Origin of the sequence: Maribacter arenosus, from assembly GCF_014610845.1 — a bacterium.
GTDB lineage: Bacteria > Bacteroidota > Bacteroidia > Flavobacteriales > Flavobacteriaceae > Maribacter_A > Maribacter_A arenosus.
The window spans coordinates 461,371-519,041 of record NZ_JABTCG010000003.1 but is presented as its reverse complement, the minus strand read 5'-3'; the positions used below and the strand labels follow the sequence as shown (position 1 = coordinate 519,041).

At 39.9% G+C, this 57,671-nt stretch carries 52 protein-coding genes and 1 pseudogene (2 of these 53 only partly in view); 31 read left to right on the top strand and 22 right to left on the bottom strand.

What is annotated here, in order from left to right:
* From HPE63_RS10385 to HPE63_RS10370, 4 genes are all read left to right on the top strand, one after another.
* Positions 1-679, top strand: the 3' portion of a protein-coding gene (locus tag HPE63_RS10385) for a DUF3999 family protein (protein ID WP_188314197.1). Its footprint begins 545 nt before the window's first position; 679 of the gene's 1,224 nt are visible here — the last part of the coding sequence; its start codon lies beyond the left edge, outside the window; the stop codon is at positions 677-679.
* A 58-nt stretch (positions 680-737) separates the two neighbouring features.
* Positions 738-1,484: a 23S rRNA pseudouridine(2604) synthase RluF gene (gene rluF / locus HPE63_RS10380; protein ID WP_188314196.1), complete on the top strand. Its 747-nt coding sequence runs from the start codon at positions 738-740 to the stop codon at positions 1,482-1,484.
* Positions 1,485-1,584: 100 nt separating this feature from the next.
* A complete protein-coding gene (locus tag HPE63_RS10375; RefSeq protein ID WP_188314195.1) occupies positions 1,585-2,691 on the top strand; it encodes a helix-turn-helix domain-containing protein in 1,107 nt (368 codons plus the stop codon).
* A 174-nt stretch (positions 2,692-2,865) separates the two neighbouring features.
* Positions 2,866-4,197 carry a carboxypeptidase-like regulatory domain-containing protein gene (locus HPE63_RS10370; RefSeq protein WP_188314194.1) on the top strand — a complete coding sequence of 444 codons (1,332 nt, stop codon included), beginning with the start codon at positions 2,866-2,868 and terminating at the stop codon, positions 4,195-4,197.
* A gap of 65 nt (positions 4,198-4,262) precedes the next feature.
* Here the strand turns inward: HPE63_RS10370 and HPE63_RS10365 are convergent, their stop codons facing one another.
* Both HPE63_RS10365 and recQ read right to left on the bottom strand, forming a co-directional pair.
* On the bottom strand, positions 4,263-4,730 hold the full coding sequence (locus tag HPE63_RS10365) for a fasciclin domain-containing protein (protein ID WP_394355019.1): 468 nt from the start codon (positions 4,728-4,730) through the stop codon (positions 4,263-4,265).
* Positions 4,731-5,085: 355 nt separating this feature from the next.
* Positions 5,086-7,281 carry a DNA helicase RecQ gene (gene recQ, locus HPE63_RS10360; protein ID WP_188314192.1) on the bottom strand — a complete coding sequence of 732 codons (2,196 nt, stop codon included), beginning with the start codon at positions 7,279-7,281 and terminating at the stop codon, positions 5,086-5,088.
* A gap of 208 nt (positions 7,282-7,489) precedes the next feature.
* Between recQ and HPE63_RS10355 the strand changes: the two genes are divergently transcribed.
* From HPE63_RS10355 to lptB, 3 genes are all read left to right on the top strand, one after another.
* Complete coding sequence (locus HPE63_RS10355) at positions 7,490-8,455, top strand: KpsF/GutQ family sugar-phosphate isomerase (protein ID WP_188314191.1); 966 nt, start codon at positions 7,490-7,492, stop codon at positions 8,453-8,455.
* A complete protein-coding gene (gene tatC / locus HPE63_RS10350) occupies positions 8,455-9,309 on the top strand; it encodes a twin-arginine translocase subunit TatC (protein ID WP_188314190.1) in 855 nt (284 codons plus the stop codon). The genes HPE63_RS10355 and tatC overlap by 1 nt, the downstream gene beginning before the upstream one ends.
* Before the next feature lie 81 nt (positions 9,310-9,390).
* On the top strand, positions 9,391-10,131 hold the full coding sequence (lptB, locus tag HPE63_RS10345) for an LPS export ABC transporter ATP-binding protein (protein ID WP_188314189.1): 741 nt from the start codon (positions 9,391-9,393) through the stop codon (positions 10,129-10,131).
* A 6-nt stretch (positions 10,132-10,137) separates the two neighbouring features.
* Here lptB and HPE63_RS10340 read toward each other — a convergent pair whose 3' ends face one another.
* Positions 10,138-10,893 carry a CDP-alcohol phosphatidyltransferase family protein gene (locus HPE63_RS10340; RefSeq protein WP_188314188.1) on the bottom strand — a complete coding sequence of 252 codons (756 nt, stop codon included), beginning with the start codon at positions 10,891-10,893 and terminating at the stop codon, positions 10,138-10,140.
* Positions 10,894-11,242: 349 nt separating this feature from the next.
* Between HPE63_RS10340 and HPE63_RS10335 the strand changes: the two genes are divergently transcribed.
* From HPE63_RS10335 to HPE63_RS10300, 8 genes are all read left to right on the top strand, one after another.
* Positions 11,243-12,433 carry an Lnb N-terminal periplasmic domain-containing protein gene (locus tag HPE63_RS10335; RefSeq protein WP_188314187.1) on the top strand — a complete coding sequence of 397 codons (1,191 nt, stop codon included), beginning with the start codon at positions 11,243-11,245 and terminating at the stop codon, positions 12,431-12,433.
* Entirely contained in the window at positions 12,430-14,316 is a 1,887-nt protein-coding gene (locus HPE63_RS10330; RefSeq protein ID WP_188314186.1) for an ABC-F family ATP-binding cassette domain-containing protein, read from the top strand. The genes HPE63_RS10335 and HPE63_RS10330 overlap by 4 nt, the downstream gene beginning before the upstream one ends.
* A 729-nt stretch (positions 14,317-15,045) precedes the next feature.
* The gene (locus tag HPE63_RS10325; RefSeq protein ID WP_188314185.1) at positions 15,046-15,630 is read left to right on the top strand and encodes a cob(I)yrinic acid a,c-diamide adenosyltransferase; all 585 of its coding nucleotides are present in this window, start codon (positions 15,046-15,048) and stop codon (positions 15,628-15,630) included.
* Between the two features lie 103 nt (positions 15,631-15,733).
* Positions 15,734-15,958 (top strand): DUF2795 domain-containing protein, encoded by a 225-nt coding sequence (locus tag HPE63_RS10320; protein ID WP_013994285.1) that lies wholly within the window; start codon positions 15,734-15,736, stop codon positions 15,956-15,958.
* A gap of 298 nt (positions 15,959-16,256) precedes the next feature.
* On the top strand, positions 16,257-19,619 hold the full coding sequence (gene secA / locus HPE63_RS10315) for a preprotein translocase subunit SecA (protein ID WP_188314184.1): 3,363 nt from the start codon (positions 16,257-16,259) through the stop codon (positions 19,617-19,619).
* A 98-nt stretch (positions 19,620-19,717) separates the two neighbouring features.
* Positions 19,718-21,112, top strand: coding sequence for a Gfo/Idh/MocA family oxidoreductase (locus HPE63_RS10310; RefSeq protein WP_188314183.1), 1,395 nt, complete (start codon positions 19,718-19,720; stop codon positions 21,110-21,112).
* Positions 21,113-21,278: 166 nt separating this feature from the next.
* A complete protein-coding gene (locus HPE63_RS10305) occupies positions 21,279-22,493 on the top strand; it encodes a sensor histidine kinase (RefSeq protein WP_188314182.1) in 1,215 nt (404 codons plus the stop codon).
* A gap of 153 nt (positions 22,494-22,646) precedes the next feature.
* A complete protein-coding gene (locus tag HPE63_RS10300; protein ID WP_188314181.1) occupies positions 22,647-24,212 on the top strand; it encodes an amidohydrolase family protein in 1,566 nt (521 codons plus the stop codon).
* Positions 24,213-24,476: 264 nt separating this feature from the next.
* On the opposite strand, the gene HPE63_RS10295 is transcribed toward HPE63_RS10300, so the two are convergent.
* The 4 genes from HPE63_RS10295 to HPE63_RS10280 form a co-directional block, all read right to left on the bottom strand.
* The gene (locus HPE63_RS10295; RefSeq protein WP_188314180.1) at positions 24,477-24,734 is read right to left on the bottom strand and encodes a hypothetical protein; all 258 of its coding nucleotides are present in this window, start codon (positions 24,732-24,734) and stop codon (positions 24,477-24,479) included.
* 554 nt (positions 24,735-25,288) lie between these two features.
* Positions 25,289-25,564 (bottom strand): hypothetical protein, encoded by a 276-nt coding sequence (locus tag HPE63_RS10290; RefSeq protein WP_188314179.1) that lies wholly within the window; start codon positions 25,562-25,564, stop codon positions 25,289-25,291.
* Between the two features lie 297 nt (positions 25,565-25,861).
* Positions 25,862-28,363, bottom strand: a complete 2,502-nt coding sequence (locus HPE63_RS10285; protein WP_188314327.1) for an ABC transporter permease — start codon at positions 28,361-28,363, stop codon at positions 25,862-25,864.
* 50 nt (positions 28,364-28,413) lie between these two features.
* Positions 28,414-29,103: an ABC transporter ATP-binding protein gene (locus tag HPE63_RS10280; RefSeq protein WP_188314178.1), complete on the bottom strand. Its 690-nt coding sequence runs from the start codon at positions 29,101-29,103 to the stop codon at positions 28,414-28,416.
* 74 nt (positions 29,104-29,177) lie between these two features.
* Between HPE63_RS10280 and HPE63_RS10275 the strand changes: the two genes are divergently transcribed.
* Both HPE63_RS10275 and HPE63_RS10270 read left to right on the top strand, forming a co-directional pair.
* Positions 29,178-29,870, top strand: coding sequence for an arylesterase (locus HPE63_RS10275; protein WP_188314177.1), 693 nt, complete (start codon positions 29,178-29,180; stop codon positions 29,868-29,870).
* 36 nt (positions 29,871-29,906) lie between these two features.
* Positions 29,907-30,776: a 3-keto-disaccharide hydrolase gene (locus tag HPE63_RS10270; RefSeq protein WP_188314176.1), complete on the top strand. Its 870-nt coding sequence runs from the start codon at positions 29,907-29,909 to the stop codon at positions 30,774-30,776.
* A 24-nt stretch (positions 30,777-30,800) separates the two neighbouring features.
* Here the strand turns inward: HPE63_RS10270 and HPE63_RS10265 are convergent, their stop codons facing one another.
* Both HPE63_RS10265 and HPE63_RS10260 read right to left on the bottom strand, forming a co-directional pair.
* Complete coding sequence (locus HPE63_RS10265; protein ID WP_188314175.1) at positions 30,801-31,019, bottom strand: hypothetical protein; 219 nt, start codon at positions 31,017-31,019, stop codon at positions 30,801-30,803.
* Between the two features lie 261 nt (positions 31,020-31,280).
* Positions 31,281-31,487 carry a hypothetical protein gene (locus HPE63_RS10260; RefSeq protein ID WP_188314174.1) on the bottom strand — a complete coding sequence of 69 codons (207 nt, stop codon included), beginning with the start codon at positions 31,485-31,487 and terminating at the stop codon, positions 31,281-31,283.
* A gap of 304 nt (positions 31,488-31,791) precedes the next feature.
* Between HPE63_RS10260 and HPE63_RS10255 the strand changes: the two genes are divergently transcribed.
* The 4 genes from HPE63_RS10255 to HPE63_RS10240 all read left to right on the top strand — a co-directional run bounded on the left by HPE63_RS10255 (position 31,792) and on the right by HPE63_RS10240 (position 36,005).
* Entirely contained in the window at positions 31,792-32,511 is a 720-nt protein-coding gene (locus HPE63_RS10255) for a dienelactone hydrolase family protein (protein WP_188314173.1), read from the top strand.
* 82 nt (positions 32,512-32,593) lie between these two features.
* Positions 32,594-33,280, top strand: coding sequence for a peptide-methionine (S)-S-oxide reductase MsrA (gene msrA / locus HPE63_RS10250; protein ID WP_188314172.1), 687 nt, complete (start codon positions 32,594-32,596; stop codon positions 33,278-33,280).
* 106 nt (positions 33,281-33,386) lie between these two features.
* Positions 33,387-34,772, top strand: a complete 1,386-nt coding sequence (locus HPE63_RS10245) for a 3-keto-disaccharide hydrolase (RefSeq protein WP_188314171.1) — start codon at positions 33,387-33,389, stop codon at positions 34,770-34,772.
* A gap of 42 nt (positions 34,773-34,814) precedes the next feature.
* The gene (locus HPE63_RS10240; protein ID WP_188314170.1) at positions 34,815-36,005 is read left to right on the top strand and encodes a Gfo/Idh/MocA family protein; all 1,191 of its coding nucleotides are present in this window, start codon (positions 34,815-34,817) and stop codon (positions 36,003-36,005) included.
* 94 nt (positions 36,006-36,099) lie between these two features.
* On the opposite strand, the gene HPE63_RS10235 is transcribed toward HPE63_RS10240, so the two are convergent.
* From HPE63_RS10235 to HPE63_RS10225, 3 genes are read right to left on the bottom strand one after another with little or no spacing between them, the layout of a single operon-like run.
* Positions 36,100-37,554 carry a DUF4097 family beta strand repeat-containing protein gene (locus tag HPE63_RS10235; protein WP_188314169.1) on the bottom strand — a complete coding sequence of 485 codons (1,455 nt, stop codon included), beginning with the start codon at positions 37,552-37,554 and terminating at the stop codon, positions 36,100-36,102.
* Positions 37,535-38,119 (bottom strand): hypothetical protein, encoded by a 585-nt coding sequence (locus tag HPE63_RS10230; RefSeq protein WP_188314168.1) that lies wholly within the window; start codon positions 38,117-38,119, stop codon positions 37,535-37,537. Before HPE63_RS10230 ends, HPE63_RS10235 begins: the two co-directional genes overlap by 20 nt.
* Positions 38,103-38,645, bottom strand: coding sequence for an RNA polymerase sigma factor (locus tag HPE63_RS10225; RefSeq protein WP_188314167.1), 543 nt, complete (start codon positions 38,643-38,645; stop codon positions 38,103-38,105). Before HPE63_RS10225 ends, HPE63_RS10230 begins: the two co-directional genes overlap by 17 nt.
* Before the next feature lie 104 nt (positions 38,646-38,749).
* Between HPE63_RS10225 and HPE63_RS10220 the strand changes: the two genes are divergently transcribed.
* From HPE63_RS10220 to HPE63_RS10205, 4 genes are all read left to right on the top strand, one after another.
* Entirely contained in the window at positions 38,750-39,658 is a 909-nt protein-coding gene (locus HPE63_RS10220; RefSeq protein ID WP_188314166.1) for an aldose epimerase family protein, read from the top strand.
* Between the two features lie 24 nt (positions 39,659-39,682).
* A complete protein-coding gene (locus HPE63_RS10215; RefSeq protein WP_188314165.1) occupies positions 39,683-40,243 on the top strand; it encodes a DUF2911 domain-containing protein in 561 nt (186 codons plus the stop codon).
* Positions 40,244-40,343: 100 nt separating this feature from the next.
* Positions 40,344-41,303 (top strand): glycosyltransferase family 2 protein, encoded by a 960-nt coding sequence (locus HPE63_RS10210; protein ID WP_188314164.1) that lies wholly within the window; start codon positions 40,344-40,346, stop codon positions 41,301-41,303.
* Positions 41,284-42,156: a lysylphosphatidylglycerol synthase transmembrane domain-containing protein gene (locus HPE63_RS10205; protein WP_188314163.1), complete on the top strand. Its 873-nt coding sequence runs from the start codon at positions 41,284-41,286 to the stop codon at positions 42,154-42,156. Before HPE63_RS10210 ends, HPE63_RS10205 begins: the two co-directional genes overlap by 20 nt.
* A 127-nt stretch (positions 42,157-42,283) precedes the next feature.
* Here the strand turns inward: HPE63_RS10205 and HPE63_RS10200 are convergent, their stop codons facing one another.
* The 4 genes and pseudogenes from HPE63_RS10200 to HPE63_RS10185 form a co-directional block, all read right to left on the bottom strand.
* Positions 42,284-42,610, bottom strand: coding sequence for a polysaccharide deacetylase family protein (locus HPE63_RS10200; RefSeq protein WP_188314162.1), 327 nt, complete (start codon positions 42,608-42,610; stop codon positions 42,284-42,286).
* 126 nt (positions 42,611-42,736) lie between these two features.
* Positions 42,737-43,750 (bottom strand): hypothetical protein, encoded by a 1,014-nt coding sequence (locus HPE63_RS10195; protein WP_188314161.1) that lies wholly within the window; start codon positions 43,748-43,750, stop codon positions 42,737-42,739.
* Positions 43,728-44,234, bottom strand: a complete 507-nt coding sequence (locus HPE63_RS10190) for an AAA family ATPase (RefSeq protein WP_188314160.1) — start codon at positions 44,232-44,234, stop codon at positions 43,728-43,730. Before HPE63_RS10190 ends, HPE63_RS10195 begins: the two co-directional genes overlap by 23 nt.
* A 142-nt stretch (positions 44,235-44,376) precedes the next feature.
* A pseudogene (locus HPE63_RS10185) lies at positions 44,377-45,402 on the bottom strand (AI-2E family transporter); the annotation flags it as partial.
* A gap of 280 nt (positions 45,403-45,682) precedes the next feature.
* On the opposite strand from HPE63_RS10185, the gene HPE63_RS10180 reads away from it, so the two are divergent.
* Positions 45,683-46,702, top strand: coding sequence for a quinone oxidoreductase family protein (locus HPE63_RS10180; RefSeq protein WP_188314158.1), 1,020 nt, complete (start codon positions 45,683-45,685; stop codon positions 46,700-46,702).
* Positions 46,703-46,720: 18 nt separating this feature from the next.
* Positions 46,721-47,572, top strand: coding sequence for an SDR family oxidoreductase (locus tag HPE63_RS10175; RefSeq protein ID WP_188314157.1), 852 nt, complete (start codon positions 46,721-46,723; stop codon positions 47,570-47,572).
* 37 nt (positions 47,573-47,609) lie between these two features.
* Here HPE63_RS10175 and HPE63_RS10170 read toward each other — a convergent pair whose 3' ends face one another.
* From HPE63_RS10170 to mazG, 6 genes are all read right to left on the bottom strand, one after another.
* Positions 47,610-48,215 carry a CDP-alcohol phosphatidyltransferase family protein gene (locus HPE63_RS10170; protein ID WP_188314156.1) on the bottom strand — a complete coding sequence of 202 codons (606 nt, stop codon included), beginning with the start codon at positions 48,213-48,215 and terminating at the stop codon, positions 47,610-47,612.
* A 476-nt stretch (positions 48,216-48,691) separates the two neighbouring features.
* On the bottom strand, positions 48,692-50,350 hold the full coding sequence (locus tag HPE63_RS10165) for an ArnT family glycosyltransferase (RefSeq protein ID WP_188314155.1): 1,659 nt from the start codon (positions 50,348-50,350) through the stop codon (positions 48,692-48,694).
* Entirely contained in the window at positions 50,347-50,916 is a 570-nt protein-coding gene (locus HPE63_RS10160; protein WP_188314154.1) for a phosphatase PAP2 family protein, read from the bottom strand. The genes HPE63_RS10165 and HPE63_RS10160 overlap by 4 nt, the downstream gene beginning before the upstream one ends.
* Positions 50,917-50,921: 5 nt before the next feature.
* Positions 50,922-51,149 carry a hypothetical protein gene (locus tag HPE63_RS10155; protein ID WP_188314153.1) on the bottom strand — a complete coding sequence of 76 codons (228 nt, stop codon included), beginning with the start codon at positions 51,147-51,149 and terminating at the stop codon, positions 50,922-50,924.
* Between the two features lie 6 nt (positions 51,150-51,155).
* Positions 51,156-52,529, bottom strand: coding sequence for an MATE family efflux transporter (locus tag HPE63_RS10150; RefSeq protein WP_188314152.1), 1,374 nt, complete (start codon positions 52,527-52,529; stop codon positions 51,156-51,158).
* Between the two features lie 82 nt (positions 52,530-52,611).
* Positions 52,612-53,385 carry a nucleoside triphosphate pyrophosphohydrolase gene (gene mazG, locus HPE63_RS10145; protein WP_188314151.1) on the bottom strand — a complete coding sequence of 258 codons (774 nt, stop codon included), beginning with the start codon at positions 53,383-53,385 and terminating at the stop codon, positions 52,612-52,614.
* Positions 53,386-53,487: 102 nt separating this feature from the next.
* Here mazG and HPE63_RS10140 point away from each other — a divergent pair, with 102 nt between their 5' ends.
* The 4 genes in view from HPE63_RS10140 to HPE63_RS10125 are tightly spaced (at most 31 nt apart) and all read left to right on the top strand, a layout consistent with a single transcriptional unit that may run on beyond the window.
* Positions 53,488-54,987, top strand: a complete 1,500-nt coding sequence (locus tag HPE63_RS10140) for a TolB family protein (protein ID WP_188314150.1) — start codon at positions 53,488-53,490, stop codon at positions 54,985-54,987.
* A gap of 3 nt (positions 54,988-54,990) precedes the next feature.
* Positions 54,991-55,902, top strand: coding sequence for an SMP-30/gluconolactonase/LRE family protein (locus HPE63_RS10135; RefSeq protein ID WP_188314149.1), 912 nt, complete (start codon positions 54,991-54,993; stop codon positions 55,900-55,902).
* A 31-nt stretch (positions 55,903-55,933) separates the two neighbouring features.
* Positions 55,934-57,580, top strand: a complete 1,647-nt coding sequence (locus HPE63_RS10130) for a DUF4091 domain-containing protein (protein WP_188314148.1) — start codon at positions 55,934-55,936, stop codon at positions 57,578-57,580.
* A 27-nt stretch (positions 57,581-57,607) separates the two neighbouring features.
* Positions 57,608-57,671 carry the 5' portion of a glutamine amidotransferase gene (locus HPE63_RS10125; protein WP_188314147.1) on the top strand. It continues 671 nt past the right edge of the window, so only the first 64 of its 735 coding nucleotides appear in the window; it begins with the start codon at positions 57,608-57,610; its stop codon lies off the right edge, out of view.

Sequence of the window (57,671 nt, the reverse complement as noted above, 5' to 3'; positions counted from 1 at the left end):
ACCAGAACTAAAAGCAGCCAAAATATACTTGGTTGAAAACACCCCTGCCCATTATAATATCTCCAACGTCGCCAAACTGGAAAATGTGCACCAAAAGGACAAAAAGCAAACTGTACTCGAGATGGAATTGGAGGGGCGTGTACCTATTAGCTACCTTAGCTTGGATATACCGAATACGTTTGATTATTATCGTTCATTTCGATTACAATATGTCCATGATAGTGTCTCGACGGAGAAAGGGTGGAGATATAATTACCGAACCCTTTATCAAGGAACCTTAAACTCCATCGAAAAAAATGAATTCAAGTTCAATACGGTATTGGCAAAAAAACTAAAGCTCATTATCGAAGACCAGAATAACCAACCTTTGGAAATCAAGAACGTGAAGGTCAAAGGCTATATCCACGAGTTAATAGCCAGATTTCCAGATAAAGGGGGCTATTTTTTGGTCTATGGTAACCCGAACGCATATGTTCCTAAGTACGATATCGCCCATTCGGCCAATACTATCCCCAATTCCTTGACCAAAGTGGAACTAGGAAAAGAATTACAGATTCCTAAAAAACCAAAAGAGCTGAAAGCGCCCCTTTTTGAAAACAAAATGTGGCTGTGGGGGCTCATGGGAATCATCGTTGTGGTCTTGGGTGGGTTTACCTTAAAAATGATGTCAAAAAAATAAGGCCGTAATTTGCCATGGAAAATCCTAAATTTGGGATTTCAAAAAAGTATCGGCACAAATGTCAACACCAAAACAAACCCGAATCAATAAATATTTAAGTGAAGTCGGTTACTGTTCCCGTAGGGCAGCCGACAAACTTATAGATCAGGGTAGGGTTACTATTAATGGCATAATCCCTGAAATGGGCACTAAAATCATTCCAGGGGATGAAATACGTGTTGATGGGGAATTGATTTCCCCACCCGCAGAAAAACCGGTTTACTTGGCATTCAATAAACCCGTGGGCATAGTCTGTACCACGGATACAAGGGTAGAAAAAGATAATATCATCGACTTCATAAATTATCCCAAACGAATTTTTCCCATTGGTCGATTGGACAAGCCTAGTGAGGGCCTTATACTATTAACGAATGATGGGGATATTGTAAATAAGATACTTCGCGCGCGAAACCATCATGAAAAGGAGTATTTGGTTACTGTGGATAAACCCATTACTTCAGAGTTTCTTAATAAAATGCGAAACGGTGTCCCTATATTAGACACGGTTACCCGCAAATGCCAGGTTGAGGAAATTGGCAAATATCAGTTCAGGATTATCCTAACTCAAGGACTTAACAGGCAAATACGGCGTATGTGCGAATATTTGGGCTACAACGTAAAAAAATTGAAACGTATTCGAATCATGAATATTAGATTGGACATGCCCATTGGAAGGTGGAGGGATTTGACCAAGGAGGAACTAACGGAAATTAACAGATTGGTATCCGCCTCATCAAAGACCCATGATGACCAATACCCGGAATAAACCCCTGATTTAAATAGTGAATCATATTCCCCTATAAAAAGAGACATTCAAAAAAACGCCTTTTCATATCTTTATAACTACCTGTTAATGAAGGACATTTATGAACTGGATAATATTGTTGTTCCTTTTCTTCGCTTTTTTGGGCGTCGTTTTATCCCTTCTATTTTTTTTAAAACACAAGGGTAATCGATTTTCGAATACGGTATTAGGGGTATACACCTTGCTTTTTGCCTTTGAATTGCTGAATAACTGTCTGCGTTGGTCGGGTGATATCCAGAAAATTCCTTTCGTACATTTGAACCTCGCCCATTTTCCACTGTGGACGGCATATGGCGCATTGGTCTTTATTTACGTCAGAAACATCATAGACCAAAGCCGTTTTAAACGCTATGATATGCTGTTTTTGCTACCCCCGATGATCACTATCGGTATGTTATGGCCTTTTTATCGTTTATCGACCCAGGATAAACTCATGGCGGTAGAAGAGGGCAAAATCTTTGAAATCGCCATTTTTCCTGGTTATACCATCTGGATTGTCATCGCGATCATGTTCTTCTACGGGTTTCTCACCTACCTTACCTTTTGGAAAAAAAAGCGGATAGGGTTCCGTGAGAACGTATGGCTGAAGTGGTTTGTGGGTTCTTATCTTGGTTTTGTATTTGCTTTCGCCCTTTATATTTTTTTGGTGCGATTTCAACTTATGGATCCGAGTTATGACTACCTTGTAGATCTCGCCATTACTGCTTTCATTGCTATGTTGGCTTTTTTTGGTTTCGTTCAGCCAGATGTTTTCGAGGGCAAAAGTATCCATGAAGTTCTGCCATTCATTAAGTATAGGAAAACCGGGTTGTCGCCTGCCTTGTCACTTGAAATGAAGGAAAAGCTCTTGCAGACCATGCAATCGGAAAAACCCTATTTGAATCATGAGCTAAGATTGGATGATGTGGCCAAAACTCTCAATCTCTCAAGAAACCAAACCTCACAAATCATCAATGAACATTTTAACCTTTCATTTTTTGATTTTGTGAATCAATACCGGATCAAAGAAGCTAAAAACCTATTGCTGCAAAACACAGAGCGCAATAGGACCATTGACCATATTGCCTATGATGTTGGTTTCAACAATAGGGCTTCCTTTTATAAGGCATTCCGGAAGTTTACGAACAATACCCCGACCAATTATATCAAGCATATGGAGGCTTCCTGATAAAAATCATTGTCAACGACAAAAAAAATGTCGATGTTTATAAATTTACTGGAATCAATATTAATTTATAAGGGCTTCCTATAGTGGTTTAAAGCAATATTTAACAACGAATTAAGACTAATTATCACTAACTTGTAGAAGCTCAAAATAGGCTTAAACTTAAATCAAACAAACATGAAGAAGAATCGTTTTCCAAGGTCAATAAGGAGATTCAACTCCTTTTTATTCGTGCTGGTCTTCATCGGAGCGGTAGGTTTGCCAAAGGCATCTGCCTTTTATCAAGATGCACCGGAACAAGAAATAACCTACAAGCAATATAAGGGGAAAATAATGGATGCAGACACCAAAAAACCGTTGGTATTTGCCACCTTGGCGGTCGAAGGTACCAATATTAGCACGATTTCAAATACTGAAGGTGAATTTGCCCTTAAAGTTCCTTCATCTATAACCGAAGGCAACGTTACTATAGCTTTCCTAGGTTATAAGAACAAAACTTTGCCCCTCTCAGAATTTAAGGAAGAGGATACTAATATCTATATGGATGTTTTTGTAGAAGCTTTGGGGGAGGTAAGTTTAAGTATTCCTAAAAATGCAGAAGCCTTAGTGCGTGAAACCTTGAATAAAAGGGGACAGAACTATTTTCAGGACCCAACCGTGATGACGGCCTTTTATCGTGAAACGATAAAAAGAAGAAAGAAAAATGTCTCCCTTTCCGAAGCAGTTGTAAACATTTACAAAACCCCATATTCGTCTAACAGAAAGGATGGCGTAGAATTGTTCAAAGCACGGAAAAGTACGGACTACAGCAAACTTGATACCGTTGCCTTAAAATTGCAAGGGGGGCCTTTCAATGCCTTGTATGTAGATATCATGAAGTATCCTGAATATATTTTCGCAGAAAAATCCCTGGATAATTACAATTTTAGATTTGACCGTATGACCCGCGTAGGTGAACGGCAGATTTATATCGTTAATTTTAGCCAAAAACCCCATATAGAAGAACAATTATATCAAGGCAAGCTATATATCGATGCCGAACGAAAGATTCTTACCAGTGCTATTTATTCTTTGAACATCACCAATAGGTATGAGGCAGCTAGATTATTTGTCCGTAAAAAACCCGCTAATGCAAGAGTTTGGCCTACTGAAGTCGCCTATAGGGTAGATTATCGGGAAAAAGATGGCAAATGGTACTACGGATATAGTAACGTAATGTTGGAATTTAAGATCAATTGGGACAAAAAATTGTTCAACTCGGTCTATAGCCTATCCTGTGAAATGGCCGTTACCGATTGGGAAAAGAATCTCACTAACGAAATGCCCAAATCAAGGGAAAGAATCAAAACCTCCATAATTTTGGAAGATGAGGCTATTGGTTTTTCAGATCCTGACTTTTGGGGTGAGTATAACATTATTGAACCTGAAAAATCAATAGAATCGGCTATAAAAAAAATACAACGGCAACTTGAAAAGTCTAAGTCGAGTAGCGGTAATCCTGCTCCCTAGCCATATTGTGAAAAAAAAACGTCCTGACAGCATTGTCAGGACGTTTTTATTTGGGGGAAACTTTATTATTCAGGCATTACTACGGCGTCAATGGCATGTATAATCCCATTTGAAGCCTCTATATCGGCCATTACGACCGTAGAGCTGTTTCCTTTTTCATCGGTTAACATAACCTTTCCATCATTTAAAGAAATAATTATTTCCCCACCTTGAACGGTGTTTACAGTAAATTTTCCTCCATTTTCGGTAACAGCGGCAATAACACTAGCGGCATCGAAGTTACCGGCAACAACATGGTAGGTTAAAATACTGGTAAGTACTGCCTTACTTTCAGGTTTTAGAAGACTCTCTACGGTACCAGCAGGTAATTTAGAGAATGCATCGTTTGTTGGGGCAAAAACGGTAAAAGGCCCTTCACTGTTTAGCGTATCTACCAATTCTGCCGCTTTTACAGCGGTTACTAAGGTTGTAAAATTTTCGTTACTGGCGGCCACACCGACAATGGTATTAGCGTTTTCAAGACTTTTTGGCATTTCAACTACTGATTTTTCGGTAGCGTTTAGAGCTATCTCATCTTGGGCGTTAGCCGATGACATGAAACCAACAAAGGCAATAGCGGTAAAAATTTTAATCATTTTCATAACATTGTTTTTTTAGATTTCATCAAATGTAGGGGTAATTCGAACAGCCAAATCATAATTTTTGTTTAATTTTTTTGCTTTTTAGTTAAACAATATTAAAATTAGGGTGTCGCTTTGCATATAAAACAGGTTGAAAATAAATTGAAGTTGGGTATTAAGCTTTTAAAGAAAGCCTATGATCAGACTTTAACTTGCTAATCATCTTTATCTTTACGAATACTTTGTGGGGATAATTGAATAGCAAGGCCTAGTTGGCGACCTCACTGATAAATTTAAGTCGGTATAATCTCAAATCCTCCTCTTCATATTCCCCTTCAAATTCTTGCATTGCTTCTTCAAGATCGTCAGTTTCAGCCTCTAGAAAATATTCATGAATCTCTTCTTGTTGATCCTCGTCCAAAACTTCATCAATATAATAGCCGATATTGAGTTTAGTGCCACTATAAACTATCTGCTCCATTTCCTTGATCAATTCAGCTATTTCCAATCCCTTTGCCGAAGCAATATCCTCCAATCCTAATTTCCTATCCACATTTTGGATGATGTATAGCTTTAATCCCGAATTTGCCCCAGTACTTTTGACGACCAAATCATCGGGACGTATAATATCATTTTCTTCAACATAGGAGGCGATTGCCTCAATGAAGGGCTTCCCATATTTTTTGGCCTTGCCCTCTCCTACCCCGTAAATGTTCAGCATTTCCTCCATGGTTATGGGGTATTTTAAAGCCATATCTTCTAAAGAAGGATCTTGGAAAACCACAAACGGAGGCACACCTATATTATCAGCCTGCCTCTTACGAAGCGATTTTAGGAGCTTTAATAGTTTTTCATCGGCAACACCGCCTTTTGAGGCACTTACAATGGCCTCATCCCTTTCTTTGCTATATTCATGATCCTTGGTCATCATGAATGATTTTGGTTTGGCTAGAAAATCCTTCCCTTTTTTTGTTACATGTAAAATGCCATATAATTCTATTTCCTTTTTTAATAGCCCGGCCACCAACATTTGCCGTATCAAGGCCATCCAATAATTCTCACTTTGATCCGAGCCTATCCCGAACACCTCTTTACCATGGGCCTTATGCGATGAAACCAAAGCGTTCATTTGCCCGGTGATCGTTTTTACAATCTCTTTCGATTTGAATTTCTCATTGGTGTCCCGGACCGTTCGCAACAATTTCAGAACATCATCCTTGGCCTCCTGCTTTTCTTTTGGGTTTCGTGTATTATCATCCATATCGGCTCCCTGGCCATTGACCTCATCAAATTCTTCCCCGAAATAGTGAAGCATGAATTTTCTTCTTGACATTGACGTCTCTGCATATGCGACAACCTCTTGCAACAAGGCATTGCCTATTTCTTGTTCGGCCACTGGCTTACCCGACATAAATTTTTCCAACTTCTCGATGTCCTTATAAGAATAAAATGCCAAACAATGGCCTTCTCCACCATCCCTACCGGCCCGTCCGGTTTCTTGGTAATAACTTTCTATACTTTTCGGGATATCGTGGTGGATGACAAAGCGAACATCAGGTTTGTCAATACCCATTCCAAATGCAATGGTGGCAACCACAACATCCACGTCTTCCATAAGGAACATATCCTGATATTTTGAGCGGGTTTTGGCATCAAAACCAGCGTGATAGGGAACAGCACTTATTCCATTTACCTGTAAGACTTGTGCCAATTCCTCTACCCTTTTTCTACTCAAGCAATAGATAATACCTGATTTACCGGCATTTTGTTTGACGAAACGGATAATATCGCCATCTACGTTCGCAGTTTTTGGCCGTACTTCATAAAATAGGTTTGGCCTATTGAATGAGGCTTTAAACACCTTGGCATCGGTTATCCCCAAATTCTTGATGATATCTTCCTGAACCTTGGGTGTCGCCGTTGCCGTTAGCCCTATTATCGGTATATCGTCGCCCAGTCGGCTTACAATGGTTCTTAAGTTTCTGTATTCCGGTCTAAAATCATGGCCCCATTCGGAAATACAATGGGCCTCATCCACAGCTACGAAAGACACTTTTACCGATTGGAGAAAATCAATATATTCCTCTTTGGTCAATGACTCGGGAGCTACATATAACAACTTCGTTACGCCTTGTAGAATATCGGTTTTTACTTGTTTTACTTCCGTCTTATTCAAGGAGGAGTTAAGAACATGGGCAATACCATGTTCATCAGAAATGCCACGAATGGCATCGACCTGGTTTTTCATCAAAGCGATTAATGGAGAAACAATGATCGCTGTACCCTCTTGCATTAAAGCAGGCAATTGGTAGCACAATGATTTGCCTCCACCGGTTGGCATTATCACAAACGAATTTTTGCCTTGAACAACGTTTCTAACCACCTCTTCTTGAAGACCCTTGAATTGGGAAAAACCAAAATATTTTTTTAACGAGGCGTGTAGATCATTTTGGCTATGCCCCATTTTGTGTTCCACCATTTATTTTCTTAATTCAATGACCATGAGCCATCTACTTATATTTATTTAAGATAAGGCATTTTGTTTTATGAAACAAATACAACCTGAATATCGATAAAAACTTAACCTTTGTATAAAATTAAGTTTATGTAATTTTGTAATCTTAAATATAAGACATTCTTTTAGGATTACAATCCCTAACTTCAAATATACCTTGAACAATTCCGAAACCATACTTAAGATCGCCAGAAAGACCATTGAGACCGAAAGCAAGGCCATTGGAAACTTGGCCCACCTACTAGATGAGGATTTTACCTTAACGGTCAACAAAATTCTAAAATCAAAAGGAAGGGTTGTTATCACCGGTATTGGCAAAAGTGCCATCATTGCGACCAAGATCGTTGCCACTTTGAATTCTACCGGTACGCCGGCCATTTTTATGCATGCTGGCGATGCGATACATGGTGATCTTGGAACCATACAGGACGATGATGTGGTTATTTGTATTTCGAAAAGCGGAAGTACTCCAGAAATAAAAATGCTTGTCCCTCTGATTAAAAGAGGAAATAATCTACTGATAGGTATGACTGGCAATACAAAGTCTTTTTTGGCACAATATGCCGATTACGTCTTAAATACCTATATCGAGAAAGAGGCCTGCCCCAATAACCTAGCACCTACAACCAGTACTACTGCTCAATTGGTCATGGGTGATGCCTTGGCTATTTGTTTATTGGAGTTAAAAGGATTTAGTAGCAAGGATTTTGCAAAATATCACCCTGGAGGCTCTTTGGGCAAACGGTTATATCTTACCGTCGAAGACATTGTGCAAACCAATATGAAACCGCAGGTTGATGTTGATACCGATATTCGGAAGGTTATCGTGGAAATCTCTGAAAAAATGCTAGGGGTTTCGGCAGTCGTAAATAAGGGGAGGCTAATAGGTGTGGTTACCGATGGTGATATCCGTAGAATGTTGAATAAATATGAAAATATAAATGGTCTAACGGCCAAGGATGTCATGACCCTTGCCCCAAAGACCATCGAAACCGATAAACTGGCCATAAAGGCCTTAGAACTCATGCAGGATAATGGGATTTCACAGTTGTTGGCCGTGGATAAAGGAGAGTACAAAGGCGTGGTACATTTACATAACCTAATTAACGAAGGCATATTATAATGGCAAAAACCGAGATAAAGAGTCCCAATGAAATGTCTTTCTTGGACCATTTAGAAGAATTGAGATGGCATTTGATCCGTTCTACTTTCGCTATTGTCCTGATAGGAATCGTAGCCTTTGTCATGAGGGGGTTTATTTTTGATACGGTAATTTTTGGCCCTTCAAAAATGGATTTTCCTACCTATCGCTTTTTTTGTGATATTGCCACATTCTTTGGAATCGAATCGGCCTTTTGTGCGGAAAAGTTACCATTCACTATTCAAAGCCGCTTAATGTCAGGACAGTTTTCGGCCCATATATGGACCTCCATTTGGGCAGGTTTTATTGTCGGCTTTCCCTATGTCCTTTATGAAGTATGGAAATTCATAAGTCCAGGATTGTACGAAAAGGAACGTAAGAATTCAAGAGGATTCATATTGGTCGCCTCATTTTTGTTCTTTTTGGGAGTCTTGTTCGGCTATTACGTGGTCGCCCCCCTATCCATCAACTTTTTAGGCACTTATCAGGTAAGTGAAATGGTACTCAACGAATTTGATATAGGGTCCTATATCGCCACGGTACGTTCATCTGTAATCGCTTGTGGAATCTTGTTTGAATTACCCATACTTATTTACTTTTTAACCAAAATCGGTTTGGTGACTCCGGAAATCATGAAGAAGTACCGAAAAATTGCCTTGGTGATCGTACTTATTCTTTCCGCAGTGATCACGCCCCCTGATGTTGCCAGTCAGATCATTGTAGCTGTACCCGTATTGATATTATACCAAGTGAGTATCTCTATATCAAAAATGGTATTGAAATCGGAGGCGAAGAAAGAAGCTAAGGCAAAGGCGAAGCAAAATAAAAAAGGTTAAAAAACCGTGAAGAAGATTCCATCCCGATATATTTAGATTTAGATTTGAGGGATTTGTGTTTTTAATTGTTGAAATCCATGTATGAAGCTTAGAGCAGAAAATATTATGAAAGCCTATCGGGGGCGACAGGTGGTTAAAGGTATTTCCCTCGAAGTGAACCAAGGGGAGATAGTCGGCCTTCTAGGGCCAAACGGTGCCGGAAAAACTACATGTTTTTACATGATCGTAGGACTCATTAAGCCTAATGCAGGTCAAATATATCTCAACGATACGGAGATAACCAAATTCCCTATGTATAAAAGGGCACAGAACGGCATAGGTTATCTGGCCCAGGAAGCTTCCGTATTTCGAAAATTAAGTATCGAAAAGAATATTTTAAGTGTATTGCAGTTGACTAAAATGAGTAAAAAAGAGCAACACTTAAAAATGGAATCGCTGATTGAGGAATTTGGACTTGGCCATATACGAAAAAACAGGGGAGACCTACTTTCCGGCGGTGAACGTCGTAGAACCGAAATCGCCAGGGCCTTGGCCACGGATCCTAAGTTCATTCTTCTGGACGAACCCTTTGCCGGGGTAGATCCGGTTGCCGTTGAGGATATTCAGCGTATCGTGGCCCACTTAAAAGATAAAAATATCGGTATCCTTATAACGGACCATAATGTACAGGAAACCTTAGCGATTACCGAACGGTCGTATTTAATGTTCGAAGGTGGTATTTTAAAATCAGGTGTCCCAGAAGATCTTGCAGCGGATGAAATGGTTCGTAAGGTATATCTTGGTCAAAACTTCGAACTGCGTAAAAAGAAGTTGGATTTTTAGGAATACCTAAGTCCTGCTGGAAACATGCCCAACGGCCGAACTTAAAATGTAAAATGTGATTATGGCCGGAATGGCCAAAAACTTCATCGTCATAAGCAACACCAGACTCACGATAAGGAAAATATAACGTTGTGAATTGTCCTTAAAACTCCAATTATCGAATTTCAAAGCGAACAACTCGATTTTCGAATTCAACAAATAGGTGCTTAAAAGGGTAACACCGATCAAAAACCATTGATTTAGGATAATACTGTTGAGGATATCATTGTTCTGATATAGTAAAATCAAAGGCAAGGACATTATCAACAGCGCATTGGCGGGTGTGGGCAAACCTATAAAAGAATTTACCTGATTTTCATCAATATTGAACTTGGCAAGGCGATAGGCCGAAGCCAATGTAATCAAAAAACCCACAAAGGGTAAGGGAGCCAACTTCAATCCCACCCAAAAGGTATCATTGGCCGCTTCAGGGGAAATATCCATATTCCATCCGCCGCTCATAGACATACCCAATAATTGGAACATGATAATTCCTGGTACTAACCCACAAGTAATCACATCGGCCAAGGAATCTAACTGAAGGCCCAAATCACTTTTTACATCCAATATCCTTGCGGCCAATCCATCGAAAAAATCTAGGATAATCCCAAGGAATACAAAAAAAACAGCCAGTTCCAATTGGTTCATAACAGCGAATACCGCAGCAACACTGCCGCAGAATACATTCATTAAGGTGATAAAATTGGGGATATGGCGTCTCATGATGGGTTGTTTATGTAAAAATAAGACAATTTTCAAGAAAGTTTTAGGGCAAAGTGGCATTCAATAGGATAACGGCATCTAGCCTGACTCGGATATTAAAACAGGTAATTGAAGTGAATTTAAGTCAGTGTACCTAAAATAATTTTCATGCAATACTTTTCATTGTACGATCACGATTATAGATGCTGCAATAGCGATATGAATCCAATCATCATGATCGGTATACTTAATTCGAGACTATATTGACGGGATGGGATTTCAATCTTCGCTTTAATGAACTATTAACATTAAAACCCCTGCTAAGCAATTTATTCAGATATTTGCCACTGAAAATTTCTAACAAAACAATATGGGCCTAAAAAGGGCATTGGTTTTCATTTTGCTTTTGGTATCTAGGTTCGGCATTTCTCAAATTCCGGAGTTATCCCCATTATCAAAAATCAGCGTTTTGACCTGTGGGCCAGGAAACGAGCTTTATTCCACATTCGGGCACAGTGCATTTCGGGTTACAGACCCTGCCATTGGCATTGACGTAGTCTACAACTATGGCGTTTTTGACTTTACTTCAGATAACTTTTACATAAATTTTACGAAAGGTAAATTGGATTATATGCTTGCTAGACAGCAGTTCACGAATTTTATTCGGGAGTATAAATATGATAACCGCTGGGTGAAAGAACAAGTTTTACAGCTATCCCAAGACCAAAGAAATACCTTGTTTCAATTTTTAGAGAACAACTATCTTCCCGAAAATAGAGCTTATCCTTACGATTTCTTTTATAACAACTGTGCTACTAAAATCTGGGACGTACTTGCTTTGGTCTATGGCCAAAAGTTGAAGTTCGATGAAAATTACCTACAAGAGCAATTTACCCACCGTGAACTCATACGTCAAAATATGCCCACGAATTCGTGGTCCGCTTTTGGTATTGACCTAGCGCTTGGGGCGATTATTGATGATTTGGCAACGCCAAAAGAACATATGTTCTTGCCGATATACGTAATGAAGCAATTCAATACTTCGAAATTGGAAGCGAACCCATTGACGTTAAATGAAGTTACCCTATTTCAACCCGAACCCCTTGGGCAAAAAGGAATTTTTCTAGTAACGCCACTTTTTTGGTCATTGGTGTTCCTAACCATCGTATTGTTCATCACATTTATGGACAACAGGAACAATAAGAGAACCAAAGGACTGGATTTTGCCTTGTTCTTTATAACAGGGCTCGCAGGAATACTTATTTTCTATCTATGGTTTATGACAGATCATACCGCAACCGCCAATAACTTTAACATACTTTGGGCTTTTCCCTTAAACTTGTTGTTAGCATTTTGGGTAGGGAGAAAGAAGGCCATACCACGATGGATTGCCAAATATATCCTTATGTTGCAGGGTATGTTGTTGGCCGTAGTTCTCCTTTGGATTTTTAAGGTTCAGATATTTTCCCCAGTGATTATCCCCATACTATTGGCCCTAAGTGCCCGGTATGTCTACTTATATCGTTACAACCGAAAACAAATCCCTAATTCTTACGCATGAATCTTCTTTCTGTAGAAAATATAGCCAAATCCTATGGTGAACTGATTCTCTTTGAGGATATTTCCTTTGGGATCAACAAGGATCAAAAGATTGCATTGATCGCGAAGAATGGGGATGGTAAAACATCGATTTTGAATATTCTATCCGGCAAGGATGTACCCGACTCCGGACGCGTTAATTATCGTAAAGGAGTACGCGTATCTTTTTTGGAACAGGATCCCGAGTTAAATCCCGATCTGACTATAGAGGAAACTATTTTCGCTTCGGACAATGAAGTGCTCAAGGTTATTTTCGCCTATGAAAAGGCCTTGGAACAGCCTGAAGATATAGAAGCTTACCAAAAAGCCTTTGAGGCCATGGACCGGTATGATGCATGGGATTTTGAGACCCAATACAAACAGATTCTCTTTAAACTTAAATTAGAGGATATCCATGCTAAGGTGGGACTACTTTCAGGAGGGCAAAAAAAACGGTTGGCCTTGGCCAATGCCTTGATCAATAGACCCGATCTATTGATTCTTGATGAGCCTACGAACCATCTGGACCTTGAGATGATCGAATGGCTCGAACAATATTTTGTCAAGGAAAATATGACGTTGTTAATGGTTACCCACGATCGTTATTTCTTAGAACGGGTTTGTAATGAAATCATTGAACTGGACGGTGGCAAACTATATCCCTATAAAGGCAATTACTCTTACTATCTCGAAAAGAAGGAAGCTAGGATAGAGCAAGAGGCCGTAGAGCAGCATAAATCCAAACTACTTTTTAAAAAAGAACTCGACTGGATGCGGCGACAGCCTAAGGCCAGGACAACAAAATCTAAATCACGCATAGAAGATTTCAAGGTAATTAAAGAAAAGGCCCATCAGCGTCGTAAAGAACATGAGATACAGTTAGAGATCAATATGGAACGCGTAGGGAGTAAAATCCTTGAGCTACATAAAATATCCAAATCCTATCCTGGAAAGCTCCTCTTAGATCAGTTCGATTACACTTTTACCAAAGGTGAACGAGTAGGCATTATCGGGAAAAACGGTACGGGCAAATCAACCTTCCTGAATATCCTATCGGGAATAGACCAGCCCGATGCAGGTAAAGTGGTTCTTGGCGATACCATTAAAATAGGGTATTATACCCAAGAAGGCATAACCGTTAAACAAGGTCAAAAAGTAATTGATGTCATTCGCGAATTTGGGGATTTCATTCCGTTAAAAAAAGGAAAGCAAATTTCTGCCCAGCAATTGCTGGAACGCTTTTTATTTGACAGGAAGAAACAATATGATTTTGTCGAAAAACTAAGTGGTGGGGAAAGAAAACGTCTTTACCTGTGTACCGTACTTATACAAAATCCGAATTTCTTGATTTTGGACGAACCTACGAACGATCTTGATATTATGACCCTGAATGTCCTGGAAAGTTTTCTGTTGGATTTTCCAGGATGTCTCTTGGTGGTATCCCATGACCGATACTTTATGGACAAGATAGTTGATCACTTATTTGTTTTTAAGGGCGAAGGAATTATAGAGGACTTTCCGGGCAATTATTCCGATTTCAGGACCTATGAGGATAGTATGATTATTGAGCGAAGAGAAGAAAAAAATAAGAATCCGGACAATAGTAACCAAAAGGGTTCTTGGAAAGAATCAAGCAGTTCTGCCAAACTATCCTATTTGGAACAAAAGGAATATAAATCACTGGAAAGGGAAATACAGGTATTGGAGAGAGAAAAAGTAGAAATACAAAATCGATTTACGGCTAGCGATTTGTCCGGTGAGGATATTGATACCCTCTCAATAGAACTAAAAGAAATATCGGAAGCTATTGATTCAAAAACCGAGCGCTGGTTTAAGCTTTCGGCCATGATGGAAGAAAACTTATAACGTATCCATCAATCTATGTTGTACCACTTCCTCTCCTATTTAAGATTTTGGTTAAGCGCAACCAACCAACATGGGGTACACTCACCCTTCATTTATAATTTTGTCACAAAATGCCTAAATAAGAATTACGGTATTAAGGGCTCAAAAAGTGATAGGGTCTTACTTAAGTGCATAGCGTATTTCAATGCCCATAACATAGACATTGCCCCTCACCTTTTGAAGTTCAGGAATAAGGTCAAAGATTCCTATCCGTCTATTGAATTCAACCAATACCCGTCAGATATTATTTATATGGGTTCGCCCGATTCTGGTTTGTTTCATCGTATTTTAAGAGAAGGCTTATACCATAATAATACTATGGTGTTTATCCGGAATATTCACCACAATAAAGACACTACTCAGAACTGGGAATCTTTTAAAGGGAATGACAAAGTCACGGTGTCGGTGGATTTATTTTTTTGTGGCGTCCTTTTTTTTAGGAAAGAACAGGCTAAGGAACATTTTAAGATTAGAATATAATCCCGTAACTTTAAATTAGAAAGATTAAGTCCACGATTATGGAATACCCAATTTATACGGTTTTAGGTGTACTGGTAATAATATATCTCTTCTTCTTGATTTACAACAGGAACAAATCGAAAAGTAGAAAATCTAAAAAATTTATGGAGGATTATCGTCGCAAGGACAGAAATGAAAAAGAGAATTGAACCTATTACACTGTATTGATCAATGAAAATATATACAAAAACCGGTGACAAAGGCACTACGGCGCTCTTTGGGGGTACCAGAGTGTCAAAAAATAATATCAGAATAGATAGTTATGGCACCATAGATGAATTGAATGCCTGGTTAGGTCTTATACGTGACCAGGAGGTAGATACTTATTCCAAAAATCTACTTGTCTTAATTCAGGAAAAGCTTTTTACCGTGGGTGCCATTTTAGCCACAGATCCAAATAAAGCCATCTTAAAAAGTGGGAAAGAAAGGTTGAATATTCCGAAAATCAATGCCTCTGATATTGAATTGTTGGAAAACGAGATGGATTATATGAACGATTCACTTCCGCCCATGACCCATTTTATTCTTCCTGGAGGTCATACCACAGTGTCATACTGTCATATTGCCCGAACGGTTTGTCGCAGGGCAGAGCGTATGGCCACAGCGCTTTTTGAGGAAGCGCCTTTTGATGAAAACGTAATGTCGTATATAAATCGACTTTCGGACTTCCTCTTTGTCTTGGCACGAAAGTTGTCCAAGGATTTAAAAGCGGAAGAAATCAAATGGATTCCTGAAAAAAAGACTAATAAATCCTGATTTTCTTCGTTAAGAAATTATTAAAGCTAAATAATTGCAAAAAATCTTGGCTATGTCAAGATAAAAATTACTTTTGCAAAAATTATAAAATCAAACTACGACCATGTATTGGACATTAGAACTAGCATCTTATTTAAGTGATGCGCCTTGGCCTGCTACCAAAGACGAGTTAATCGATTATTCCATTAGAACAGGAGCCCCATTAGAGGTTGTTGAAAACTTACAGTCTATGGAAGAGGAAGGTGGCGAAATTTATGAGTCCATCGAGGAAATTTGGCCAGACTACCCAACAGAAGAAGATTACCTCTGGAACGAGGACGAATATTAATAGGTTAAGTAATTTAAAGTCTCTTCGGAGACTTTTTTTTATGATTTTATTATCATTAGAGCTAAAAGAAAAAGGGAGGAATTACTATTCAAAATGTTAACTTCGCAGGGTAAAGAAATACCATAGGCCTATTCTCGGTAAATTTGGCAGTAAAAAAGGTCTCTTTTTAGCGTATTAAAAACTGGAACGCCTTTTGCTCTACCCTTGCAACATGCCTATTAATGGTATTTTTAGATCATAGTGATAAAAAGTTGAAAGAAGCCAATTCCCTCAACTTTCAAAATAATATGAAGAAATTATGAGTTTTATAAATTCAGTGCTGAAGGCATTTGTTGGAGACAAATCAAAAAAAGATGTAAAAGAACTACAGCCTATTCTTAACCAAATAAAATCATTTGAAGCCGTTCTGGAAGGATTGAGTATTGATGAACTTAGGGCTAAAACGGAAGAATTCAAAGCTAGGATCAAGGCCGACCGTCAAGAATTGGACAACAAGATCGCCGAGTTGAGTGAGGAAGTACATGCCTCTACCGATATTGACAAGAATGAGGATACCTATGCCGAAATAGATAAGCTTCAGGAAGAGGCATATGCGATTACGGAAAATACCTTGAACGATATTCTACCCGAAGCATTTGCCGTGGTCAAGGAAACAACTAAAAGGTTCGTTGCCAATGAAACACTTGAAGTTACGGCAACCGAGTTCGATAGGAAGTTATCCGGCACTAAGGATTATGTAACCTTGGACGGTGACAAAGCCATTTGGAAAAACTCATGGGACGCGGCCGGAAAACCAGTTACCTGGGATATGGTGCATTACGATGTACAATTGATCGGGGGTATAGCCTTACATCAAGGTAAAATTGCCGAAATGCAGACGGGTGAAGGTAAGACCCTTGTTGCAACCCTTCCCATGTACCTCAATGCGCTTTCAGGAAATGGTGCCCATTTGGTAACCGTCAACGATTACCTGGCCAAAAGGGATAGTGCCTGGATGGGGCCCATTTTTGAGTTCCATGGACTATCTGTTGACTGTATTGACCATCACAAACCTAACTCCGAAGGTCGTAGGGCGGCTTATAATGCCGATATCACTTATGGCACAAACAACGAATTTGGTTTTGATTACCTACGTGATAATATGGCACACACACCGAAAGACTTGGTTCAAAGGCCACATCACTATGCAATTGTCGATGAGGTCGATTCCGTTTTGGTCGATGACGCGCGGACCCCATTGATTATTTCCGGACCTGTACCTGAAGGAGATCGTCATGAATTCAATGAGCTTAAACCCAAAGTAAGCGATATCGTTCAAAGGCAAAGACAACATTTGACCGGTGTTCTCGCAGAAGCCAAAAAAGCTATAGCTGAAGGTGATACCAAGGAAGGTGGGTTCTTGTTACTCCGTGTATTCAGAGGATTACCAAAAAACAAAGCATTGATCAAATACCTAAGTGAAGAAGGTGTAAAACAATTACTGCAGAAAACGGAGAATTTCTATATGCAAGATAACAACAGGGAAATGCCCAAGGTCGATGAAGACCTCCTATTCGTTATCGATGAAAAAAATAATCAAATTGAACTGACCGATAAAGGAGTGGACTATATCTCCGGAGAAAAGAACAGGGATTTCTTTGTAATGCCCGATATCGGCGGGGAAATTGCCAAGATAGAAAGCCAAGGCCTTGGCATTGAAAAAGAGGCCGAGCTTAAAGAGGAACTTTTTAAGGACTTTACGATAAAAAGTGAACGCATCCATACGATGAGCCAATTGTTGAAAGCGTATACCCTCTTTGAAAAAGATGTGGAATATGTGGTGATGGACAACAAAGTAATGATCGTTGATGAACAGACAGGACGTATCATGGATGGACGTCGGTATTCAGACGGATTACACCAAGCCATCGAAGCCAAGGAAAATGTAAAGATCGAGGCCTTGACCCAAACGTTTGCTACCGTTACGCTACAGAACTATTTTAGAATGTACAAAAAATTGGCGGGTATGACGGGTACGGCCATTACGGAAGCTGGGGAATTCTGGGAAATCTATAAATTGGATGTCATGGAAATCCCAACGAACCGTCCTATTGCCCGTGATGACAGAAATGACCTGATCTATAAGACCAAACGTGAAAAATATAATGCGATCATTGAAGAGGTTACTAAACTATCGGAATCCGGAAGGCCGGTCTTGATCGGTACCACCTCGGTTGAGATTTCAGAATTACTTTCCCGTATGTTGAACATTCGTAAAGTACCCCATAATGTACTTAATGCGAAACTGCACAAAAAAGAGGCCGATGTAGTTGCCGAAGCCGGAAAACCGGGTGTCGTGACCATAGCAACGAATATGGCAGGTCGTGGTACGGATATCAAGCTGTCCGATGAAGTTAAAAAAGCGGGTGGTTTAGCCATTGTAGGTACGGAACGTCACGATTCGAGACGTGTAGACAGGCAGCTAAGGGGTCGTGCTGGGCGTCAAGGAGATCCAGGAAGCTCTCAATTCTATGTCTCCTTGGAAGATAATCTTATGCGATTGTTCGGATCCGATCGTGTGGCTAAGATGATGGACAAAATGGGCTTGGAAGAAGGCGAGGTAATTCAGCACTCCATGATGACAAAATCCATTGAACGAGCACAGAAAAAAGTTGAAGAGAACAACTTTGGTGTTCGTAAGCGATTACTAGAATATGATGATGTAATGAACGCTCAGCGAGAGGTTGTCTATAAGAGGAGGCGACATGCATTACAGGGGGAACGGTTGAAAGTTGATATTGCCAACATGATCTATGACACCTGTGAAACCATTGCCGAGACCAATAAAGGAGCGATGGATTATAAGAATTTCGAATTCGAATTGATCAAATTTTTCTCGATTACCTCCCCGATTACCGAAGCAGAGTTCGGAAAAATGACGATTCCTGAAATTGCCAATTCAATTTATAAAACGTCTTTTGAGCACTATCAACGAAAGATAGAGCGTAATGCGGCAACCGCATTTCCTGTTATCAAAAAGGTTTATGAAGACAATTCGAACAAGTTCGAAAGGATTGTAGTTCCTTTTACCGATGGAATCAAAACCCTGAATGTGGTTACCAACCTAAAGGAAGCCTACGAATCTAATGGTAATCAATTGGTTACCGATTTTGAAAAGAACATAACGTTGGCGATTATAGATGATTCTTGGAAAACCCATTTGCGTAAGATGGATGAATTGAAACAATCTGTACAATTGGCGGTTCATGAGCAGAAAGATCCTTTATTGATCTATAAATTCGAAGCCTTCGAACTTTTCAAGAGTATGATCGACAAAGTGAACAAAGAGGTGGTCTCATTCTTGTTCAAAGGGGAGTTGCCTACCGAAAACCCCAATGAGATCCAAAATGCTGGTAACCTTAGAAAGCCCAAGGAAAATTTAAAAACCAGTAAGGAAGAAATTCCGAATAGCGACGAATTGGCCGCTCAAAATAGAGCCGCAGGGCAAACGCGAGGTCAAAGACCACAAGTTACCGAAACAATTGTTCGCGAACGTCCTAAAATTGGTAGAAATGAACGTGTGACCATTAAAAATGTAATGTCAGGAGAGAGCAAAACGGTAAAATACAAACAAGCCGAACCTCTTATCGATAAGGGGGATTGGGTTTTGACCGAGGATTAAAATCCATGAAAAATAGATAAAGGAAAGCGACTATATAGTCGCTTTCTTTTTTTTGGGGTTAAATTCAATATCTTTAATGAATACTAAGCCAATTTACCATGAAAATCGATAGACGTAAGTTTCTTACCTCCATAAGTATGTTGGCTGCCACAACGGCCTTCCCGGTTAACGCATTTGAATTTGGAAGTTCAAAAAAATTGAAAATAGCCCTCATAGGTACCGGAATTCGCGGAACATCGTTTTGGGGAAAACGACTAGTTGATGAATATTCCGATATTTTGGAATTTGTTGGCTTATGCGATAGCAACCCAGGTCGTTTGGCCTATGGCAAAACTTATATTGGTACCTCATGCCCTACATTCACCGATTTTGAAAAAATGGTGAAAACCACTAAACCTGATTTGATGATAGTCACCACCAAAGACTCCACCCATCACGAATTTATAATAAAGGGCTTGGAAATGGGTTGCGATGTGCTTACGGAAAAGCCCCTGACTACTGATGAAAGTAAATGTCAGGCCATCTTGGACGCAGAAAAAAAATCAAACAAAAACCTCATCGTAGGCTTTAATTATCGTTGGAGTCCTTATGCCACAAAAATCAAGGAACTCTTGGTTAACAAATCAATCGGTAAACTGGTATCCGTTGATTTTCACTGGTACTTGAATACCTTCCACGGAGCCTCTTATTTTAGACGTTGGCACGGGCTCATGAATGGGGGCGGATCACTTTGGGTTCATAAAGCCACCCACCATTTCGATCTTCTGAACTGGTGGATAAATTCAGAACCCAACGAAGTTTTTGCCTATGGCGATTTAGAATTCTATGGGAAAAATGGCCCGTTCCGCGGTACCAACTGCCGTAATTGTGAACATGCCCCAAAATGTGACTTCCATTGGGATATTACAAAGGACGAGCGTTCCATGGCTCTCTATGCCAATAATGAGCAATATGATGGTTATATCCGCGACAATTGTCTGTTTCGTGAAGAAATTGATATTTACGACAAAATGTCGGCCCAAGTAAAATATACCAACAATACCATTTTAAATTATTCGCTCACCACCTATTCCCCATTTGAAGGCTGGCGAGTAGCATTCAATGGTACGGAAGGTAGAATTGAAGCTTGGCAAGATATTCCGTACAACAAGGCCAATACCATTAGCGAGGTTGAAAAACATACCAAGGAAATGGAACAGACCAATATCGAGGAATTGCAGTATGAACCAATGATTTTGCATAAACTTTGGTCAGAACATGAAACCATTCAGGTTGAAATGGAAAAAACCGGGCATGGTGGGGGCGACAAAAGACTGCACGACAAGATATTCAGAAATCCAGAGATAGCCGACCCCTTTGGTAGGACTGCCGGTGTTCGGGATGGTGCGATGTCAATTCTAATAGGCATTGCAGCGAGAAGGAGTATTGAAAAAGGCACGCCAATCCGAATTAGCGACTTGACGGATTTGGTTCCCAAAACAGAAAGAAATTAAGGGAATTTATAACTAGCTAAAGCACCAGCCAAAACTTAATTTTTCGATTTGTTGTTGATTTAATAGTAAAACATATTTAGATTTACCGTAAATAACCCTGTATTTTAAGGAATTACCTTTCAATGCTACTATGTGATCTGTAATAATGAGCAATACCCATTTTACTATGAAAACGCCTGTTAAAGATGAATATCGCTTGAAGGATAAAGTAAAATTAACACTAAGGGTCAATTACTTTTCCTCATTATTTGCCATTATATTAGGATTCCTATGTCTTTATGTACTCGAGATTACAGAAATATTACCTTATGCTTTTTTTGTATTTGGTATCATTAACCTTCTAAATACCTTTGCCTATAGGGCCCATAAGAATTTAACGGTAACCTATAACATCACTTCGATCGTTGCTTTGATCAGTGCCACTTTTATTACCATGTACAGCGGAGGAATTAACAGTCCGTTTATTTTTGTTCTGGCCCTTATCGTATTCACTGGCTATGTGACCACAAAACTTTATGGTAAGATATACCTCTACATTAATATGCTCATCATTTGTTTATTATATATAGAGAGTCTTCCCGAATTCTCTATTGCCTATAATGTGGTTCCTGAAGCATCGCGTAACCTTTTCAGCTTCTTAAGCATTCTTTTTTCTGTCTATCTATTGGGCGGGGTATTGGGCAAGAATCTTTTAAAGGCACATCACAATCTGTATAAATCAAGGAATGAAATTGAAAAACGGATAAAGGAAAAAGAAACCTTACTTCGTGAAGTTCATCATCGGGTCAAGAACAATCTACAGACCGTATCAAGTCTATTGAGTCTTCAATCAAGGAACCTCGAGAATAAGGAAATGAAAAGCATCATTAAAAGCAGTCAAAATAGGGTGATTTCCATGGCCATGGTCCATGAAATGCTTTACATGCGTGAGGATCTTACCAAAATAGAGTATAAATCCTATGTAGAGGAATTGAGTGAATTCCTAATCCGTTCCTTAAAGGGATCGGATAGCAAGATCAAAGTGAATATTGATATTCCGGATATAAAATTGGGCATTGATACCGCTATTCCATTGGGACTTTTGATCAATGAAGCGATTACAAATGCCCTGAAATATGGGATTACGGATCAAAACGAGGGAGAGATAAGCATTGCCATTCACCAAGGTGAGAACAATGAATATGTCTTGAAGATCGGTGATAATGGTATAGGATTCCCTGATACGATCAACCACAAGACGACCAAATCGCTTGGGCTAAAATTGATTTATAACCTAGCCCGGCAATTGAAAGGGAGTATAAGTAAGGATATGACCAAGAAAGGCACCAATTACATTATAAAATTTTGTGAAGTTGGAAAGCAATTTCAATCGGTTGCTTAAGGGTTTTTCAATATTTCATTATACTATACATCTGATTTGAGTGAATCGGTTATGGAATGAAGTGCATATTTTAAATGCTTCGTTCTAAGGGGCAATTCTAGAGTGCCATCAAACTTCTAAGATTGTATCGCATAACCAACACATCCAAAAACAATGAATAGAACAAGTATTTTCATAGCGATTATTTTACTTTTAGGACTAAAGGGGTTTACGCAAACCGCTTCAGGAGACGGTCCATTTCCTCAATTGATCATTCGTGGGGTAATGCTTATCAACGGGAACGGGGCACCACCACAAGGACCCATCGATATCGTGGTCGAAAATAATATAATCAAAAAAATACAGGTTGTAGGGTACCCAGGGGTTGCTATTGATGATGCCAATCGACCCAAATTAATGGCTGGGGGAAAGGAACTCGATTGTACCGGCATGTATCTTTTACCTGGGTTTATCGATATGCATGGTCATATTGGCGGAAAGGCACAAGGCGCGGACCCCGATTATGTTTTTAGGTTATGGATGGCCCACGGAATTACCACGGTTCGTGAACCCAGTGGTCGCGGTGCGGAATTTACCCTAGATTTAAAACAAAAAAGTGCCCGGAACGAAATAGTGGCACCCCGAATTCTGGCCTATATAGGTTTTGGGGAAGGAAATGACACCCCTATTACCACCCCTGATATGGCTCGGGAATGGGTACGTAACAATGCCAAAAAAGGGGCCGATGGCATTAAATTCTTTGGGGCCGAACCCGAAATCATGGATGCCGCCCTACGGGAAAACAAAAAATTGGGATTGCGTTCTGCCTGTCATCATGCGCAATTGAATGTCGCCCGTTGGAATGTATTGCATTCTGCAAGGGCCGGACTTACCAGTATGGAACATTGGTATGGGCTTCCGGAAGCCTTATTTGAGGATAGAACCATTCAGGATTATCCGGTGGACTATAATTACAACAATGAACAACATCGGTTCGAAGAAGCCGGACGACTTTGGAAACAGGCTGCGAAACCCTATTCGGATCATTGGAATACGGTAATGGATGAGCTACTGGCCTTGGACTTTACCCTAGACCCCACCTTTAACATCTATGAGGCCAGTCGAGATCTGCAGCGTGCAAGACGTGCCGAATGGCATGAGGATTATACCCTGCCTTCATTATGGGAATTTTACCAGCCCAGTAAAATTTCACACGGTTCTTACTGGCACGACTGGGGTACGGAACAGGAAGTTGCATGGAAAGAAAACTACAAACTTTGGATGACCTTCGTGAACGAATACAAAAACCGTGGCGGTCGGGTAACCACCGGTTCTGATTCAGGCTTTATTTTCCAACTCTATGGATTTGCCTATATACGTGAATTGGAATTATTACGGGAAGCAGGATTTTATCCTTTAGAAATTATCCGTTCTGCAACCCTAAATGGTGCTGAAGCCTTAGGTATGGACAAAACGCTTGGAAGTGTTACCGTTGGTAAGCTTGCCGACTTTGTGGTGGTTGATCAAAATCCCTTGAAAAATCTTAAGGTGTTATACGGAACCGGCGCCATACGATTGACAGAAGACAACCAAGTGGTACGGGTCGGAGGTGTAAAATACACCATAAAAGACGGTATTATCTATGATGCCAAGGCTTTGCTGAAAGAAGTCAAGGATATGGTTGATGCCGAAAAGAATAAACAGGATTACAAAATCCTTCAACCCGGAATCAAACAATAAACCATAGTTTACTTGAATCGTATTGCCATTAGTACCTAATCAGAATACAACGCCAACTTCTTTTTGAAGTAAACGGCTTTAGCTTTATGGTTCCTAAAAAAAACTATTTATTTACCGGTACTTTTAAAGGTTGCAAAAAACCTTTGGTTTTAGGAAATAATACCATATTCAATATCAACAAGGCAACCGGAAGTAATAGAATAAAAAGTATCATAGTCTGTAGATTTTAGGTTAAAGTATGGGGGAACTTTATAATTTATATGATTAAGATAGTTTTGGTTTGTCTTTTTTGGTTGTAAAAGCCAAGGCTTTCTTTACTCGTGAGTTTTTGAATTTGTATAAACGCGCAATACCCTTCTCCGAAGCAATCCCAACTTCCTTATTAAGGTTAGAAGTGATAACCCCACTATCCAAAACAATATCCATTTTATTAGGCTCCATTGTATCATTGGTATTGGTGTTTTGCGCGAACGCGGTTAGACCGAAAAAAAGAACTAAGATCAAGGTTAAAACAGCTTTCATAATATCGACTTGGGTACTATAAAATTAACGCCAATCGAAGCTTGGTAACCCCTTCAAAACGTTGAAAAGCCCTTATTTTTCGGCTATCGGGAAAAGTTTGGATAAAGTGCGGAAAATGTTCGATGAAATAATCCAAGGCACATTTCACCTTATCGATAGTCTATGCATTTTATCGATTGGAAAGAGCGATGTTTACTTTGATTTTTGGGTAATCCTTGCTTTTGATTTAATCATATCACCTAGTAAGGATATTTTATTTTTTAGGTACTTTCAGGATGGTGTTATTTCAATATATACTAAAAGCACTTCAAATTAAGATTCCTATGAACCCATAGATTTAAATCTTTTAGATTCTGAATGTAAATAATACATTGAAAAGAGTGAAATATAAAGGTATCCATTGCCCTACAGAAGAAAACACGTACGCGAAAATCCCGTTAAATTGTTACGGTCTGCCTTGATTCTTTTTGCACAGTAATATTTAATACTGTTGATGGTGTTTATCCCGACCTGGGGACAAATCATAAATTGAAAACCTTGATTGAAGAAATATATTACGCCAATTTTGGCCTATGCCCTTTTGTGGTAAATGCCAAGGCTTTTTTGATTTTGGTATTCTTGAACTTATAGATACTTACCGCGTCATTATTTTTAGGACGTCTGCTTTTATAGGCATTACCAAGCTCCTTATTTGACTGAAGCGACAAAAAAATAGGCGTTAGTGCTGAACCCTTTTCTGATGTATTCATTTGTTTTCCAGAGCCATTATCACGGGCATATGACATAAGGCCAGTACACAAAAAGACAGTTACAATGAAAAGGGTTCGCATAGTTAATAGTTGGTTTGGTTACTATGAGAACCAGAAGTGATCGATTTCCTTCGTGATAATTCGATGAAATGTATTCTTTTACGGATAAAGTGTAATTCCATCGATGAAATGCACTATTTTATCGTGGAAATCCCATATCTACATATGTGTTTTATCGATGATTTAGGTATTTTGTCGACAAAACCCTCCCCCTACTACCTCATTCCAGAAAATTACAACGCTCAAATTCCTTATAGTGTTCTAAAGACAAAACGACCTAACCAACCACAATTTTAAAGGTACCGCAGTCGAAAACAACTAGCGTATACCTTTGCGCAATACTTGTAACGGAGGACTGCTGATAACACTCCTACTGTTCATTAAACCAATGCCAAGAACCAATAAGGTAATCCCTGGAATAAGGACCAAGAACGGGGCCATCGATGGGATAAAGGGTGTTTCAAAAACAAATACCGCCAGTAGTTGGGTACTAATGATAGAAAGTATAACCCCTATACCACTTCCAAAGAGACCTAAATACAAATATTCCAAAGCTGTAATCCTAAGTATCTGATAATTTTGGGCACCCAGGGTGCGCAACAGTACACTTTCCCTTAGTCTTTGATATTTACTGTTACGTACAGACCCGATTAAAACTATAATGCCCGTCAACATACTAAAAAATGCCATAAAGTTTATGGCCAAGGAAATCTTATCCAAAATACCCTCGATAATAGCTATAACCTGACGTAAATCAATAATCGATACATTAGGGAATTTACGCACCAATTCCCTTTGTAATCTTGCGGAACTTTCAGCATCTTTTACATGGGTCGTCAATACATGAAACTGGGGTGCGTTTTCAAGTATCCCCTTAGGAAAAATAATAGAAAAATTCAATTGTGCACGACCCCAATCCACCGCACGAATATTTCCCACCACGGTTTCCATTAAAACCCCTTGTACATTTAAAACCAGCGTGTCACCGACTACCACCATAGCATCATTCGCCACATTATCCGATAGGGAAATAGGTACTGGTCTATCGTTTGTCGCTTCAGGTACCCATTCCCCTTCAAGTAATTGCTCTGAGGCAATGAGGGAATCACGATAGGTCACCCGGAATTCATGGTTTAAAATCCATTGGTTCACTTGGGAAGTAGTATCTAACCGAATATCATTGACAGGTCTTCCCTTGATACTGTGCATTCGCAGGGTCACAATCGGAATATCATCCAACAACCGCAGTTTTCTTTCCGTAATACTGTTAGCGACTTTCTCCTTTTGAGGTGTCTGTACATCCAGTAAAATAATATTAGGCGTTTCTAAACTATTTTCCAAGTTGGTTTTGACTAGTAGAATGTCTTTTGTAAAATATAAGGTACTTACAAGAAAAGAACCCACCCCGATTGCCAATATCAAGACCATGGTCTGGTTGTTGGGCCGGTAAAGGTTCAATAAGCTCTGGCGGGCTGTAAATCCCCATGATAAAGGAAAGTGTTTTTTTATCAAGCCCATCAACAATTTTGCAAAACCGGCCAAAACGGCAAATGTGAGGACTATCCCCAGTACAAACGCCAATGCGTATCTCCAATTCTGGATAAGCCCATAGGCCAGTAATAATAGAGAAACCATAATACTAGTCAAAACCAAAATGGTCGCCTTCAGGGATTTGGAATTGTTCCCTTCTTGAATACGAAGTACTTGTAATGGTGAAACATACCATGTACCCAATAAGGGTAAAATGGCGAATAAAACCGACATAAAAATGCCTAAAAACAACCCAATTAATATGGGCGTAAGTGTCAGGGAAATCTTTACTTCAAAAGGGAGAAAATCCTGTAGGAACAATGGGAATACGTATTGTAACACCGCCCCTAAGGTCGTACCGATAAGTCCACCCACGAAACCCATTCCTGCTATCTGTATGAGAAAGATAGAAAACGTTTGCTTCCTAGAAGCGCCGAGGCATTTGAGTATGGCTACACTATGTAATTTTTCTTTGATATAGATATGCACAGAACTGGCAATACCCAAACAGCCTAATAAAAGCGCAACAAATGCGACCAAATTTAAGAACTTGCCCACATTTTCATAGCGCCGGCCCAGTCTTTGGCTTGTATCGGTATGCGTATCCAAATCCGCATTTTCCGCATCGAGTAAGGGATCGACTTCACGGTTGAGCTTTTCCAGATCAGTGTTGGCGTCCGCAGTAAAATAATAATTGTATTCCATTCTACTGCCGATTTGCAATAAACCCGTATCCTCAATAAAACGATAAGGTATCATAATTGGGGGTGCAACGGAACTTGTAAAAGCAGAACTCCCTGGTGCCGATTTCAAAGCTCCTGCAATGGGAAAGGTCAAAGCCCCAATCTTGACACTATCCCCAGGTTGTAAGTTGAACTGCAACATTATAGTAGCATCGACCAAGGCTGCACCCTGTTCTTGATAATCGTTCGCTACTATGGCGGGTTCTGTATCCAGTATACCGTATAAGGGAAAATTGCCTTCTATACCCCTTATTTGAACTAATTTAGTTGTATTGTTTTTCGGAAAAGAGGCCATGGAAGCAAATTTAACTTCCATAGCGGCGGCCCCACCTAAAGAATCAATGATCGCATGTACTTTGCGATTAGGCAATTGGTCACTATCGATGAGATAGTCCGCTCCCATGAGTTCCTTGGACTGCATCCCAATATTTTGTTTCAGGGTATCACCGAAGGACTGTATGGAGACTACCGCGGCAATACCTAAAACAATCGATGCCATAAAAAGGACCAATCTGCTTCCACTGGCCTTGCCATCCCGCCATGCCATCTTAAATAGCCAACCTATTCCCGCCTTTACTTTGTGATTAGATGAATCTTTCAAGTTTTCACTACCCTTTCGTTAGCCATTATCTTACCCCCTTTTAAGCGAAGTATCCGCTGGTTTCGTTGTGCCAAATCAAGATCATGGGTTACTATGACCAAAGTGGTGCCGGCTTCTTGATTTAAATCAAACAGTAATTGCACAACTTTTTCTCCGGTTTCCTCATCTAGATTTCCTGTGGGTTCATCAGCAAAAAGAATCGAAGGACCATTACTAAAAGCCCTTGCCAAGGCTACTCGCTGTTGTTCGCCGCCAGAAAGTTGTGAAGGATAATGGTTATAACGCTTAGACAAGCCGACCTTATCAAGCAATTCCATTGCCACCTTCCTGGCATTTTTAGCTCCTTGCAATTCCAATGGCACGCTTACATTCTCCATCGCCGTTAGTGTAGGGAGTAATTGAAAATCCTGAAAAATAAAACCTACCTTATTGTTACGCAACCTAGCACGTTCATCTTCATTGAGTTCATGGAGTTCCTTACCACATAATTCTATGGTGCCATTGTCGGGTTGGTCCAAGCCGGCGCAAAGTCCCAATAATGTGGTTTTGCCACTACCCGAAGGACCGACAATGGCAAATGTCTCACCTTCCGCGATCTCAAAAGAAATATCATCAAGAACCGTGATGGAACCAGCATCATTTTTATAAGTTTTCTTTAGGTTGTTTACGTTTAATATATTTGTCATAGTCCTCGAATAGGTATTCCTCGGTTTAAAAGAGGAAAAATAAGAAATGGAATTGATTAATAACCTAATGATTTATGCAAACCCTCTTAAAGTTTAGTTATTTTTTTGTGTTTATCCTTTTGATTTCTTGTGGTGAAAACAAGAGCAAACAAGAATCGGTTGACACAGAAGAGGTGAACATCCAAAGTGATACTGTTGCCCACGTCGCTAGTAAGACCATAGTATTTTTTGGGAATAGTCTAACGGCAGGCATGGGATTAGATCCAAACGAGGCTTTTCCGGCCTTGATACAGAAAAAATTGGATTCATTGCTACTTGATTATAAGGTGATTAACGCAGGTCTAAGTGGGGAAACCACAGCCAGTGGGAAAAACCGCTTGAATTGGGTGCTCAATCAAAAAGTGGATGTTTTTGTATTGGAATTGGGAGCCAATGACGGACTAAGGGGCATTCCCTTAACGGAGACACGAAACAATCTACAATCCATTATCGATATTGTTCTCCAGAAAAATCCTGGAACGGAAATCGTTCTGGCAGGAATGCAGATTCCACCAAATATGGGAAAAGCGTACACGACTGAATTTAGGAACATTTTTCCCGAATTGGCAGAAAAAAACAATGCTGCCCTCATACCCTTTTTATTAAAGGACGTTGCAGGCGTTCCTGCATTAAACCAAGAAGATGGCATTCACCCGACCACTGAAGGCCAGAAGATTGTTGCCAACAACGTATGGGAGACTTTGAAAGATCTAGTGATTTCAGAGTAAAAAAGTGTATAAACCCTTAAACTGAAAACCAGACCAATGAGAAAAATATTCATGGTATTGCTCATATTTATTGTATCTGCCTGTAAATCAGATAGAAGTACAAGGGATTCCCAAGAAACATGGATATCCCTGTGGAACGGAGAGGATCTTAAAGGCTGGCATACCTATCTGGGAACTCCTTATCGTATTGAAGTGGATAGTTTGGGTAATACTATTGCACCTTTTGGGGTGGATAATGATCCCTTAGGTGTAATAAGGGTAGTAGAAACCGAACAAGGTAACGCCATTCGAATCTCCGGGGTTGCATGGGGAATGATCTATACCGACAAGGACTATAAGAACTATCATTTAAAGCTGAAGGTTAAATGGGGTGAGGATATGCATGTCCCCAGGGAGAAAGGCCCTAGGGATAGTGGCCTATTGTACCACGGTTTTGGCCCTCCAGGGACCGCTGATGATTGGATGGCTTCACAAGAACTGCAGATCCAAGAAGGTGATATGGGCGATTATTGGCCCGTAGGAGATGTTGAAATCGATATTCCCAGTGTACCCATGGATGAGAAATACTTTAGGTATGGGAAAAATGCGCCTTTAAGGCGCTACTACTTGGCTGAAATCCTTCAGACCGCTGTAGAGGACAGCCTGGCAAAAAGAAGGGTAATAAAGGCCAAAGATGCTGAAAAAACACACGGTGAATGGAACGATATAGAATTGATTGCCTATGGAGACTCGAGTATCCATATCGTGAACGGTCAAGTGGTGATGCAACTCTTCAACTCACGTAAGGCTATAGATAATCAGCCCCTTGATTCGGGCAAGATTATACTACAATCCGAAGGGGCGGAAGTATACTATAAGGATATTTACCTGAGAAGTCTTACGGAAATCCCTGAAAAGTATAGGTAATACCTTTGGGTTGATTGTTGCGTATTAAGCCAATTTAGCTTTGTTTCTTTTTGTTGTAAAAGACAACGCTTTTTTTATTTTGGAATTTTTGAACTTGTACAAACGGGCAACGCTGTTCTCATTAACAGTAGAGGTAACGATTGTCATTTCAACAGTTTCTACCTTAATATCAGACTTAGTATCCTGGGCTTGGGCCGTTACTCCGATCGTAAGAACAAATAGTAAAGTAAAGATAGTTTTCATGACTTGCGTTTTTATATAATAAAAACGCAGCAGAGCGTATCCCAAAGGGTTGTAAAACGTTCAAAACCCCTTATTTTTCGATAACTGACAGAAATCGGGATAAAGTGTAAAAAATGCCCGATAAACGAAACATATACCAAAAACACCTTACCGGATCTTTGTGCTCCTTATAGGGAATAATTACACCATTACCTCATTAAAAAAGGGTGAAGTTTATCGGATTGGATGTCTAAAATCCAATTTGCATGAAATAATTAGAATTTATTTTACCGCCGTATCCAATATCTTTCCTTTCTTAACCTCGCCAATCATGACAACATCCTTTGATGCCTCATACTCTTTTATGGCCATGAGCATTTGTTCCTTGGTATCCCTTCGGATTTTAACACCACTCTTGGAACCTCTATTTCTAATTTCTATATAGTAACCGTCTCTTAATTCAGTCGGTTTTGTTGCGGGTCTACCCATAATTTCAAATCTAATCTATGTTAATGTTAATATTTTCTTTTTCAATAATTTCAAGCGTTATACAACAATAGTCGTAAAAACAAAGCCTAACCTACAGCAAAAAGTAGGTAAAACATAGCAATTACCAAAATAGTTATCAAGTAATCATGAACAAATGCCCGAATTGTCATAATTTTAAGATAGTTATAACATAATTTAAGCATAAAGTCTCTACTAAGAGATTGTTTTTATGGAATGTATTCCTGCATATAGTCCAAAAATTGAAGGCAATCCATTTCAATTTAGAGAATAAAAGTCCTTATTTATGATCATCAAGGAAAAAATTATATATCAAGACGCATCGGAAAATGAATTTGAGGGAGTCATTGTTTGGGATGATTCCGAAAACAGCACAAAACCGGGAATACTAGTTTCCCACATGTGGAGCGGACAATCCGAATTTGAAGTCGAAAAGGCTACTGAATTGGCCAAATTAGGCTATGTTGGATTTGCTGTTGACAATTATGGAAAAGGACGAAGGGCCAATGGCCCCGATGAGGCCCAACAACTCATGGATGAATTGGATAATGATAGACCCTTATTGCAATCGAGAATGTTACTGGCCGTTGATACCTTGAAAAATCACAGAGCCGTAAACAAATCAAAAATCGGGGCTATAGGTTTTTGTTTTGGAGGCAAATGTGTTTTAGATTTAGCCCGCTCTGGTGCCAAAATCGGTGGAGTGGTAAGTTTCCACGGGCTGTTAGACCCACCAAGTCCCCATCCGAATAAAGAAATTCAAAGCTCGGTACTCGTGTTACATGGTTGGGAAGATCCTATGGCACTACCCGAGGCTTTGGTAAAGATTTCCCATGAATTGAATGATTACAAAGCAGATTGGAATATCCACATTTATGGTCATACCGGTCATGCCTTTACCAATCCTAAAGCGAAGTTTCCCGAAAAAGGTTTGTTTTTTGAACCAAGATCGAACAAACGGGCATGGGATTCAATGATATATTTTTTCAAGGCAATTTTCAAATAACAACTTTTCAACATTGAGGAACTAAATTAACATAACATGTTGTAAGCCTTCCTTTCCATGGCCGACAATTAAATCAAAAAATATGAATCTTATTATTAAAATCACAACCCTAGCATGTGCCATTTTGTTTTCGGTCAGTTGTGAAAGTAGTGCAAAGAAAAATAAAAAGGAGGCCAATTCAAACGTAACGGATCAGTTGGTAAAACTCACCCATGAGGAATTACAGCATTATGAGGTTGCCTATTTTGCCAGCGGATGTTTTTGGTGTGTTGAAGCGATCTATGAAGATGTAATCGGGGTTAAAGAGGTAATTTCAGGGTATGCCGGTGGAAATGAGGTTAACCCCACTTACGAGCAAGTGGGACGGGGATTAACCACTCATGCCGAGGCGGTAAAAGTGTATTATGACCCAAAAGAGGTGGCTTTTGGTACCTTGGTAAAAGTTTTTTTTGGTTCCCATGATCCCACGACCTTAAACCGTCAAGGACCAGATCATGGTGCACAATACCGTTCAATTGCCTTCTATTCAAATGAGGGGGAGAAAAAAATCATTGAAGATTATATTGAACAATTGACGAAAGACAAGGTTTATGATGCCCCCATTGTTACCCAAGTTGAAAAAATAGAAAAATTTTATAAAGCCGAGGAGTATCATCAGGATTATGAACGGTTGAATCCGAACAACCCCTATATCATCAATATTTCAAAACCCAGATACAATAGGTTTAAGGCCAAATATCCGGATTTGCTTAAAAAGGGAACTCATTAGCGGCTATTGATAGCCATAAAATATACAAAAGCGTCTTTAACAGGTCGCTTTTTTTTATTTGTTGATGTAAGGGATTATCTTTATTTCTTCAAAATATAATATTCCTATGAGACCACAAAAATTCACTCCCTTGAACCTTCTTTACCTATTGATCGGCCTGCTCTTTTTCAATTGTAGTGAATCCGAAAAAGACAATACCCCATGGGTATCGCTCTTTGATGGCGAATCATTAAATGGGTGGACGCAAATCGGCGGGGAAGCAAATTACGTGGTGCGTGACGGTGCAATAGTGGGCAGCACGGTCAAGAACACCCCGAATTCCTTTATGGCCACGAATAAAATGTATGATGATTTTATTTTAGAATTGGATTATTTGGTTGATTCGACCATGAATTCGGGAATCCAAATCCGAAGTAATAGCTACCCACACTATATGGATGGCAGGGTTCACGGGTATCAAATTGAAATAGATCCATCCGAACGTGCGTGGAGCGCTGGAATTTATGATGAAGCAAGAAGAGGGTGGTTATATAATCTTGAGGGTAATCCAGAGGCCCAAAAGGCATTCAAGCAAAACGAATGGAACCATTATCGTATTGAAGCTATAGGCGATACCCTGAAAACATGGATCAATGGTATTCCTGCTGCCCATTTAATTGACGATAAAACGGGACGTGGCTTTATCGCACTTCAGGTACATAGTATTGGGAAAGAAAAAAAAGAGGGTACTGAGATTATCTGGAAGAACATAAAAATTCTGACCGATAGTTTATCCAAATATTCCAAGAAAACCCCATTAAAAGCCTTGATTACCAAAAACAATGTTGCTGTAGATGAAATTAAGAATGGTTGGAAAATGCTTTGGGATGGCAAAACGACCGAAGGTTGGCGAGGCGCAAGATTGGATGGCTTTCCGACCAATGGTTGGGAAATCTCCGAGGGTATGCTTACCGTCTTATCAACTGGAGGTGAAGAGTCTGCGGCAGGAGGGGATATTGTCACCACTGAGGTGTACGGTGATTTTGAATTGAAAGTGGACTTTAAGATTACCGAAGGTGCCAATAGTGGCATCAAATATTATGTAGATCCCGACCTTAACAAAGGTCCCGGGTCTTCCATTGGTCTGGAGTATCAGATTTTGGATGATGCACGGCATCCCGATGCGAAATTAGGTAACCACGAAGGAAGCCGCACACTTGCTTCTTTATATGATCTGATTGCAGCTGACCCTAATAAGCCAGTAAATCCGATTGGTGAATGGAATACCGCACATATCATTTCAAAGGACAATCATGTGGAGCACTGGCTCAACGGAATGAAAGTTTTGGAATATGAACGAAAAAGTGATGCCTATAGAAAATTGGTGTCAGAAAGTAAATATGTAAAGTGGCCCAAATTCGGGGAAGTCGAAAAAGGTGTTATTCTATTACAGGACCATGGAGATCGTGTAAGCTTTAAAAACATAAAAATCAGACCAATAACAAAGAATTAGTCTATTACCATAAGAAATAAGTCGGATACCAAAAGTAAGTCAATGAAACGAAGGGAATTTGTAGTAAAAAGTAGTTTGGCCACTGCGGCAGTGGCCACCTCAACATCCGTATTAGGCAATATCAATAGGTTTAGAGGTGCTAATGAAACGGTAAATGTTGGTGTTATTGGTACGGGGGATCGTGGTTCGGGATTAACTCCCTTTATCAATCAAATAGACAAGTTCAATGTAATTGCTTGTTGTGACACCTTACCTTTTCGTCTGGAAAACGGGATGAGCAAGGTTAAAGGAAAAGCCGAGGGATATACCGATTATAGAAAATTATTGGACAACCCAAATGTAGATGCCGTTTTGATCGCAACTCCTTTTAATACCCATTCAAAAATTGCCATGGATGCCTTGGATGCTGGCAAACACGTCTACTGCGAAAAAACGATGGCCAAGGGTTATGATGGTATACAACACTTAGCCGGTAAAGTTAAATCTTCAAGTAAGATCTTCCAGACGGGACACCAATATCATAGTTCCCGTTTATATTCACATGTCGTTAATATGATCAAAAACGGGACCATTGGGAAGATAACCGCTTTCGAGTGCCAATGGAACAGAAACGGGAACTGGCGAAGACCTGTTCCCAGTCCAGAACTGGAAAGGGCCGTAAATTGGCGTATGTATCGCGAATTTTCAGGTGGATTGGCCGCTGAACTATGCTCCCATCAACTCGATTTTGCGAACTGGGTGACCGAATCTACTCCCGAGAAGGTAATGGGTATGGGAGGAGTCGATTATTGGAAAGATGGTCGTGAAACCTATGACAACATCCATCTTCTTTATAGCTATCCTAATGGAGTAAAGGCCACTTTCACATGTTTGACCAGCAATTCAATGGACGATTATAAAATAAAGGTCATGGGAGACAAAGGCACTATTATCCTTGATTATGTAAAAGCGTGGTTCTATCCTGAAGGGAAGAATAACAAGGAAATGGGAGAGGTTGATGGGGTTTCTGGCGCAACGGTAAAATGGGACGAAGGTAAAGGGTATCCTTTGAATATCGACCATGAAGATCCCAGCAAACAGGCCTTGTATGACTTTAGGGAAAGTATTGTGAATAATACGGAACCTATCTCAAACATCACAACGGGTGCCAATGCCGCTATTTGCGTGCAAATGGGATTGGATGCCATGTATAATGAAGAGATTGTACATTGGAAAACACTTCCTAATGTATGACGACATAAAAAAATTGATACTTATTGGGAACTATTTATAAGGAAGATAACTGGTAGGTATTCTTTGTTCGGGACATGGAAAGACTAACTAGGCACTAATTTTTTAAGACTACTTCACTATATTTTGAATTAACTTCGATAGATTTATCACTATTCTTGTTGACGTTATACCCTGTGTGAACCGTCCTGTTGTTATGGGTAGTTTTAACCAATTTCAAATTGGGGGGCGAGGTGAGTTTGGACATTGACCCGTCAATCGCAATATTAAATGCGGTTTCCGGTAAGTTACAGGTTAATTCGGCATTTTGTAACGATATATCGATTTCCTTAAAATCATTGGAAACCCAATTGATCTTTAAGGGACCCATCCTATTGTGAATGACTGCCTGCTCCAAAAGCTTGTGTATGGTTACATCCGAGGATGTGGTGCTCAAGCGTAAGTTGAGCACCTCTTTCAAATCCACATGTTCCGAATAATCGGCCTGTAATAACCCATAGTTCCATTTTTGGACGCTTACAGGCGAATACGATGTTGTGATCGATGTTTCGTCACCATCAATAGTAGCGGCCAATAAAGTGGAATAGGTTAATCTTGCATTGATATTTTTGGTGTTCCCAGCTAATTTCACCTCTCCGTGGCGTACGTTCATTTTGATTTTGGTGCCTTTTGGCATTTTTATTTTAATGGTCTTTTTGATTTTGAATTTCTTGTTTTCACCGTCTGAAGAATAATAGAATATATTAGGCTCATTTTCATGATTTTCCCTTAACTCAAAAATATGTTCCCTGCGCTCTTCCATTTCCTCGGCCCGTCTGGCCATACTTTCGGCACGTTTTTCCATGGCCTCTGCCCTTTCCTCCATACGTTTCTCTTGAACTTCCATTCTTTTCTGCATCATGGCTTCATGCCTTTCAGCCATGACTTCGTGGCGTTTGGCCATCTCCTCTTGCTTAGCTTCCATTTTAGCACTCCAGGCTTCCATTTTCTGCTCATATTCCTTATCGAACCCCTTATCAAACTTTTTCTGCCATTTTTTTAGGTACTTATCCCCATCCTTTTTGTATGCCTCATAATCAAATTCAACAGCAGGTACCGGCGGCATGGGCATATCGGATAAATCAATATGCAATTCCTCCAAATGTATTTCGGGCATTTCCGGTATTTCGGGCATTTCAAAATGAAAATTTGGGATATCGATGTTCAGATTATGCAGTCCATCCATCGAATATGCAAACGACCATTTATTTTCAGGACCTGTATTGATCTCAACCTTTTTACTATTCCCAACGATTTCAATCCCACCATCCGAAAAATAATCCTCCGCCTCTTCGGGAGTTGCACCATCAACTTCAATGGTCGCTTCCACGGCAATCTGGTTCTTGTCCCAGGTCTCGAATTCAATATCCGTATTACTGGTATTGATATCAAGGACAGTCTGGGCGTTCACATTGAAAACCTCATTAAAGGTCTTGCTTTGTTTTTGACCATAAACCCCAACTACCATTAGGGCCACGATCATAGTGATTATTCTAAATCGCATTAGTTTCATACTGTTCGTTTTTTGATGATTGTACTTCGTTTAACTTCTTTTTTAATTTCTGTAATAATTGCAACCTAAACTGCAAATTCTTTATTAGGGCCGATATCGTTTGGTCATTAGGACCAATTTGATTGAGTTCTGTATTAAGGGTTTTATATTCCAGATTCAATTCGGACAATCGCTCCATATAGCTATCGACCAGCTCTTTGTTATCCCCAGAGATATTCAATTTTGATAATTCAAGATTAATATTGGCCACATAATAATTTTCCACTTTCTTTAAATCCGGTGAAAGATCTCCTAAGGAAATTCCTGTTTTTGTTTCGACAATCGGGCCTTTATCGACAATGGTTGTTTTGATGTCACCTTCTTTCCCGTTCATATACAGAAAAGTGCCAACGCCTACCAATACCAATAGGGCAGCGGCAATTCTCAAAATAAGAAATGACGGTTTCCTCTTGGCTGGGAATTCTTTCTCCAAAAGGTCCATAAATCGTTTTTCATGACCTTCGTTCATAACAAAATCCTCTTTCTTATGCTCTCCCTCGAATAATTTTCTAAGATCCTGTGCCATATACTTTTTCCTTTAACAACTCCTTTAAATAGCTTTTTCCTCTCAATAATCTTGTTCTACTGGTCGTTTCGGTCAATTTTAAAACCTGTGCGATCTCACGATGGTCATAACCCTCGATCAAAAACATCATAAGCACATATCTATACTTATCAGGCAGCTTTGTTATTGCCGTTTTAACTTGATCCAAGGTGATGTCGTTTTCTACCGTCCAATCATCATCCTCGGACACCTGCATATAATTCTCATCCAATGCCACCGTATGTTGTTTTTTTGCTTTTAAGAAATCGATGCTTTTATTGATCACAATCCGTTTAAGCCATGCTCCAAACGTTACCTCACCTTTAAATTGATGTAGTTTTTGGAACGCTTTTATAAAGGATTCCTGAACAACGTCTTCCGCATCATCCCCATTTTTCACATACCGCATGGCCACACAGAACATACCTCCACAATATTGTTTGTAAAGCTGTATTTGGGCCTGTCGATTGTTGGCCCTGCATTGTTCTACGACATCAATTTGAAACATTACGGGTTTCGTTGTTGGTTTTGTTGTTCTGTTATTCTAAGGACGACATAAATAGGCCAATGTTGCAAAAACGATTAATTTTACCCCTATTAAATCTTATTTCCTTGAAACAAGTTACGATTAGCAATCCATTCATTACCCTGATTGTTTTGGACTATGGTGCCATAATCCAAAAATTATTGGTAAAAGACGATGAAGGCAGGTATACGAACGTAGTTGTAGGGCATGATTATCCCAGAGAGTATCTTAACGATATGGTTTGTCTAGGAGCATGTGTTGGAAGGTATGCCGGGCGCATAGGCAATGGTGGTTTTACGTTAGACCGGAAAAACTACCCATTATTCAATAAAAAGGGTATTCATCTTCATGGAGGAAAGGAAGGTTTTGCAAAAAAATATTGGACCATAGAGGAAGTACGACATGGAGATGAACCTTTTGTACGGCTTTCTTATTTCAGTAAACATTTGGAGGAGGGTTACCCAGGCAATTTAAGGGCAACAGTAACGTATAAAATCAGTAATAACGAACTCCATGTCATTCATGAGGCAACCACTGACATGACCACTGTGGTGAATTTGACCAACCATTCCTATTTTAAGCTGGATAAAGAAAACAGCATAGACCATTACTACCTCAAATTGAATTGCCCAAAAATAGTGGAGACCCACCAGAACTTATTACCCACCGGCAAATTAATTCCGGTCGAAAATAGTCCCTATGACTATAGTTCCGAACGGCAAATTGGGCTTTCCCGCCTTAACACTCCTTTTGCCACGGATGACGATAGTAGTTTTGCGGCCATGGTTTATTCTACAAAGTCCGGAATTTCGATGGAGGTCAATACCAATCAAAGGGGAATGGTGGTCTATACCCCTCCCCATTTCCCGGCCATCTGCTTTGAAACCCAGAATTTTCCGGATGCACCAAATCAACCCGATTTTCCAAGCAGCATTCTAAGACCCTCTGAAACCTATCGCAATGCATCTACCTTTAAATTTGATTTGGTAACTTAGTCAAAACAACTCAAAACACAGAAGATGAAAAAATTAAAATGGATTTTACTTGTCGTAGTTGCCATAATTGCATTGGTCATGTTCGTTGGCATGCCCTATATGAAGGAACAAACTAAAAAAAATAGTCCACAAGTAACGAATGCCTATACTAAAAACGGAATGGACCTTTCGGTGACCTATTCGAGTCCGTCTAAGAAAGATAGGGTCATTTTTGGGGAATTGGTACCTTATGATGTGGTTTGGAGAACAGGGGCAAACGAACCAACAACATTCACGACCGGCTCAGATATCAAGGTAATTGACAAAACCCTTCCGGCTGGCACCTATTCTTTTTGGACAAAACCGGGGAAGGAAAGTTGGGAAGTAATCTTCAACTCCGAGATTGCCGATTGGGGCGTAACCATTTTAAGTGGTGGAAAGGAAACCACCAGAAACCCTGAAACAGACGTGGTCAATATACAAGTACCTGTTGAAAGAACTTCATCCATTCAAGAAAAACTAAATATTGGTTTTGAAGAAGGGGAACAAGTATACCTCATAGTATCCTGGGACCAAACCAAAATAAAGGTGCCCATTTCGAAATAAAAGTCAATGAAGAATTTTACCGAATCTCGAAATGACCATAAACTTCATTGGCAAGTGCATATGAATAAAAAATATACCTTTGCCAGACTAATTTAACTGGATGCAACCTTTAACAGATTCCTTACTATCAATAGTCGTTCCTTTGTACAATGAGGAGGAAAATGCCGTTTTATTGACCCAAAAAATCCACGAAAGTCTAAATGGATATAACTATCAGATCATTTATATCGACGATTTCTCTACGGATAATACCCGTAAAGTGGTTAAAAATATGGATGACGACAAGGTGCATCTCATTGAATTGAAGAAAAACTACGGCCAGAGCCTGGCCTTGGCAGCAGGTATTGATTACGCTGAAGGGGAATTTATAATTACTATGGATGGGGACTTGCAAAACGACCCCAGCGATATCCCACAAATGCTGGATTATGCCCTAAAAGACGACTATGATGTCGTTACCGGGATCCGACAGAAAAGAAAGGATTCCTTGGTTAAAAAGATTCCCTCTAAAATTGCCAATTTTCTGGTCCGCAGGGTTACCAAACTCGATATAAAGGACAACGGTTGTGCCTTAAAGGTCTTTAGCAAGGACATAGCGAAGGACTTGAACCTATATGGTGAAATGCATCGTTTTATCACCTTGCTTGCCTATTTGGAAGGTGCACAGATCAAGCAAGTACCGGTTAAACACCATGCCCGTAATGCGGGGGTTTCAAAATACGGTCTTGAACGCGTTTTTAAAGTAGTGGCGGATATGATGTTACTACTTTTTATCCGTAAATATTTTCAACGCCCCATTCACTTCTTTGGTATATTCGGATTTTTAATGATCCTTTTGGGGGTACTCATAAATATCTACCTCCTTATTATTAAATTCGGTTTTGGGCAAGATATAGGAACCCGACCCTTATTGATCTTTGGCCTAATGTTCATTTTGGCTGGCATTCAGGTGTTTACCATCGGGATTGTCATGGAACTCCTTATTCGAACCTATTACGAATCGCAGAAGAAAAGACCTTATAGAATTAAAAAAGTGACGATTGGAGACGGGATTACGTAAGAAACTCATCACGATAGCCAAGATTGCCATAAGCGCAGTCCTTATCTATTTTATCTTCACAAAGGTCGATTTCAAAGAAGTTATTCAAATTCTAAAAAAAACCGACCCGCTTTTCCTAATAGGGGCTATTTTGTTATTTGCTGGTTCCAAGGTATTGGCGGCTGTAAGGCTTAATTTATATTTTCATAACCTCGGGATAAGACTTACCCAAAAGAGTAATCTAAAGCTCTATCTATTGGGTATGTTCTACAATCTTTTCCTTCCAGGAGGTATCGGTGGGGATGCCTATAAGGGTTATCTTATAAAAAAAGAGTTCCAGGTAGAAACCAAAAAGGTGGTCTCCGTATTGGTTTTAGATAGACTTAGCGGACTGTTGTTATTATTTATGTATGCCTGTATTTTGGGACTGCTACTCAACAACCCTTGGTTGAATACCTATAATTTACCCATAGGCCTCCTTGGAGTACTCTCAATAGTTGTCTTTTGGTTCTTGAACAAAAGGTTCTTTAATTATGTGCTCCCGGTATTTTGGAAATCCGTTGCTTTGTCGGGTATGGTACAATTGGCCCAATTGATCTGTGCTTTGTTTATATTACAGGCATTGGGGATCCAAGCGAATGAAATCGCCTACCTCTTTATCTTTCTTATCTCCTCGATCGTATCGGTCTTGCCCTTGACCATAGGAGGCATAGGTAGCCGCGAAGTCACTTTCTTCTATGGGGCAACCCTTTTGACTTTAGACGCGAACACTTCAATAAGCATAAGTATGGTATTCTTCTTGATCACAGCATTGGTCTCTTTATTTGGTATAATATATCACTTTAAAAAAGTGAAACTTAAAACCGAAGTTTGAGACTATTTTGAACTACATAATCTGCCTCAAAACTTCCTAAAGGGAATATTCGTCTCCATAAAACCATTCGATTTGTGTTACATATGGAGAAATTACAATTCAAGTAAAATTTGATAAGAGGTTCAATTCATTGATTCATGCCTGACTTTATTTCGTGCCAGGCAACCAATTGAATATTGTTTTCCTTTAGCTTTCCCCTACAACTTTCACTTGTAGAATATTCGTAATCCAAGCCGCTATTCCGAACCAAAATTCGTGTGGTTACGGTAATCCCTCGCATTTCTCGGTCATCAAATGCCGGATGTATGATCAATATATTAAATCCAGTGGGTAGATCATCCAGAACATGGGCGTAGTGGTCAGCTAACCTGCCTCTTTCAAAACCTGCGAACTGTCCTAAAAAAAGGTGGTGAAAGATGATATCATCTTCAAAAATGCATTTGTCGGCATCCATTTCAAACGCTATGATTTTCTACGAATGCAAAATAAGTCGCCAATCTTTCTTGGCTACCATTTATCTTAAATACGCAATTAAGGAAAACGGGGGCATACTTTTTTCCGATAGTCGATTCAAGTCCTATCAAATATCCAAAGATTCGAGATATCCATTCATCAAGCCTATATACTTTTTGACTTCGGCTAGCGCTTTCGCTTTATCGCCCTTGTTGTCAGCACTTCTGGCGCGAAGACTGTTGACTTTTGCACGTATGTTGGCACGATAGCTTTTGTAGTAAACGAATAGTTTCCGATCGGCTTCATTTCCCATTGCCGGAAAATGGCGATTGTAATGTTCGATAAACAAATCGGAAAGATCGGTTCTTCCAAGAGCATCCAAATCCATACACAGAAAGGCCACCTCGTTCAAGATGTCGATCTGGCGATATGCATCATTGAATTCGATACAATCGAAAGGGAGGGGTTCGGGTAATAAGAAAATATTACGGGTATGCAGGTCGCCATGAACGTCCCTAAAGAATCCGGCATCTAACCTTTCACGCAGTAACTTTTCATAGGTATCAAGAAAACTATTTGAGGCTTTGATTGCCCATTCCAAAAGATGACCATAATCAGGGTTCAAGTTTTGGGCAATGAATTCCTTCTCCTTTCCGATATCGTTGAACTTATCTTTGATATCGAGCACAGCGTTTTCATAAATAATCGTTGCTCTTATGTGGAATTCCGCAATCCGTTCTGCTAATTTTTCGATGTTCGCCTCGCTTACTTCATTCTTCGCAACGAGCACGTCCATTTGTTTTTTGGTATCCAGTTTGCGCATCTTTAAAGCGTAGTCGATAATCTTACCCTTCTCCCCACCTATTCGGTATCGATTATTTGTTTCATGGATCGTTAACACCTCGAGGTATACATTTTCAGTAAATCTTCGGTTCAGTTCCAGTTCCCTTTCGCAAAAGTGTTTCCGAAGTTCGATCGTTGAAAAATCCAAGAAAGAATAGTGCATCGGCTTTTTGATCTTATAGACGTACTGATCGCAAAGTATTACCCAGGAGATATGGGTCTCGACCAATTTCCGTTCTTTGGGCGAACTAGGGAATACCCCATCGGAAATTAGTTTATCGATTTGATTTTGATTCATGGTTTAGATATTGTGCCGCTTCTTGAAGCATACTGTCGATATTATCATTTGTGGAGACCAAAGTCAAATGTGGAATTTGTAAAGGTTCCCATTGTTGTCGGATCAGTTGATGGACCTTAAAATCGGCCTCACTATAGGGTCGGCTCTTTTTTAAGCGTTCCTTGACGGTATTTTCTTCCGCTTGTATCTCGATAAAAAAAAGTAGTTCCTTTTCCTTTATACCATCCTTAAATCGTTTTCTCGATGCATTTTTATGGAAGGTGGCATCGAGCACCAAATTTTTTCCTTGGGCAATCGCCTCCTCCATTTTTTGAAACATGGTATCATAGACCTTTCCTTTTTCGGCATCGGAATAGGTTCTATTGGGGAACAGTTCTTTCCGTAACATATCGCTGTTCACATAGTTGGCATCCAACATTTGGGCAAGGCGGGAGGCAAAATAACTTTTACCGGAACCGGGAAGGCCAAAAACGATGATGATCATGGTATACTTTTTTTTAATTCATGAAACTATTGACTCCTAGCATTGAAAGACAGAATATTTTTTTTGTTATACTCTTAGAACAATATGTTCAGAATCCGGTTTTCATGCACCCAAAATTAATGGATAAAATCCTTTAATTCATTTAAGGCTTGCTTTCTTGATTTCCATCTTTTTTCTCTTCAAAAAAAACATGGAAAAAACGGTATTGGCTGCTATCAAATTCATCTAGAAAAACATTCGATTTTCTAGAAAGCCCATCCTCCATCAAATAGCTAAATGGGACCAGTACGTCAAAACTCCTAAATATTTCTTTTGAAATAGCGAGTATAGGCAAGGCCAAAATCATACCCGATACACCCCAAATGAATCCCCCTAAAAAAAGACCCATAATAATGAACAAAGGGTTGACCTTGATGCTCGATCCCATCACATTGGGCGAAATCAAATTACCTTCCAACTGCTGAACTATAATATACCATACCAGCACCGCCAATGGCTGCCAAAGGGAATCGGAAACCATAAGCATATAGGTTAAGGGCAAAAGACCACCGATAGTGGTGCCAACATAAGGAATAATCTCCAAAAAGCCTGCCAAAAACCCCCAAAAGAAAGGATATGGTACCCCGATCAACCACAAGCCCGATCCAATGAGGACACCGAGAATAACAACGATCAGCCCCTGACCGATCATATAGCGCTTCGTTAACTTTTGCAATTGGCTAAAAAGCTGCTCCGTTGTTTCCCTGTATTTGGGATTAACCTGTGACAGAAAAAAATTCTTGAATGCCGTACGATATAACAACATGAAATACGTGATTAATATAATCAATACGGTATTAGCGAGAATAGTAGTGCCCGATTGAAAACTTTCCTGCAACAAACCCAAAGGAATATCTAGTATAGAAAGTATATTCTCGGATATCCAGTTGAATGAAGTTTCGGGATCCAACTCGAACTGCTGATCGAACCATCCCATTGATCGCGTTGCCACATTATTTAACCTATCCCGGACAGAAGGGAGCTCACCAAATAAGATTCTGGATTGATTAAAAAAGAAAAAAAGCACACCCAATAAGGGTACTACAGCTACAAGGTATGCTGCCAAAATCGATACATATCTATTGCGAACTTTCGCTTCAAAAAAGCTTACAATAGGTTTTAGCATTAGGGCAAAAAAAAACTAAAAATCAACGGAACAAGAATAACCCGGCCTTCGATGAGCAAATAAACAATCAAAGCCGTTATGCCAAAAAAGTAAAAAACATTGGGCAAATTGATGGTATATCGCTTCATCGAAAATACATTTTTTCAAAAGTAAGACCCCTATGAAAAATATGGAATGACCAATATCAGTATATAGGCCTTTATTGAGTGAAGATGATATTGCTCATACCCCGCCAATTAATGATAGTCTATCTTTCCTAGTATGAAGAATTAAAACATCAACAATGAAAGCAGCCTACCTTGTAAAATACGGTCCTGCAGAAACTGCCTTTGAAATTAGGGAAGTAGAAAAACCAAAACCTGGGCCCAGCCAAGTGCTAATTAAGGTAGAAGCTTTCGGCCTGAATTTCGCGGATATCGCCGCCCGTTACGGCAAATATCGGGGTGCACCACCCTTACCTTCCCTACTGGGATACGATGTGGTCGGGCAGGTCGAAAAATGTGGGGCCAATGTCAAAAACCTAACTATCGGAGACCGGGTTACCGCTCTAACACTGTTTGGGGGATATGCGGAATTCGCGATTGCCGAAAACGGGGTGGCAAACAAAATACCTGAATCCATTTCTGCAGGTGTGGCCGTTGCTTTGGCCACACAATATTGTACTGCCTATTTTTTATCCGATAGGATAACGAATATTCAGGAAAATGAAAAGGTTTTGATCCATGCCGCCGCAGGAGGCGTTGGGACAGCCTTGGTACAGATGGCCCTACATAAAAAATGTATCGTGTACGGTACCTGCAGTTCCCCCGAAAAAATGGAATACCTTCAAATAAACGGGGTGCACCATCCTATAAACCATAGGAAAAAAGATTTTGCCGAAACCATACGGTCGCTCGTTGGCGATAAGGGACTTGATGTGGTTTTTAATCCTATTGGGGGCAAATCGCTCAAACAAGGGTATCGATTGTTGGGTGCGGGAGGTAGATTGGTCAGCTATGGGGTTTCCTCCCTGAACAGCCAAAAGACCATATTCGGAAAGCTGAAAGACTTATGGCAGTTCGGTATTTATCATCCTGTGCAGTTTTTAAGCAACTCAAAAGGGGTCATCGGGGTAAACATGCTAAAAATCGCCGAGGAGAAACCAAAAAAGATAGCCCGTGTAATGCAAGAAGTCATACAATTGCAACAAGAGGGTATACTTCGACCTCATGTCGGTGGAGAATATTCTATTAACCAATTGGCCGAGGCCCATACATTTTTAGAGTCCAGAAAATCAATGGGGAAAATTGTTGTACGATGGTAACTAAATCCCAATAATACCATGAATTCCGATCAATTGAAAAATAAAGTCGCCATTGTAACAGGTTCCAGCAGGGGTATTGGAAAGGCCATTGCCATTGAATTGGCGGAAAAAGGGGTCAAGGTCGTATTGAACGGTAGGGATAATAAAAGGTTACAGGATACGAACAATGAATTTCTAAAAAAGGGATATGACGTCTTATCGGTGGCCGCCGATGTAAGTAAGTTTACCCAATGCCAAACCCTGATAACCCGAGCAGTGAAACGTTTTGGAAAAATTGACATATTGATCAATAATGCGGGCGATAGTAGTCGAGGTACCGTGGAGAAAATGGCAGTCTCCAATTTCAAGAACCTAATGGAAACCAACTACAACGGAGGGGCCTACTTGAGTAAATACGTCGTTCCGCATCTTAAAAAAACCAAAGGCCATATTATTTTTATCAATAGTGTGGGCGGTTTTAGGGGTATGCCTTATAATTCGGCCTATACCGCATCTAAAATGGCGCAGGCCGCATTGGCCGATGCCCTTCGCATTGAACTCTATGATACCGGTATTCATGTTGGGCTAATGTATGTAGGCTTTACCGAGAACGATCCGAAAAAAAGTATACTCGACGTTGATGGCACTCGAACCTACCTGCCGAAAAGGGAAAACATTCGGTTGGCAAAACCGCAATCCGTAGCCAAGAGTGTTCGGTTTATGATCGAAAAAAGGAATGACAAAACCACATTGACCGAGCTGGGACTTCTAGCCAATTTCATGATTCGCTATTTGCCACGGTTAAGCAATTGGATCTTATTGGTAAATCGAGAGAGAATCGAGAAACAATTCACTTATATAGGAGGCGAAAAAGTAGTGCAAGAGGAATGATCAATGGTAGTCAGAAGGTTCATTACTAAATGGATTCTTAAAAATTACTGCTTGAATCCTTTTTAAATAACCTTCTTTCATCCTTTAAGGCCCAATACAAACCTTTTACATCCTCTACCCACACATCATACATAAAAATTAGGGTTATTTCTTCTATGGTCTCCAATACCCCTATGACGATCATGATATAAAACAGCCAATATATAGGGCCAAAAAACAAGGTCCAAAGAATAAACACACCTTGAATAAGCGCAGAGGTTTTCGCCAAGTAGGTATGAAAAGCAGTAGCCTTGCCATACTTCTTAAAAGCAATCATCATTTGAATAAAATAGGGTACAAACGCAATGGCTATAAGCAGCAAGTTATCCCTGATGAATTGATTCTCAAAAACCCATAATGCAATCAACCCAACGGCCAACGTTATCTGGTCTCCCATCGAATCTAATTGGGATCCCCGTGCACTGCTGATTTTTAATTTACGCGCCAAAAAACCGTCTATTGCATCAGTTGAATAGCTCACTAATAAAAACCACGTGAAAATCTCCCTTTCCTCCAACCATAACCAAACCAAAAGTATAGGTACCGCAACAATTCGATAAAACGAAAACCAATCGGCGATATTAAAATTTTTAAAAGTCAACATACTTATATTTCTTGGTTTTGACATTCGAACGTCAAGAAGGGTTGCAATTTCCTAAGACTCGATTTCATATGGGGTTATCCCAAACCTATTATGAAAATATTATTCCCTGGTCTTAGTTCAACTGTCCATTCGGACAGGGCATGAAAAGTATTCGTAAGAAGCAGAAAGTATTTCGTTAAATCATTTTCATGGTTATGATTACCCATTCAAAAGTATAAGGACCTATTAGAATATGATATGATATAGATCATGCCTACAGCCATGATCGATTATGGAACTATCAATTTTGATCTCCCATATATATGATTCCATATAACGATCTTATTTAAGGTTATTCTGAATTATATGAACACTTTTTACAAGAGGCCGCACCTAGAATCTAAAAGGGCAGTTTAGTTGATTCACATTAATGGAGTAACACTTTAATCCCTACAATTAAAAAAACCGAATTAAAGGGTAGATTGATGAGGAATCGATCAATGAATATGTACCAAGTGCATTTGGTTCAATACCTTTTTTCTTGTAGAAGGATCTAGGAATTTACCCTGCAATCGAGTGATCCGAAACTGTTTTTCGGTCAACTGTTGATTCCAATCAAAGCCAGCATCTTTTAGTGTTTTTAATTCTTTATCATTGACGTAGACCCAAATATCCTTTTTATCCATTAATTGCATTAAAGAAATGATCTTGACCGGTTTTTGATTGTAAAAATCCAACGCCCAGGTATGATTTTCGGATATCTTGTAAATATCATCCGTGGGAATATTGTTCTTATCGATGGTCTTGGCCATGCTTGAACCTGCCTGATATTGCAATAAACGAGGATAGAAATGGGTATTCAACACTCCATTCAAGAGTACGGAACTTAAGACCCCTATTGTAATGATTCTAAAATAGTAATCCTCTCGCTTTAAACAGTAATAAATAATAATTACGGACAAGACCACCTTCCAAATATAGTTGTAATAGGTATCGGTTTTAAAAACAAAAAAGCAAATGAACGTGACCGCTAGGAAGACTATTGCCAAAATAAAATACTGGAATCCCAAGAGTATTTTCTTCATCCTAAGATTTTCCTCCATATACAGCCCATGTAAATAACCTGCACCCAGCACAGCAAACAACGGTATGGTGATGTTCAAATAATGGGGTAATTTAAACTGGGCAAAACTGATGATGATAAAAATCAAGGTTATACCGCCTAACGTTAAGAACTCTTGGTTAGGCTCAAATTTGAACTTGGATTGTATTATTGATTTGGCCTTTTGCCAATAGGCTACCAAACCCAATACGGTCCAAGGTAAGAATACCCATAAAAAGGTATGGAAAAAGAAGAAATAATCACTGCTATTCTGCCCGACACCCTCACCGCTTAAACGTTCAAAGCTTTGCTCCCAAAAAATAAAGAAAATGCCGCTCCTTTCGCCTCTTCCCCGAATGATCTTCTCTGGATGCAGGTCAAATTGGGTATAGTATGCATAAAGCATGGGGGCAATGACCACCGCGAATACCAAAAGTCCTGTAAGTACCCTCCAATTTAGAAACAATTTCCATTTACGGGTATAAGCCAAATGACATAGTATGGGCAACCCTATGACCAAAAGGGCGATCTGACCTTTGGTCGAAAAGGCAATTCCTGCCCCAAAACAACCCAAAAGCATATGTTTTAGATAATTCTTTTCGATGTAAGCTGTCAAATGCCAGATGGCAAAGACGGCAAATCCGGTCAAAACCGCATCGGTTCGCACATCGATAGCACCTAAGACAATTGTCTGACTGGTCATGAAAATAAGTGCGGCCAGTTTGCCAACATTTTGGTTGTACAACAGTCTTCCCAGGCCAAAACAACTATAAGCCCCTAATAGTGTGGCCAGTACTCCTGGAATGCGATAAGCCCAATCATGAATTCCAAAAATCTTGTAGGATAGTGCGGCCAGCCAATAGTGCATATGGGGTTTGTCTAGATATTCTTCAGGTCCTTTAAAAAGGCTTAAAAAATCATTTTCCTGAACCATACGCATGGCCATAACCGCAAACTGGGCAGAATCATTTTCGAAAAGGGTTACGAACATTCCGGCGATATACACCAAAACAATAAGAAGGAACAAAAACCAATACCTGGTATTTGAAATCATAGTTGGAATTTGTGAAGTGTAAATATATATAACATTGCAAATATCCAGCCCATTCCCATACCGATAAGAGCCCCGGTAATTATATCCAATGGAAAGTGTACCCCTATATAAATACGACTATAGGCAACGATAATGGCCCAAAGGAACAATAGGAATCCAATATATTTGAAGCTTTTCCTCAACAATATGGTAAAGAATAAGACAATCGCGAATGAATTGGCGGCATGGGCCGAAAAATAGCCGAATTTACCTCCACATGAAGATTTAACCAAACGCATAAGTCCGCTTACTTGTGGATCATAACATGGTCGCAAGCGCTGAACCCCATATTTGAAGAAATTAGCCAGTTGATCGGTAACAAGGATTAAGATGGCCACGGTGGCCAATACCACCAGTGTCTTACGTAATCCCCATTGTCTATAGACTAAAACAAGCAATATGAAATAAATGGGGATCGAGCTCAATTTATTGGTTACGAACATCCAAAAGCCGTCCCAAGTGGGGCTCCCCAAACTATTTAGAAAAAGGAATGCATCCTTATCGAGCTGTAGGAGTTCTTCGAGCATACGTATCAATCTTCATATCGGGAGACTTCCCTATCATAAAAGGCTGTAGCTTGTTCAATAAGACTTTCTGCCTCGGATTCGAGTTCCTTTTCGTCCTCTTTGGTAAAATCCTCTAACCACTCCACCTCATCATCCTCCAGATTAATAATAAACCTGGGATATTCGGTATGTATTACAAAAATAGCGTTGGGCCAATCGGTATTATCGCCTAATATGAATTTTGGTAGTTCCATGTAGCTTTATAATTGCTCGGTAATTAATTTTTTGGTCAAATAATTAAATCGAATATACAACATAATCGCCGATGCACTCAATCCAGTTAGCAAACCTATCCAAATTCCTGTGCTCCCCAAATCGGTGTGTAGCCCAAGATAATAGGATATAGGGAAACCTATGACCCAATAGGCCACAAAGGTTATAAAGGTGGGGATCTTTACATCCTGTAACCCGCGCAAAGCGCCTAAGACTACCACTTGAATACCGTCGGAAATTTGAAAGAACGCCGCAACCAATAATAATTGGCCAGCTAGGTAAATCACTTCGGTATTATCGGCCATATTTTGCGCATGGTCCACATCAAGATAAATGGTTGGGAACCAATGCCTTCCCCATAAAAACAATATTGCAAAAACGATCTCGACCAGTAGGGTCAAAAAGAAAATAGATTGAGCAATTCGTCGTAATTCACTAAAATTCCTAGTCCCCTTTTGGTTGCCTACCCGTATCATGGCTGCTACCCCAAGACCCATTCCGAACATAAACGTCATACTGCTAAGGTTCAAAGCAATTTGGTTGGCCGCCTGGGCATTTTTACCCAATACTCCGCTCAGCCATATGGCAGCAGTAAAAATGGCCACTTCAAAGAACATTTGCAACGCCGAAGGAAATCCGAGGCTTATTATCTTCCGCATGACCTTTTTTTCAATCCGTTTGAAGTTGAATCCTGTTACATATTCATGGAATTTCTTTTTCCCTTTGAGTAAAATCCAAATATAAATGACCATTATAACTCGGGAAGTTAACGTACCGACAGCGGCACCTACTATACCAAGCTTGGGAAATCCAAAAGAACCAAAAATCAATAAATAATTCAACACGATGTTGACAACATTCGCAATAATCGTGGCATACATAGGGTATCTGGTCTGGGATAGCCCCTCGGAAAATTGTTTGAATGCCTGGAAAATTATCAAGGGCACTAATGAAAATGCTACTAAATCAAGATAGGGCATCGCCAACTCAACGACCTCAGGGGGTTGTTTCATGAGGTACATAATCGGCTTTAGCAAAAGAATTATCCCAAAAAGTGAAAATCCCAAAACCGTACACAAGACGAGTCCGTGCTTTAATGCATTCTTACCATCAGCCTTGTTACCTGCTCCATCGGCCTCAGCCACCAAGGGTGTAATCGCCGTAGAAAAACCAATACCCAAAGACATGGCAATAAAAACAAAGCTATTGCCCAAAGATACCGCCGCCAGTTCAGCTGTTCCCAATTGCCCCACCATGATATTATCGGCAAAGGCAACAAAGGTATGCCCGAGCATCCCTAATATGACCGGGACCGATAGCCTTATGTTATATTTAAATTCTTTGGTGTACTGCCTGAACAAGATTGGATGGTTTAACGGAAGCAAAGATAGAGGTCTTCCTAGGAATAGGATAAGTAAATAATAAAAGTTCTAGAATTATTGTTTAAATGGATTTGGCTTCCTCCCAGTAGACATCCATCTCCCTAAGGGTCATATCCTTTAAAGATTTACCCAGTTCTTTAGCTTTTGATTCCAGGTATTGAAACCGGTCTATGAATTTCTTATTGGTGCGCTCAAGGGCATTTTCAGGATTTATCTTTAAAAAACGGGCATAATTGATCATAGAAAACAGTACATCGCCAAATTCGGATTCCACCTTTTCGGCATTTCCCATCTTTATTTCTTCCTGTAATTCGGAAAGTTCTTCCTGTACTTTTTCAAAAACCTGTTCTGGTTTTTCCCAATCAAAGCCCACGCCTGCCACCTTATCCTGTATGCGATTGGCCTTCACCAATGCCGGTAATCCCTTGGGAACCCCTTCCAAAACACTTTTTTTCCCTTCTTTTAGCTTTATGTTTTCCCAATTTTGTTTTACCTCTTCCTCGTCCCTTACCTTAACATCGCTATAAATATGGGGATGCCTATTGATCAATTTCTCACAAATAGCATTGCACACATCGGTGATATCGAAATCATTCGTTTCGGAACCGATTTTGGCATAAAAAACGATATGTAACAATAGGTCGCCTAACTCATTCTTGACCTCGAGCAAATCTTCCTCTAAAATAGCATCACCAAGTTCATACGTCTCCTCTATGGTAAGGTGCCGTAGCGTTTGCATGGTTTGCTTTTTATCCCACGGACATTGTTCCCGGAGTTCGTCCATTATGGTCAATAAACGGTCGAATGCCTCTAATTGTAGTGCTCTGGATTTCATCGATTTGCTTTTGGCAAAAATACAAATACAAATAGGATAATTCCGTAGGTACTCTGTGCATTTTTTTCTATCTTATTTCGCTTAAAACCAATCGCAAAAAGTATGAAATACAAATTGATTTTTCCTGCGCTTATTATTGTCGCTGTATTTATATCATCGTGGCAAATACCTACAAACCCTAACTTGGGGATTTTCGATGGCAATGGTGATATTGGCAATGTTGGACTTGAAGGCTCTGCTGAGTTCAATCCATCGGACAACACTTATACCGTTTCGGGCGGCGGTACCAATATGTGGTTCAATACCGATGAATTCCATTTTGTTTGGAAAAAAATGTCGGGTGATGTATCCCTATCGGCCATTATAGAAATGGTAGGTGAAGGGGTTGACCCTCACCGAAAAGCCTGTTTAATGGTTCGACAAAGCCTTGAACCAGATGCCCCATACGTTGATGTCGCCGTACATGGTGATGGACTCACTTCCATGCAGTATAGGGATTCTAAAGGTGGAATTACCAAAGAAGTTAAATCGAATATTGTAGGTCCCAAGAAAGTTAAATTGAGAAAAGTTGGTGATCACTTCTCAATCTCTACCGCATTGGAAGATGAAGAAGAATTAAGTATTGCCGCTGGATCTTTACGCTTAGAATTTACTGAGCCTTTTTTTATTGGGCTTGGGGTATGTTCCCACAATAACGAGGTAATTGAAACCATAAAATTCAAAGACGTTGAAATTGAAAAAATCATGAAAAATACCGATTCCCCTATGAAGGTTGAAAGTAGTCTTGAAATCCTTGACATTTCCTCTTTAAACAGAAACGTAGTTTTCCATACCATAGACCATATCGAAGCTCCAAATTGGACATCAGATGGCAAGACATTGATCTATAACAGCCAAGGGTTGCTTTATAAAATTCCCGTAGAGGGCGGCACGCCGAAAATGATCCCAACTGATTTTGCGAATAAAATCAACAATGATCATGGTATCTCACCCGATGGCACCCAAATGGTTATCAGTGACCAGACAGAAACAGGCCAATCAATGATTTATTCTATTCCAATAGAAGGCGGTGTTCCAAAAAAGATAACGCCTCTTGCCCCTTCCTATTGGCATGGCTGGTCGCCAGATGGCAAAACACTAGCTTATTGTGCAGAACGAAATGGCAATTATGATATCTATACCATTCCCTTTGAAGGAGGCAAGGAGACTCGACTTACCAATGCTGAAGGTCTTGACGATGGTCCTGATTATTCCCCTGATGGCAAATACATCTATTTTAACTCTACCCGAACAGGTACGATGCAAATATGGCGGATGAAACCAGACGGTTCAGATCAGGAGCAAATTACAACCGATAAATATAACGATTGGTTTGCCCATCCATCACCGGATGGCAAGTGGCTAGTATATGTTACCTTTAATACCGATGTGCCTGCTGGAGATCATCCACCCAATAAAGATGTTATGCTTCGCCTGATGGATTTGGAAACCAAGGAGGTGACTGTACTTGCAAAACTATTTGGTGGTCAAGGCACTATCAATGTCCCTTCCTGGTCGCCTGATAGTCAGCAAATCGCTTTTGTAAGCTATACCTTGCTGTAACCTATGGGGAGCACTAATTCACCGTACTATTCGTTGCTGTTTTTATTAGTACTGGTTACATTTTATTGTACTGGTCAGGAGAATTCCTTAATCGCACCTGGGGCTACACTTGAATTGGTGGCTTCGGACTATGAATTCACCGAAGGCCCAGCCGCCGACCAAGAAGGAAACGTTTTCTTCACGGACCAACCAAATGACCGAATTATAAAATGGTCCGCGAAAGACAATTCAGTTTCGGTATATATGCAACCTTCAGGCCGCGCCAACGGGCTCCATTTTGACAATACAGGGAATCTGTTGGCCTGCGCCGATGAGAAAAACCAATTATGGCGCATTGATGCCCAAAAGAATGTGACGGTCCTTGTTGACGGTATTAAAGATAAAAAACTGAACGGCCCGAATGATCTATGGGTAGATAATAATGGCGGAATTTATTTCACTGATCCTTTTTATAAAAGACCATGGTGGAACCACGAAGAACCTGAACAGGAAGCCAAGCGAGTTTATTATCTAGCACCGGATGAAAAGACGGTCCAGGTTGTTGCTGATGAATTTGTACAACCCAATGGCATTATCGGCACGCCCGACGGTAAGACCCTTTATATCGCCGATATAGGGAACAAAAAGACCTATTCGTATTCCATAAATGAGGATGGGAGCCTTTCCAACAAAACACTTTTTACGACCATGGGTTCTGATGGAATGACCCTGGATAATCAAGGCAATGTTTATCTGACTGGAGATGGGGTAACCGTTTTCAATGAACAAGGGGATCAGATCTTACATATTCCCGTAGACCAAAAATGGACGGCCAATGTCACCTTTGGCGGTAATGATTATAAGAAGTTGTTCATTACTGCCATGAATTCGGTATATACACTGGATATGGAGGTGAGGGGGGCCGATACATATTGAAATCATTTTTTCATGATTAAGACAATAGCCTATGAAACGTTACGCTATAATGATTTTGCAATGCATCCTATTACAAGGTCTTTATGCACAACTTACCCTTGTTGACCCACTACAGGCCATCTACCCTGATCAAAACCACCTAAAACAGTACAGTGCTACTTGGGAGGCTGATTTTCCTATGGACACCGAAGCCGATGTACTTGTATTAGTAAAATTACCCGAAGGAACCCCTTTCAAATTAACAGCCAAATTGAACGGGGTAGTAATGAATGATGATGTGTGGAGTTCAATTATCGACGTACCCGTGGAACAAAACACAGGATTGGATAGTAGAACCGAACAGTTTATCGATAAAAAAAACCCGTATGTAATCCGAAGGGCGCCATTTAGGATTTTTGAGGTCATTCAACCCGTCGAGAAGAATCAATTTGTGACGAAGGCGAACTATTCAGCGTTCAGACTTGCCATACCTCCGAGTTTGATCAATAAGCCGGGGAAGCATACAATATACATAGAAGCCTATGCTGAAAACTTTAGTGGAAAAGGCGTTTTTAAAATTAATATCCACCCCGTAACCTTGCCAAAATTGGCCCAAAGTAACTTCTTCTATACAAATTGGTTCAGTCTAACCAATATAGAAACGTGTCATGATGTAGAAAGGTGGTCCCCATCGTGGTATAAAATGATGGACAATTATGCCAAACTTATGGCCCATGGCCGTCAAAACTCCATTACCATCCCAGGGGAACTCATATATTTTGAAAAGGATAGCGTGATTCTTAACGATGACAAGCTGTCGGCCTTCATCAATATTTTCAGAAAATATGGCATTCAATATTTTGAGGCTCCCCACTTGATGTATCGTGGGGATGATGATGATTGGGGAGATCCCGAACTGAAAGTTGTCTTGACCAAGAAAAGGTATCATTCAGAAAATGGCGATAAGGATATTGAAAAATTAATGCATCGAATAAAGGAATTCACAACCCGAAACAACCTAACCAATAACTGGCTGCAACATATTGCCGATGAACCTACCGAAGTGAACGCAAAGAGCTATAAAGAAGTGGCAAGGCAGGTTAAAGCAATATTTCCCGAAGTGAAGATTATGGAGGCCACCAATGATAAGGAGGGGATCGCAGGCGCCGTTGATATTTGGTGTCCTTTGATAAACGATTTTCAGGAAAATGAATCTTTTTTTAGGGAACGGGAAAAAAAGGGTGAAAAAGTCTTGGTTTATACCTGTCTTATTCCGGGAGGCAAATGGTTGAACAGAACTTTGGATATGGAAAAATTGCGTCAGGTTTATTTCGGTTGGGGGGCTGCTTTCTATAATACAGGTGGGTATCTGCATTGGGGCTTAAACCATTATCAAGCCGATCCCTTTGAACAAAGTGTGGTAAAACATCCATCCCCAGCGGCCAGTGACAACAACTACCTACCGGCAGGGGATACGCATATTATTTATCCAGGCAAGAAAGGACCACTATCCTCGCTACGTTTTGAAGCCCACCGTATTGGGTGTGAGGATTACGAATTACTACACGCATTAAAGGACGCAAAGCCATCTAAACAACATCGACTTGTCAGCAAGGTGTTCAAAAGCTATGCGGAGTATACCCTTGATTTGAAAAAGTATAGGAAGACTAGAAAAAAATTACTAAAATCCTTACATTGAAAAAAAGTACTATTAAATAACTAGCTCTTGAAGAAATTTCTAATCTTACAAATGCGCCCTGAAGATGAAACCGCAGAAAGTGAGTTTAGGG

Coding starts and splice junctions, on each gene's coding strand:
- rluF (WP_188314196.1), top strand. CDS start 738: ATGTCAACACCAAAACAAACCCGAATCAATAAATATTTAAGTGAAGTC.
- HPE63_RS10375 (WP_188314195.1), top strand. CDS start 1,585: ATGAACTGGATAATATTGTTGTTCCTTTTCTTCGCTTTTTTGGGCGTC.
- HPE63_RS10370 (WP_188314194.1), top strand. CDS start 2,866: ATGAAGAAGAATCGTTTTCCAAGGTCAATAAGGAGATTCAACTCCTTT.
- HPE63_RS10365 (WP_394355019.1), bottom strand. CDS start 4,730: ATGCCAAAAAGTCTTGAAAACGCTAATACCATTGTCGGTGTGGCCGCC.
- recQ (WP_188314192.1), bottom strand. CDS start 7,281: ATGGGGCATAGCCAAAATGATCTACACGCCTCGTTAAAAAAATATTTT.
- tatC (WP_188314190.1), top strand. CDS start 8,455: ATGGCAAAAACCGAGATAAAGAGTCCCAATGAAATGTCTTTCTTGGAC.
- lptB (WP_188314189.1), top strand. CDS start 9,391: ATGAAGCTTAGAGCAGAAAATATTATGAAAGCCTATCGGGGGCGACAG.
- HPE63_RS10340 (WP_188314188.1), bottom strand. CDS start 10,893: ATGAGACGCCATATCCCCAATTTTATCACCTTAATGAATGTATTCTGC.
- HPE63_RS10335 (WP_188314187.1), top strand. CDS start 11,243: ATGGGCCTAAAAAGGGCATTGGTTTTCATTTTGCTTTTGGTATCTAGG.
- HPE63_RS10330 (WP_188314186.1), top strand. CDS start 12,430: ATGAATCTTCTTTCTGTAGAAAATATAGCCAAATCCTATGGTGAACTG.
- HPE63_RS10325 (WP_188314185.1), top strand. CDS start 15,046: ATGAAAATATATACAAAAACCGGTGACAAAGGCACTACGGCGCTCTTT.
- HPE63_RS10320 (WP_013994285.1), top strand. CDS start 15,734: ATGTATTGGACATTAGAACTAGCATCTTATTTAAGTGATGCGCCTTGG.
- secA (WP_188314184.1), top strand. CDS start 16,257: ATGAGTTTTATAAATTCAGTGCTGAAGGCATTTGTTGGAGACAAATCA.
- HPE63_RS10310 (WP_188314183.1), top strand. CDS start 19,718: ATGAAAATCGATAGACGTAAGTTTCTTACCTCCATAAGTATGTTGGCT.
- HPE63_RS10305 (WP_188314182.1), top strand. CDS start 21,279: ATGAAAACGCCTGTTAAAGATGAATATCGCTTGAAGGATAAAGTAAAA.
- HPE63_RS10300 (WP_188314181.1), top strand. CDS start 22,647: ATGAATAGAACAAGTATTTTCATAGCGATTATTTTACTTTTAGGACTA.
- HPE63_RS10295 (WP_188314180.1), bottom strand. CDS start 24,734: ATGAAAGCTGTTTTAACCTTGATCTTAGTTCTTTTTTTCGGTCTAACC.
- HPE63_RS10290 (WP_188314179.1), bottom strand. CDS start 25,564: ATGCGAACCCTTTTCATTGTAACTGTCTTTTTGTGTACTGGCCTTATG.
- HPE63_RS10285 (WP_188314327.1), bottom strand. CDS start 28,363: ATGGCATGGCGGGATGGCAAGGCCAGTGGAAGCAGATTGGTCCTTTTT.
- HPE63_RS10280 (WP_188314178.1), bottom strand. CDS start 29,103: ATGACAAATATATTAAACGTAAACAACCTAAAGAAAACTTATAAAAAT.
- HPE63_RS10275 (WP_188314177.1), top strand. CDS start 29,178: ATGCAAACCCTCTTAAAGTTTAGTTATTTTTTTGTGTTTATCCTTTTG.
- HPE63_RS10270 (WP_188314176.1), top strand. CDS start 29,907: ATGAGAAAAATATTCATGGTATTGCTCATATTTATTGTATCTGCCTGT.
- HPE63_RS10265 (WP_188314175.1), bottom strand. CDS start 31,019: ATGAAAACTATCTTTACTTTACTATTTGTTCTTACGATCGGAGTAACG.
- HPE63_RS10260 (WP_188314174.1), bottom strand. CDS start 31,487: ATGGGTAGACCCGCAACAAAACCGACTGAATTAAGAGACGGTTACTAT.
- HPE63_RS10255 (WP_188314173.1), top strand. CDS start 31,792: ATGATCATCAAGGAAAAAATTATATATCAAGACGCATCGGAAAATGAA.
- msrA (WP_188314172.1), top strand. CDS start 32,594: ATGAATCTTATTATTAAAATCACAACCCTAGCATGTGCCATTTTGTTT.
- HPE63_RS10245 (WP_188314171.1), top strand. CDS start 33,387: ATGAGACCACAAAAATTCACTCCCTTGAACCTTCTTTACCTATTGATC.
- HPE63_RS10240 (WP_188314170.1), top strand. CDS start 34,815: ATGAAACGAAGGGAATTTGTAGTAAAAAGTAGTTTGGCCACTGCGGCA.
- HPE63_RS10235 (WP_188314169.1), bottom strand. CDS start 37,554: ATGAAACTAATGCGATTTAGAATAATCACTATGATCGTGGCCCTAATG.
- HPE63_RS10230 (WP_188314168.1), bottom strand. CDS start 38,119: ATGGCACAGGATCTTAGAAAATTATTCGAGGGAGAGCATAAGAAAGAG.
- HPE63_RS10225 (WP_188314167.1), bottom strand. CDS start 38,645: ATGTTTCAAATTGATGTCGTAGAACAATGCAGGGCCAACAATCGACAG.
- HPE63_RS10215 (WP_188314165.1), top strand. CDS start 39,683: ATGAAAAAATTAAAATGGATTTTACTTGTCGTAGTTGCCATAATTGCA.
- HPE63_RS10210 (WP_188314164.1), top strand. CDS start 40,344: ATGCAACCTTTAACAGATTCCTTACTATCAATAGTCGTTCCTTTGTAC.
- HPE63_RS10200 (WP_188314162.1), bottom strand. CDS start 42,610: ATGGATGCCGACAAATGCATTTTTGAAGATGATATCATCTTTCACCAC.
- HPE63_RS10195 (WP_188314161.1), bottom strand. CDS start 43,750: ATGAATCAAAATCAAATCGATAAACTAATTTCCGATGGGGTATTCCCT.
- HPE63_RS10190 (WP_188314160.1), bottom strand. CDS start 44,234: ATGATCATCATCGTTTTTGGCCTTCCCGGTTCCGGTAAAAGTTATTTT.
- HPE63_RS10180 (WP_188314158.1), top strand. CDS start 45,683: ATGAAAGCAGCCTACCTTGTAAAATACGGTCCTGCAGAAACTGCCTTT.
- HPE63_RS10175 (WP_188314157.1), top strand. CDS start 46,721: ATGAATTCCGATCAATTGAAAAATAAAGTCGCCATTGTAACAGGTTCC.
- HPE63_RS10170 (WP_188314156.1), bottom strand. CDS start 48,215: ATGTTGACTTTTAAAAATTTTAATATCGCCGATTGGTTTTCGTTTTAT.
- HPE63_RS10165 (WP_188314155.1), bottom strand. CDS start 50,350: ATGATTTCAAATACCAGGTATTGGTTTTTGTTCCTTCTTATTGTTTTG.
- HPE63_RS10160 (WP_188314154.1), bottom strand. CDS start 50,916: ATGCTCGAAGAACTCCTACAGCTCGATAAGGATGCATTCCTTTTTCTA.
- HPE63_RS10155 (WP_188314153.1), bottom strand. CDS start 51,149: ATGGAACTACCAAAATTCATATTAGGCGATAATACCGATTGGCCCAAC.
- mazG (WP_188314151.1), bottom strand. CDS start 53,385: ATGAAATCCAGAGCACTACAATTAGAGGCATTCGACCGTTTATTGACC.
- HPE63_RS10140 (WP_188314150.1), top strand. CDS start 53,488: ATGAAATACAAATTGATTTTTCCTGCGCTTATTATTGTCGCTGTATTT.
- HPE63_RS10135 (WP_188314149.1), top strand. CDS start 54,991: ATGGGGAGCACTAATTCACCGTACTATTCGTTGCTGTTTTTATTAGTA.
- HPE63_RS10130 (WP_188314148.1), top strand. CDS start 55,934: ATGAAACGTTACGCTATAATGATTTTGCAATGCATCCTATTACAAGGT.